Genomic DNA, 56,250 nt, shown 5'->3' with positions numbered 1-56,250 from the left:
GCACATTGGGACCGATGATCACCACGGCGGCGATGTCGATCACGTGCATCACCTGCAAGGTGTCGGCGGACCAGTCGATCGGCGCGCCCAGCAGGCTGGCGATGCCATTGGCGGCGTGGAAGCCGAGGAACACGTACCACGCGCCCCAGTGCAGCAGCGCCAGCGGTGCGTAAACCAGCAGCGCGCGTTTGAGGATCTTGAATTTATGGCCCCAGGTCTTGGCTCGCAGCATGCGAATGAACGCCGACATCACGTTGTCGCCCACCATCAGCAACCGTGCGAAGCCCCAGGGCTCGCCGTTGGTGATTGCGCGCTCTTCCATATCGGCCTCGGTGCCGGAGACCTTGTGGTGGTTGAGGTGCAGGTGGCGGCGGATCCACGGGTTGATCGTGCTCGGCCGCGCCAGCCACACCAGGCCCATCATCACGTTGTGGGGCAGGCGCTGTTTGCGAAAGTACATGCTGTGGATCAGGTCGTGTTCCAGCTCATGGGTCAATGAGGCCAGGAAGGCGTTAAGCAGCAGGCACGCCCACCAGGCCATGTGGCCGCCGATGTACAGCGCCGCCGAGCCGATCATGCCGATCAGCGCAAAGGCCAGGATGCCCGCGCCCAGGGCGTCCTGATGCCGCAACCACGAGTGTTGCCGGCGCAAACGCACGCCTTCGGCCAGCACCACCTCACGAATATGCGCCGAACGCTGTTGCGCGTTCATCTGCTGGGGACTTGCAGAAGTACCGTCCATGCTCCCATCCTCTTGTTCATCAAGGGTTACATCCTGCCCCAGGCCATCGCGCAGGACGCTAGCCCCACACGCCAACCTGTTGACTGCAAGCGCCAATCGCCATGACCGAACCCACGTCCCTCGCCAGCTGGACCCGTGCCCTGCGCAAGCAGCTCGACGCCCTGGGCCTCGACAGCGCCGCGCTGTGCCATGAGGCCGGGCTCGACCCGCAGCAGATGGACGACCCTAACGCGCGCTACCCGCTGTCGGCCACCACGCGCCTGTGGGCGCTGGCGGTGCAGGCCAGCGGCGATCCGGCGATCGGTTTGCGGGTGTCGCGGTTTGTCAGCCCCACCACCTTTCATGCGTTGGGCTATGCGCTGGTGGCCAGCGGCAGTCTGCGCGAGGTGTTCGAACGCATCGTGCGCTATCACCAGGTGGTCAGTGATGCCTTGACGCTTGAACTGACACGCGACGGCGAGCGCTACCGCTTTCGTCTGTTGCAACCCCAGGGCAGCCCGGCGCCGGCGCTGGAAGCCATCGATGCGTTTGCAGCAATCTATGTGCGCACCTGCCGTAACCGCCTGGGCCGGGATTACGCGCCACTGGCCGTGCATTTGCGCCGCCCGCAACCGGTCGACCCCACGCCGTGGCACACGGTGTTCCGCGCACCGGTCAATTTTGGCGCGGTGGAGGACTGCCTGGAATTTGCAGCGCAGGACTTCGACAGCCACCTGGACGACGCCAACCCGGAGCTGGCCGAGCACAACGAGACGGTCCTCAAACGCACCCTTGCCCAACTGCAACCGCTGACCTGGGAGCGCAAAGTGCGTGCGGCGATCGAGGCGCAATTGCCCGACGGCGAGCCAAGCGCCGAACGGGTTGCCCAGGCGCTGCATGTAAGCCTGCGCAGCGTCCAACGGCACTTGGCCGATGAGGGATGCCGGTTCGACGCGCTGCTCAATGAATGCCGACAGAACCTGGCATTGCAGCATTTGCGCGACCCGCAGTGCTCATTGGCCGAAATCAGCCATTTGCTGGGGTTTGCCGATACCAGCAGTTTTAATCGGGCGTTCAAGCGCTGGACGGGAATGACGCCGGGGCAGTTCCGGGAAGGATCGCGGTAGGCGTATGCGCAGTGGTTGTGAGGGCTTTTTCGCGAGCAAGCCCGCACATTTTGGATGCATATCCTATGGGCTTGCTCGCGAAAGCGATGGTTCAGGCAATGAACCTGTCCGGTCAATCAGCGCCCACGATCACGCCGCAATAACTTTCTCACCCGCGCCACCAGGGCCTTGGCATCAAACGGCTTGAGCAGATAGTCCTCCTCGTGCAACTCCAACCCGCGCAGGCGATCTTCGATCCCGCCCGGCGTGGTCAAGAACAGCACCGGGGTGTCCCCGCGCTGCCGAATCGCCTGCTGCAACTTCCAGGCGTTCAAGCCGGGCAGCATCACGTCCAGGATCACCAGGTCGTACTCGGTGCTTTCCACAAAGCGCTGCGCCGCCATGCCATTGGCTGCGACTTCCACGCCGAAACCGGCCTCGCTCAAGCCTTGGGCCATGAGCTGCGCCAGTTGCGGCTGGTCTTCCACTAACAACACCTGCATGGTTTACCTCTGGGTTTGATTACAAACCTGTCATCAAATTGTGCGGTTTCTGACCCCGTTCACTGGCTAGGGTAGCGGCCTGTTTTCCGGAGTCGTCACTATGTCCCGCCTTGTCTTGCTTTTAAGCCTTGCTGTCTGCACCAGCGCGCTGGCCGCACCGCCACTGCCGCGCCATGCCGACCTCGATTTAAACACCGCGCGCCAACTGGCCGATGCCAGCCTTAGCCACTGCAGTGCGGCACTGACCGTCCTGGATCGCGGCGCCAACCTGCTGCTGAGCCTGCGCGCCGACGGCGTTGGCCCGCACAACAGCATCGCGAGCCAGCGCAAAGCCTACACGGCGCTGTCGACCAAAACCCCGACACGACTGTTCGCCGAACGCGCGCGCAATAGCCCCGAGGCCGCCAACCTTAACAGCTTGCCCGAGTTGCTGTTGCTCGGCGGCGGCGTGCCGCTGTTTGCCGATGCCGAACTGGTGGGTGCACTGGGCATTGCCGGTGCCGGCGGCGCCGCGCAGGACGAAGCCTGCGCCGTACAAGCCGCCGAGCAACTGGGCCTGAAAACCTCTCTTTGATACCAACCGAAAGGACCTCACGATGAAAACCCTCAGCATGACCCTCGCCGCCCTGAGCCTAAGCGGCCTGTGCAACCTGGCCCTGGCCGCCGGCAACCCCTTGAGCGTACACGTGCTCAACCTGGAAAACGGCCTGCCATCGGCCGGTGTCAGTGTCACCCTGGAGCAACAGGTGGGCGATCAATGGCAGTCGCTGTCCGAAGGCGTCACCAACCAACAGGGACGCATCGCCGAACTGTTCCCCGCCAACCGCAGCATGACGCCGGGTGAGTATCGCGTGGTGTTCAAGACCGGCGACTACTACAAAAAGGCCAACCGCGAGACGTTCTTCCCCGAAGTGCCGGTGATTTTCCAGGTCAAACAGGCCGACCAGCATTACCACATCCCGTTGTTGCTCAGCCCGTACGGTTTCTCGACGTATCGCGGTTCATAGGCCCGCGGCCTGCTGCAGGCTTTTGAGATCGAGTATCTCAATCGCGCCATAGCTCAAGCCGATGATGCCCTGTTGCTCCAGCGCCTTGAGCAGACTGTTGGTGGTCTGGCGCGACAGGCCCAACATCGCCGCCAGGTCTTCCTGAGGCAGTTGCAGGGTGTGGCGCGCCTGGTCGATTTCGCCGTAGCCTCGGGCGATCATCAGCAGCCGATGGGCCAGGCGCGCCGACGCGGGCATCAGGCTCATCTGTTCGATATTGATCAACGACAGGCGCAGCTTGTGGCTCATCAACAAGGCCACATCACGCCAATACGCCGGTTGGTGTTCAAGGATGTCGAGCATGGCCGCCTGCGGCACCTGCAACAGCGTGCACGGCCCCGAGGCCTGGGCATCGTGGGTGCGCGGCAGGTTGTCGAACAGGCAAATCTCCCCGAACCAGTAGGGTGTTTCCACCAGGCTCAACACCGCTTCCTTACCCTGGGCGTTCACGGCACTGATGCGCACCGCGCCATCCAGCACCGCGTACAGCCCACAGGGCGGGTCGCCGCGCTTGAACAGGAACTGGCCCGCCGTCAGCACGCGCAACCGCGCGGCCGCCAGCAAGCGACGCTGTAGATCGACAGGCAGATGACTGAACCAATGGCCGCTGGCCAGACGGGCATGCCACTTCTCTGCATCCATGGGAACTCCGAAGATTGTCGCCCAGCTGACAGTCAGGCGCTGGCTGACAGGGCATGATCAAACATCCTACAGGAGGAACAACAATGAAAAGCCTCGTCGACCACCTCAGTCAATACGCCGCCTACCACCGCGACCCGCGCAATATCGCCAGCCACTTCATTGGCATCCCCTTGATCGTCGTCGCCGTGGCCGTGCTGCTGTCGCGCCCTGAATGGGCGATGGGTGGCCTGTGGATTTCACCGGCAGTGATCGTGGCGCTGCTGTCAGCGTGGTTTTACCTGCGCCTGGAACTGGCGCTGGGCACACTGATGAGCGTGCTGATGGGCTTGTCGGTATGGGCCGGGCACGTGCTGGCCGCGCAAGACACTCTGGTCTGGCTGAGCAGTGGCGTGGGGATGTTCGTGGTGGGCTGGGTGATTCAGTTTGTCGGGCACTACTACGAAGGCAAGAAACCCGCGTTTGTGGACGATGTATCGGGGTTGATCGTGGGGCCGTTGTTTGTGGTGGCGGAAGTCGCGTTTTTGCTGGGATTGCGGCATGAACTTAAAGAGCAGATTGAGGCGCGGTCCGGCCCGGTAGAACGCCGCGATCTGAAGCCGAGCCAGCTCCCACATGATCGTTCCCACGCTCTGCGTGGGAATGCAGCCCAGGACGCTCCGCGTCCCAAAGCGTGACGCAGAGCGTCACAAGAGGCGTTCCCACGCAGAGCGTGGGAACGCTCGGAGGGTCAGGCTTTTTGCCAGACCTTGGGCTTGAAGAACAGGGTCTCGCCCCGCGCCAGGCCGGTCAGGCTGTCGTGGTCTTTCACCACTTCGGCTTCGATCAGCTCGGGCTGGCCTTCGACCTTGAGCGTCACCCGCGTGGTCGCGCCCAGTGGGCGAATATCCCGCACTTCGGCCGCGTGGTGGTCTTCCAGTTCATGGCGCGACAACGACACTTCGTGGGGGCGGAACAACACGTGTTTGTCTTCGCCCAGGTGCAGGCGGTTGGAGTCGCCCAGGAAGTGGTACACGAAGTCACTGGCCGGGTTTTCGTAGACATCACCCGGTGAGCCGATCTGCTCGATCACCCCTTTGTTCATCACCACAATACGGTCGGCGACTTCCATGGCCTCTTCCTGGTCGTGGGTCACGAACACCGAGGTCAGGTTGATGTCTTCGTGCAAGCGCGCCAGCCAGCGGCGCAGTTCTTTACGCACCTTGGCATCGAGCGCGCCGAACGGTTCGTCCAGCAGCAGCACTTTGGGTTCCACCGCCAGGGCGCGGGCCAGGGCGATACGTTGGCGCTGGCCGCCGGAGAGTTGTTCCGGGTAACGGTCGGACAGCCAATCGAGCTGCACCATGTTCAGCAGTTCGTGAACCTTGGTCGCGATCTGGCTCTCGGTGGGCCGCTGGTTTTTCGGTTTCATGCGCAGGCCGAAAGCGACGTTGTCGAACACGCTCATGTGGCGGAACAGCGCGTAATGCTGAAACACAAACCCGACGTTGCGATCACGCACATCGTGGCCGGAGACGTCTTCACCGTGGAACACGATGCTGCCGTCATCCGGAGTTTCCAGGCCGGCGATGATGCGCAGCAAGGTGGTCTTGCCGCAGCCGGAAGGGCCCAGCAACGCCACCAGCTCGCCACTCTGGATGTCCAGATTGATGCTGTTCAGGGCCTTGAAGGCGTTGAAGTTCTTGCTGACATTACGGACTTCGATCGACATGACTTATTCCTCACCGGCGCTGTTGCGCAGGCGGTTGATACGGTTCTCGCTCCACTGCTTGAGCAGCAGGATAAAGAGCGCCAGGATCAGCAACAGGCTGGCCACCGCAAACGCGGCCACGTGGTTGTATTCGTTGTAGAGAATCTCGACGTGCAGCGGCAGGGTATTGGTGACGCCGCGAATGTGGCCGGACACCACCGATACCGCGCCGAATTCCCCCATGGCCCGCGCGGTACACAGCACCACGCCGTAGATCAGGCCCCACTTGATGTTCGGCACGGTCACATGCCAGAACATCTGCCAGCCATTGGCGCCGAGCAGGCGTGCGGCCTCCTCTTCCTGGGTGCCCTGCTCCTGCATCAGCGGGATCAGTTCACGGGCCACGAACGGCACGGTGACGAAGATGGTCGCCAGCACAATGCCCGGCAGGGCGAACACGATCTGAATGTCATGCTCCTGCAGCCATGGGCCGAAGAAACCTTGCGCGCCGAACATCAGCACGTACACCAGGCCCGCGATCACCGGCGACACCGAAAACGGCAGGTCGATCAGCGTCACCAGGATGCTCTTGCCACGGAACGAGTACTTGCTCACGCACCATGCAGCACTCACCCCGAACACCAGGTTGAGCGGCACCGAGATCAGCACGGCGATCACCGTGAGTTTCAGCGCCGACAACGCGTCGGGCTCAAGGATCGCGCTGAAGAAAGTACCCAGGCCGTTCTTCAGGCCCTGGGACACCACGATAAACAGCGGCAGCAACAGGAACAGAAAGAACACCAGCCAGCCAAGGCCGATCAGGATGCGTCGCGACACGGCGCTGCCACGTCGGGCGGCGTTGGCCGAGGACGCGGCGGAAATAGACGATTGGGACATGTTCCGCGCCTCCTTATGGACGTTCGATGCGCCGCTGCAGCAAGTTGATCAGCAGCAGCAATACAAAGGAAACCACCAGCATCAACACCCCAATGGAGGTGGCGCCGCGGTAGTCGTACTGGTCGAGTTTGACCATGATCAGCAACGGCAGGATCTCGGTTTTCATCGGCATGTTGCCCGCGATGAAAATCACCGAACCGTACTCGCCTACACCACGGGCAAACGCCAGGGCGAAGCCGGTCAGCCAGGCGGGCAGCAGCGCCGGCACGAGGATGTAGCGGAACACCTGCAACGGCTTGGCGCCCAGACAGGCAGCGGCTTCTTCGACTTCACGTGGGATATCGGCGAGCACCGGCTGCACCGTGCGCACCACGAACGGCAGGGTGACGAAGGTCAGCGCCAGCGTGATGCCCAGTGGCGAATAAGCGATCTTGAAGCCCAGGTCGGCGGCGAACTGGCCGACCAGGCCGTTAGGCGCATACAGCGCGGTCAAGGCAATACCGGCCACGGCGGTGGGCAGGGCGAACGGCAGGTCGATCATCGCATCGATGATCTTGCGGCCGGGGAAGGTGTAGCGCACCAGCACCCAGGCCAGCAGCGTGCCGATCACGCCGTTGATCAGCGCGGCGTACAACGCGGTGCTGAAGCTCAGTTTCAAGGCCGCCAGCACACGCGGTGCGGAAATGATGGCCCAGAACTGATCCCAGGTGAGTTGAGCCGCGTGGACGAACATCGCCGCCAGGGGGATGAGTACGATCAGGCTGAGGTACACGACGGTGTAGCCCAGCGTCAGCCCGAAGCCGGGTATGACGGGGGAAATACGACGCGACATAAGAGTCCTTGGTTAGCGGAACTGACACACAAAACCCGCAGGTGAATGCGGGCTTCGTGGGTGTGTGTTTCTCGGCTTACTGCGCCGTATAGATCTGGTCGAACACGCCACCGTCGTTAAAGAATTTCGGTTGGGCAGTTTTCCAGCCGCCGAAGTCTTTGTCGATAGTCACCAGGTCCAGTTTGGGGAACTGCTGGGCGTATTTGGCGGCTACTTTTGCATCGCGTGGACGGTAGAAGTTTTTCGCCGCAATCTCCTGGCCAGCCGGGCTGTACAGGTGTTTCAGGTATTCGGTTGCGATCTCGGTGTTGCCCTTCTTCTCGGCGTTCTTGTCGACCACCGCCACTGGCGGCTCCGCGAGGATCGACAGGGACGGAACGACGATATCGAACTTGTCGGCGCCGCCGTCTTCCTTGAGCGCCAGGAACGCTTCGTTTTCCCAGGCCAGCAACACGTCACCCTGACCGTTGTTGACGAAGGTAATGGTCGAGCCGCGCGCGCCGGTGTCGAGGATCGGCACGTGCTTGAACAGCTCTTTCACGTACTCCTGAGCCTTGGCTTCGCTGCCGCCGGCTTTGAGGCCGTAAGCCCACGCGGCGAGGAAGTTCCAGCGCGCACCGCCGGAGGTTTTCGGGTTAGGGGTGATCACCGACACGTCCTTTTTAATCAGGTCGCCCCAGTCCTTAATGCCTTTAGGGTTGCCCTTGCGCACCAGGAACACGATGGTCGAGGTGTACGGGGTGCTCGCATCCGGCAGGCGGGTCTGCCAGTTTTCCGGCAAGGTCTTGCCCAGTTTGGCGATTTCGTCGATGTCACCAGCCAGGGCCAGGGTCACGACGTCGGCGCGCAGACCGTCGATCACCGCCCGGCCCTGCTTGCCCGAACCACCGTGGGATTGCTGGATCTTGACGTTGTCGCCAGGGTGGGACTGTTTCCAGAATTGGGTGAACTCTGCGTTGTAGTCCTGGTACAGCTCACGCGTCGGGTCGTACGAGACGTTGAGCAACTCGTAGTCCTTGGCAACGGCGGAACCGGCAAACACGGCACTGGCCAGCGCGGCCAGGGCATAACGGCGAATCGACGACATGGAAGGCTCCTGAGAATTCTTGGGTGTTGGCTTGTTCTTATCGTTACGGGTCTATCGAGTGACGGGGCTGTCGCCGTCAATGCTCAGCCCGGTTTGTTCGCCGGGTTCTGCAAACGGAATTTTTCCTTGCGCTCGATCTGCACCACTTGGGCGTTGTGCACGGTGATTTCCACCGCGCCGAAGCGCAGATCGCGCAGGGCGCTCTGGATTTCACGCAAAATGGCTGCTTCGTCCTGGCCGTCGACGCTACGTAGGGATGCGCTCATGGTCTCGCTCCTGAGATGAAGGGTGCCTCGCAGTGGTGGCACTGCTTGCGGCGTGAGAGCGATAGTAGATAAGCGCGGATATTCTTAAAAATACTATTTAAGAATGTTTATATAACCAGAATGAATTTTCTGAAGGGCATGGGGTTGCAAAGGGATAATCGCCAAGATCAGCCCTTGAGAAGACCCAATGGGGGAGCGAGCAAGCCCTCACAGTTTGCTCGTGTTTCAAGCTCAGATGGCGGGGGCTCGTGACCAATCAAGCTCTTCGGCCGGCATCGGCCGTCCAAACCAGTAGCCCTGGCCCATGTCGCAGTCCTGCTCCAACAAAAAGCGCGCCTGCTCCACCTGCTCGATGCCCTCGGCGTGCACCTGCATGCCCATGCTTTTGGCCAGGGCGATAACCACGCGCACAATCGCAGCGTCGTCTTCGTCCCACGGCAGGCCGGCGACAAAACCCTGGTCGATCTTGAGCTTTTGCACCGGCAAGCGCTTGAGGCGCAGCAACGAGGAATAGCCGGTGCCAAAATCATCGATGGCCAGGCGCAAGCCCAGTTCGCGCAGGCGATGCAGTTGCTCCAAAGCGACTTCGGGGTCTTCCATCACCGCGCTTTCGGTGACTTCCAACTCAAGGAAGGCCGGGTCCAGGCCGGTCTCGTGGAGCACCTGCGCGACTTGCTCGTAGAGTTCGCGCCGCGCGAACAGGCGGCTGGACACGTTGAGCGCAATAAACTTCAGCGGCGCGCCGTCGGCCAGCCATTGGCACATCTGCCAGCACGCCTGGTGCATGACCCACGCGTCAATATCGGCAATCAGGCCGGTACGCTCGGCGATGGGGATGAACTCGCACGGCGGCACCAGCCCGCGTTCCGGGTGCTGCCAGCGCACCAGGGCTTCGACGCCGACCAGGCGGCTGCCGTGCAGGTCGTGCACCGGCTGGTAGTAAACGCGCAGCTCCTGCTGGTCGAGGGCGCGACGCAGTTCGCTGGCGATCTCTACACGGTTCTGCGCGTGGGCCGTGAGTTCTTCGGTGTACAAGGCGAAGCCTTCGCGGCCCACACTTTTGGCTTTGAACAACGCGGAGTCGGCATTGCGCAGCAGTTGCTCGGCGCTCAGCGCATCGCTGGGGAACAGGCTGATGCCGATGCTGGCGCTGATAAACAGCTGGTGACCGTCAAAAATGAACGGCTGTTTCATCACATCCAGCATGCGCTGTGCCAGCGCGGCGGCCTGCACCACTTGTGAACAACTTTCCGCGAGCACCGCGAACTCGTCCCCACCCAGGCGCGCCAGTGTCACGCCGGGGCCAAGCAAGCCCTGGAGCCGTTCGCCCGCCAACTTGAGCAATTGGTCGCCGACGTTATGACCCAGGCTGTCATTGATGATCTTGAAGTGGTCCAGGTCCAGCAACAGCAGGGCGCAGCCGCGTTTATGCAGTTGCGCCGAAGCCAGGGCCTGCTCGGCGCGGTCGGTGAAGAGCAAGCGGTTGGGCAGGTCGGTCAGCGGGTCGTGGTGAGCCAGGTGCGCCAGTTCGTGCTCGGAATTCTTGATGGCGCTGATATCGGAAAACACCGCAACGTAATGGCTGAGGTCGCCATGATCATCGTGAATCACCCGGATGGTTTGCCACTGCGGATAAATTTCGCCGCTTTTGCGGCGGTTCCAGATTTCACCGCTCCATTCACCGTCGCGCGCCAGGGTCTGAAACATCTGCTGGTAAAAACTCGACGAATGGCGACCGGATTTGAACAGGCTGGGCGGCTGGCCCATGACCTCCTCACCCTGGTAGCCGGTGATCGCCATAAAGGCCCGATTTACATGCACGATCAAGCCTCGGGCATCCGTGACCAGCACCCCTTCGCGCGTGCAATCGAACACAGCAGCGGCCTGACGCAGACGTTCGCGGTTTTCCTTCAGGGGTTGCTGCAGCTGGCTGGCCGCGGCAAATCGGGCGCTCATCAGGTAAATCACCAGAGCGCTGGCCATTACCCACAGATAACCGCGCACCTGCAGCCACAGGGTAAGAGCGCTCGGGTTATCGATAAACTCGATCAATAAGTAGCCTGTGAGACCCATCCAGGCCACCGAAACCAGCAGGTATACCAGCCCCGCACGCAGGGCACCTCGGTATGAAAACAGCATATGGCCAGTATTCCTTACCTAAAGAACAGAATCGTCCTACAAAGGTCGGGGATTATAGGATAAGAAACATCCAGTCACTTCTATCTGAAAGGGCGGCTGGTTTTCTCTGCAGGCTTAGTGATAATGCGTGAGCTGGTTTTTTCTTTATCTGAGGGCCATACAGCCTATGTGGTACAACGGTTTTCTTGACCTGTCAGCCTGGCAACTGGTGGCAGTCACTCTGTTGATGACCCACGTGACCATCGTTGGCGTCACGGTTTATCTGCATCGCTATTCAGCCCATCGCTCCCTGGAGCTCAATGCCGGCCTGAAACACTTCTTCCGCTTCTGGCTGTGGCTGACCACGGCGCAGAACACCCGCGAGTGGACCGCCATCCACCGCAAGCACCACGCCAAATGCGAGACCGTCGATGACCCGCACAGCCCGGTGATCAAAGGCCTGTCCACCGTGTTACGCAAAGGTGCCGAACTGTACCGCGCCGAAGCGGAAAACCCGGAAACCCTGCGCATCTACGGCAAGAACTGCCCGGACGACTGGATCGAACGCAACCTGTACACGCCCTACCCGCTGCTGGGCGTGGCGATCATGGGCGTGATCGACCTGCTGCTGTTCGGCACCATCGGCATCACCATCTGGGCCATCCAGATGATGTGGATACCGTTCTGGGCCGCCGGCGTGATCAATGGCCTGGGGCATGCCGTGGGCTATCGCAATTTCGAATGCCGTGATGCCGCCACCAACCTGGTGCCGTGGGGCATCATCGTCGGTGGCGAAGAGCTGCACAACAATCACCACACCTATCCCAACTCCGCGAAACTGTCGGTGAAAAAATGGGAATTCGACCTGGGTTGGGCGTGGATCAAACTGTTCAGCTTCCTGCGCCTGGCCAAGGTGCAGCGCGTGGCGCCGATTGCGCATCGCGTCGAGGGCAAAGGCCATCTGGACATGGATACCGCCATGGCGATTCTCAACAACCGCTTCCAGATCATGGCCCAGTACCGCAAGCTGGTGATCGGCCCACTGGTCAAGCAGGAGCTGGAAAAAGTCGATCACTCGGTGCGCCACCAGTTCCACCGCGCCAAGCGCCTGCTGTCGCGGGAAACCAGCCTGTTGGATGACCGTCATCACCTGCGCATCCAAGGCATGCTGGAGCATAGCCAGGCCCTGAAAGTGATCTATGAAAAGCGCCTGGCGCTGCAGCAGATCTGGCTCAAGACCAGCTCCAATGGCCACGACATGCTGGCGGCGATCAAGGAATGGGTACACGAGGCCGAAGCCAGTGGCATCCAGTCCCTGCGCGACTTCGCCCATCAGCTGAAAACCTATTCGCTACGCCCCGCGGCCTGACTGCGCTGTGGGAGGGTACGCCCTCCCACAGCATCTTTTTGGCGTCATTTACCGGGCGCCGCTAATCGACCCCGTTGACGGAACTTCGACGCAATTAGCCTCTCTCAAGGAACACTTCGCCATCATGGTGACCCCTTGTTGTGACCGCTGCTCCATCCTGCGGCGCGCCCAGAGAGAGTTGTGCCGATGGTTCACGAAAAACCCCACTTACCGGATCCGCCCGTCGCTGAAACTCAGCGCCCCACGGCGGCTGCAACCCTGCTGGCGTTGGTGCATGCCCAGGGCGAAGTCGAGCGCCTGAGTGAGCGCGAGCAGCTCCTCAGTTCGCTGCTGGTAAGTGTGAATGCGGTGCTCTGGGCCATCGATTGGGAGACCCGCCGCGTGCTGTACGTGAGCCCGGCATACGAGCGGATATTTGGACGTGCTGCCGGCCTGCTGCTCGCCGACCATCGGGAATGGCGCAACAGCATTCACCCCGAAGACCTCGACTACGCCGAAAAAAGTCTGGCCCGCGTACTGGAGCGAGGTGCCGTGGAAGACCGCGAGTACCGCATCATCACCGCCGACGGTCAGATCCGCTGGTTGAGCGACAAGTGCTACATCAATCAGCAGGTCGAGCCGGGCGAACCGTTGATTGTGGTCGGCATGGCCGAAGACATCACCGAAAAGAAGCAGCTCGAGCTTGAGTTGCACCGCCTGGCCACCACCGACGTGCTCACCCAGAGCAGCAACCGCCGGCACTTCTTCGAATGCGCCAACCATGCCTTCGACAGCGCGTGCGCCCAAGGCACGCCGCTGGCCTTCCTCCTGCTGGACATCGACGACTTCAAGGACATCAACGACACCTACGGCCACCTGGAGGGCGACCAGGTGCTGCGGCGCATCGCCGAGAGCGGTCGAGGGGTGCTGCGCCGTGGCGACCTGTTCGGGCGCATTGGCGGCGAAGAGTTTGCCGCGGTACTGCCTGGCTGTGCGCCGGAGATGGCCCTGCAAGTGGCTGAACGCCTGGGCAAAGAGATTCAGGCGCTGAGCTTCAGCTACGAAGGCCAGGCGTTCGGTGTGACCATCAGCCAGGGCCTGGCCAGCCTCACCGAAGCCGACGCGACCCTGGACAGCCTGTTCGCGCGCGCCGATACCGCCATGTACGAGGCCAAGCGCCTGGGCAAAAACCGCGTGGTCGCCGGCTGACGCCAGCCTTTGCAACGTGCATCAGCTCCGCCAACCCCACCGTTCAGCGTCCAACACCAACATGCGCGCCAAGCCGCCGAGTGAACAAAAAAAAACCGCATCAGCGGTTTTTTTATTCACGGGCGGTTTCTTTGAGCTGCAAGCTCGAAGCTGCAAGCGGCAAGCTCGTCACCCCTTGCAGCTTGTCGCTTGCAACTGCAGCCTGCCGCTTAAAGCTCTGCGAAGCACTCTTCGATGATCGCCAAGCCTTTGTCCAACTGCTCGTCCGGCGCCGTCAGCGGGACCAGTACGCGCAACACGTTGCCGTAGGTGCCGCAGGACAGCAGGATCAGGCCCTTGTCACGCGCCTTGGCCACCACAGCGGCAACGGCCGCGGCGTTTGGCTTGTGGGTGTCGCCGTCGTCGAACAGCTCGACGGCGATCATCGCGCCCAGGGCACGCACGTCACCGATCACCGGGTACTTGGCCTGGATCGCCTTGAGGCCAGTCACCAGATGCTCGCCAACCGCCTTGCAGCGGTCCAGCAAGTGCTCTTCTTCGAACACCTCCATCACCGCCAGGGCCGCGGCGCAGGCGATCGGGCTACCGGCGTAGGTGCCGCCCAGGCCACCTGGGGCAATGGCGTCCATGTATTCAGCCTTGCCGCACACACCGGCCAGCGGGAAGCCGCCAGCGATGGATTTGGCGAAGGTGGTCAGGTCGGCGGCAACGCCCATCTGCTCCATGGCGAAGAACGTGCCGGTGCGGCCGGCGCCAGTCTGCACTTCGTCGGCGATCAGCAGGATGCCGTGCTTGTCGCACAGTTCGCGCAGGCGCTTCATGAACGACTTGGGCGCCACGTAGAAACCGCCCTCGCCCTGCACCGGCTCGATGATGATCGCCGCAATATCACGCGGCTCGGCATCGTTCTTGAAAATGCGTTCGATGCTGGCGATGGAGTCGTCATCGCTCACACCGTGCAGCTCGTTCGGGTACAGCGCACGGAACACGCCGCCGGGCATCAGGCCCATGCCGGCCGAGTACGGCACGACTTTACCGGTAAGACCCAGGGTCATCATGGTGCGGCCGTGGTACGCGCCGGTGAAGGCGATCACGCCGGCACGGCCAGTGGCGGCACGCGCGATTTTCACGGCGTTTTCCACCGCTTCGGAACCGGTGGTGACCAACAGGGTTTTCTTGGCGAAGTCACCTGGGACCTTGGCGTTCACCTTCTCGCACACTTCTACGTAAGGCTCGTAGGCCAATACCTGGAAGCACGTGTGGGTCAGCTTGTTCAGTTGCTCGGTCACGGCCTTGATGATTTTCGGGTGCACGTGGCCGGTGTTCAGCACGGCGATACCGCCGGCGAAGTCGATGAACTCGCGACCTTCAACGTCGGTCACGGTGGCGTTCTTCGCGGAGTCGGCGAAGATCGGGTGAATCTGGCCAACACCGCGCGGTACAGCGGCTTCGCGGCGTTTCATCAGGGAAGCGTTGGTCTTGCTCATAAAGTCCTCATTCGCCACTCATCGGGTGGCGCAGCTCAAGGAATACGTGGCGGGAGGCAACTACGGCAGCATGCGATGATCGACTGCCACAGCTTTCCCGGCCACTACGAATAACGTCTTGAAACACGCAAAGGGTCAGCGCTCTCGTGCCCTTTGCGTTTACAGCGATGCCTGACCGGGGCTTAGATGCCCAGGCAGAGGTATTTGATTTCCAGGTAATCCTCGATCCCGTACTTGGAGCCTTCACGGCCCAGGCCCGAGGCCTTGATGCCGCCGAACGGCGCCACTTCGTTGGAGATCAACCCGGTGTTGACGCCGACCATGCCGTATTCCAGGGCTTCAGCCACACGGAATACACGGCCCAGGTCGCGGGCATAGAAGTACGAGGCCAGCCCGAACTCGGTGTCGTTGGACATCGCGATCACTTCGGCTTCGTCCTTGAACCGGAACAGCGGCGCCAGTGGGCCAAAGGTTTCTTCCTTGGCCACGGCGGCGTTTTTCGGCACGTCGACCAGGATGGTCGGCTCGAAGAAGTTGCCTTCCATCACCTTGCCACCGGCCAACAACTTGGCGCCTTTGCTCAGGGCATCAGCGATGTGTTCCTGAACCTTGGCCACGGCCTTCTCGTCGATCAGCGGACCCGTGGTGGTGCCGTCTTCCAGACCGTTGCCGATCTTGAGTTTGGCCACGGCCACTTTCAGCTTCTCGGCGAACGCGTCGTACACCGAATCCTGGATGTACAGACGGTTGGCGCAAACGCAGGTCTGGCCGTTGTTGCGGTACTTGGAGATGATCGCGCCTTCGACGGCCTTATCCAGGTCGGCGTCGTCGAACACGATGAACGGCGCGTTGCCGCCCAGCTCCAGGGACACTTTTTTGATGTCCTTGGCGCACTCAGCCATCAACTGGCGACCGATTTCGGTCGAGCCGGTAAAGGACAATTTACGCACGATAGGGTTGCTGGTCAGCTCACCGCCGATGTCGCCGGCGCTGCCGGTGACCACGCTCAGCACGCCTTTAGGGATACCGGCGCGGTGCGCCAGCTCAACCAGGGCGAGGGCCGAGAACGGGGTTTGCGACGCTGGCTTGATCACCATGGTGCAACCGGCGGCCAGGGCCGGGCCGGCCTTACGGGTGATCATCGCCGCGGGGAAGTTCCACGGCGTGATGGCGGCGGTCACGCCGATTGGCTGCTTGATCACGATCAGGCGCTTGTCGGGCTGGTGGCCGGGGATCACGTCACCGTAGATGCGCTTGGCTTCTTCGGCGAACCACTCGATAAAGGACGCGGCGTAGACGATTTCGCCCTTGGCCTCGGCCAGCGGCTTGCCTTGTTCGAGGGTCATCAAGCGACCGAGGTCGTCCTGGTTTTCGATCAGCAGTTCGAACCAACGGCGCAGCTTGTTGGCGCGCTCCTTGGCGGTGAGTGCACGCCAGGCCGGCAGGGCCTTGTCGGCGGCTTCGATGGCGCGGCGGGTTTCTGCGGCGCCCATCTTTGGCACGGTACCGAGAATTTCGCCCGTGGCCGGGTTGTTGACCTTGATGGTCTGACCATTGTCCGCATCGACCCAAGCACCATCGATAAAGGCTTGCTGGCGGAACAATTGGGCATCTTTAAGCTGCATGTCGGCTTTCCTTAACAGCACCGCGCGCACGCGGAGCGAATTAGAGTTGTTGAAAGGCGCCTTGTGGGCTGCCGTCAGGGAAATCAGCCCCAGCACGCAAGCATAAAGTCATCGCGCACGGGAGACAGAGCGTTTGAAATCTCAAACGAATCCTAGGATCAATGGGGGTACAGGGCAATAGCCTGTTCGAAAAAAAGAACGAAAACCGTGCAATTGCCGGAACTTTCAGATCAGCGTGATTAGGGCACGTTCCACCGCCTTGACAGACGGCGCCCGACCCAGGGCCTTTGCACAGCCCATTCCTACGCGCAAACGCCGGAAGAGCGGCATGGACGCCCAAGGTCGACATGGGTATGATGTCGCCCGCACAAGCATCCGTAGCTCAGCTGGATAGAGTACTGCCCTCCGAAGGCAGGGGTCGTGGGTTCGAATCCCGCCGGGTGCACCATATAGCAGTCTCGGGCTGTCTTAGACAGTCTACGAAACACCCCAAGAAGCCCGCCCCGTGCGGGCTTTGTTGTTTCACGGACCTCAGCCTCTCCTTTGAAAAGCCTAAGCCACAGCCCATTTGAAACGAGGGTGCTACCCCGCTCGGGGATGCTGATCACATTCTCAATATCGCCACCGAAGCGCTTTAAGAGCAGTCCGTTACGAACCTCTCCGGCAGATCATCACGACGCACCCACTCCCCCGATCGAACGCCTGATAAAGCTGGAAGCAGTCCTTTTCGACAAAGAAGTGAATCAGGGGCCGTCCACACGGCCCCCCAAACCAGTCAGCGATAAACCGGATAACGCCGGCACAGTGCGACAACCTGTTCGCGCACGTGGTGGCCGACCCTGTCACTGTCGCCATATTCCAGGGCGTCGAGTACGTCGCACAACCACCCTGCCACTTGCTCGCAGGCCTCGACCCCGAAGCCCCGCGTCGTCACCGCCGGGCTGCCGATGCGCAGGCCGGAGGTCACGAAGGGTGAGCGTGGGTCATTCGGCACCGAGTTTTTATTCGCGGTGATGTAGGCGCTGCTCAATGCCGCATCGGCGTCCTTGCCGGTGTAGGGCTTGTCGGACAGATCGATCAGCATCATGTGGTTGTCGGTTCCGCCCGAGACTATCTTGTAGCCGCGTTTTTGCAGCACAGCGGCCATGGCGCGGGCGTTGATCACCACTTGGGTCTGGTAGACGCGGAACTCGGGCGTCAGCGCTTCCTTGAACGCCACGGCCTTGGCTGCAATTTGGTGCATAAGCGGGCCGCCCTGCACGCCGGGAAACACTGCCGAATCGAGTTTCTTGTAGAAGGCTTCGTCCTGGCCTTTCGACAGAATCAAACCGCCCCGTGGGCCGCGCAGGGTTTTGTGCGTGGTGCTGGTGACCACATGCGCGTGGGGCAGCGGGTCCGGGTATTCGCCAGCGGCGACCAGCCCGGCGACGTGGGCCATGTCGACCCAGAATATGGCGCCGACCTTGTCGGCGATGGTGCGCATGCGTGCCCAGTCCTTGTAGCGCGAGTACGCCGAGAAGCCGCCGATCAACATTTTCGGGCGCGTCTGCAGGGCTATTCGTTCCATCTCGTCGTAGTCGAGAAACCCGGTTTTCGGGTCCAGCCCGTAGGGCACGATCTTGTAATGCCGGCCCGAAAAGTTCGCCGGGTTACCGTGGGTCAGGTGGCCGCCCTGGGCCAGGTTCATGCCCATCACCGTGTCACCGGGGTTGATCAATGCGAGGAACACCGCCGCGTTGGCCTGCGCACCCGCGTGAGGCTGCACGTTGGCGTAGTCGCAGTTGAACAGGGTCTTGACCCGCTCAATCGCCAGCCGCTCGGCGACATCAACGTATTCACAACCACTGTAGTAGCGCTTGCCGGGATAGCCCTCGGCGTACTTGTTGGTGAGTACCGTGCTCTGGGTCTGCATGACCAGCGGGCTGGCGTAGTTCTCCGACGCGATCAGCTCAATGTGGTCTTCCTGGCGATGCGCTTCGTTATGAATCGCCTCACGCAGTTCAGGGTCGAAAGCATCCAGGGTGAGCGTTGAGTCGTACATGGTGGGGGCGTCCTTGGTTAACAAATTCAAACAGCGGGCGACAGCAGGCGAATGACACGTGCGGCGATCTCGTCGATCTGTGTGTCATCGCAGATCAGTGCGGGCAACAGGCGCACGGTGGTGCCACGGGTGACGGTGATCAGCAGGCGTTGTTCTTCACGGGCGCGGTCGACCAGCTCGCCGCACGGGCGGTTGAGTTCGACGCCGACCATCAAGCCGATACCACGAATGGCCACCACCTCGGGATGGTTACCCAGCGCCAGCTTGAGCGCGGCCAGCAGGCGTCGGCCGCTGGCGGCGGCGCGTTGTGGCAGGTGCTCACGCTGCATGATGTCCAGCACCGTGCACCCCACACGGCAGGCCAGCGGGTTACCGCCAAACGTGGACGCATGATGACCGGGAGAAAACAGCTCGGCGGCCTTGCCCCGCGCCAGGCATCCGCCTATCGGGTAGCCGTTGCCAAGCGCCTTGGCCAGGGTGATGACATCCGGCTCGATGCCCGCGTGTTGAAAGCCAAACCAGGCGCCGGTGCGGCCCATGCCGGTTTGCACTTCATCAATCATCATCAACCAGTCGTGTTCATCGCACAGGGCGCGCACCCCTTGCAGGTAGCCCGCGAACGCCGCATGCACCCCACCCTCACCCTGCACCGGCTCGACCAGCACTGCAACGATGTTGGGTGACCGAGCCGCGACCGCCCGAATCGCCTCAATGTCGTTGTACGGCACGCGCACAAAGCCGGGCATCAACGGTTCGAAACCGACGTGCACCGCCGGGTTGCCGGTGGCCGCCAGCGTGGCGAGGGTGCGCCCGTGGAAGCTGTTGTCCATCACCAGCACCTGCGGCTGGGCCACGCCTCGAGCATGGGCGTGCAGCCGCGCCAGTTTCAGCGCGGCTTCATTGGCCTCGGCGCCGGAGTTGCAGAAAAACGCGCGCTCCATGCCGGACAACAGGCACAACCGCTCGCCTAGTTGCTCCTGCCACGGGATGCGAAACATGTTGGTGGTGTGCAGCAACTGCGTGGACTGCTCGGCGATGGCGGCGGCAATTTCCGGGTTGGCGTGCCCCAGGCTTGTCACGGCCACGCCGGCGATGGCATCCAGGTATTCAACGCCGTCGGTATCCCACAGGCGAGCGCCCAGGCCTCGGCTGAACGAGACCGGCTGACGGGACGAGGTGTGCATCAGGTAAGCGGGTGCTGCGGACATTGCAGGCCTCCTATAGAGATCAATCAACGTTAAGGGGCGAGCGCCGGCAACTCGTCGCCGTTGCGCGGTCTGGCGTCGGCCGTAGGCCAGTAGTAGGCATCTGGCATGGCGCGGGCACCGAAGATGGCTTGGCCGACGCGTACCACGGTTGCCCCCTCTTCAATGGCAATTTCAAAGTCGCCCGACATGCCCATCGACAACGCCTGCAGCGACACGCCCTCGGGCACCTGCGCGAGCAAGCGGTCGCGCAATTCACGCAAGCGCACGAAGCAGGGGCGCACCCGCGCAACGTCGGCGCAAAACAGCGCCAGGGTCATCAGCCCGCGAACCCGCAGCGCCGGGAATGCCGGCAGGGCCGCGATGAACGCCGCCACATCCTCGGGAGCCAGGCCGTACTTGCTGGCTTCGCCCGAGGTGTTGACCTGCACGAACACATCCATCTGCCGACCTTCGAGCTGCAGGCGATGGTTCAGCACTTCGGCCACGCGCAGGCTGTCGAGCGCCTGGAATTCGCTGGCAAAACGCGCAACCTGCTTGGCCTTGTTGGTTTGCAGGTGGCCGATGACTGACCATTGCAGGTCGTGCAGGTCGCTCATGGCTTGCGCCTTGCGCTGGGCCTCCTGCACCTTGTTTTCGCCGAGCTGGCGGCAACCGGCGGCATAGGCCAGGCGCAGATGGGCTTCGTCGAAGGTCTTGCTGACCGGCAGCAACCGCACGGTGGCCGGGTCACGCCCGACGCGATGGCAGGCATCAATGATGCGTTGCTGCACAGCGGCAAGATTGCGACGAAAGTCCTCGACGCTGACCGCCTGCGGATAGCGACCGTGGTCGGCGTGGAGCGTGGTGAGGTGTTCGGCTTGCCCAGTCATCAGCGGGTCGCTCCCTTGGTGGTCACCGCAGTGGTTTTTTCACGATGTGGCAGTTGCCCATTGAGTACCGCATACGCCGCGAGGCCGATGAGCAAGCCCCAGAACGCGCCGCCAATGCCAAGCAAGGTGATGTTGGCGGCGCACGCCAGAAAGGTGATCAACGAGGCTTCACGGGATTTGACGTCCGCCATGGCATTGGCCAGGCTGCCGCCGATGGTGCCGAGCAGCGCCAGCCCGGCCAGGGTGGTAATGAACGTCGCCGGAAAGGCCATGAACACCGCCGCCAGGGTTACGCCAAAAATCCCCACCAGGATGTAGAACACCCCTGCCGCTACCCCGGCGATCCAGCGTTTGGAAGGGTCTTCGGACGCTTCCTTGCCGGTGCAGATCGCCGCCGTGATTGCCGCGATATTGAACGCATGGGAGCCGAACGGCGCCATCAGCAGCGAACCCAGCCCGGTCACGCTGAGAATCGGGTTGGCGCTGGTCTTGAAGCCGTCATTGCGCAGCACCAGCATGCCCGGCATGTACTGCCCTGTGAGGGTGATCAGAAACAGCGGCAACGCCACGCTCAGCAACGCATTGAGCGAGAACTCGGGCCGCGTGAATACCGGTGTGGCGAACGCCAGCGCCAGCCCGGAAAATTCCACCCGCCCCTGCATCAGCAAAAAACCCAGCCCCAGCACCAGAATGCCGACCACCGCGTAGCGTGCGCTCAAGCGCTTGAACACGATGTAGGCGCCGATCAACAGCCCCACCAACAGCGGGTCGACCGTCATGCTCGCGAATGCGCCGATGCCGAACTGCAAGAGAATGCCGCCCAGCAGGCCCGCCGCAACGCCAGGCGGGATCAGGCGCACAGCCCTTTCAAAATAGCCGGATACCCCCAGCAGCACGAACGCCGCCGCTGAGATCAAATACGCACCAATCGCCTCGGCGTAGGGTGTGGTCGCCAGGGCAACGATCAAGAACGCCGCCGCCGGGGTCGACCAGGCGGTGATGATCGGCTCGCGGCTCACCCAACTGAGGAACAGCCCGGTCACACCGACGCCAATCGACACCGACCAGACCCACGACGCCGTCAGCTCAGGGCTGAGGCCGGCCACCTTGGCGGCCTGGAACACCAGAATGAAGGTGCCGCCGTAATTGACGATCACCGAGATCAGCCCGGCAACCACCGGGTGCAACACATCCCGCAGACGCAGGGACGACTGGGATTGAGTAGAGGGCATAAGTCTTGGCTCCTTGCTGGACAATGGATCAGGCCGTGGCCAGGCGGCCATTTATAGCCGTTGAATGGTGGGGTTTGCCCCTACGCTTGCGCGCAGCAGACCAGACCACTTTTTCGCGCAGGGGCGGTTACCCATGTGCACGTGCGAAGTCAGCCATAAAGTCGGTCAGCGCCTCGACTGCGGTTAACGAGACGGCGTTGTAGAGACTGGCGCGCAGGCCGCCGACGCTGGCGTGGCCTTTCAAGCCGTTGAGGCCGGCGTCTTCGGCGCGGCGCAGGAAGGTCTTCTCCAGCGTCGAATCCGCCAGCACGAACGGCACGTTGTTGATCGAGCGGTACGCCGGCTGCACCCGATTGCGGTAGAAACCGCCGCTCTCGTCAATGGCGCGATAGAGCCGGCGCGCCTTGGCCTGGTTACGCTCATGCAAGGCCGGCAGACCGCCGTTGTGCTTGATCCACTTGAGCGTCAGCCCGGTGAGGTACCAGGGAAACGTCGCCGGGGTATTGAGCATCGAGTGCGCATCGCTGATGTGGGCGTAGTTGAGAATGTCCGGAGTGAAGGCATGGGAGCGCTCCAGTAATGCGGGGTCGACGATGACCACCGTCAACCCGGCCACCCCCATGTTTTTCTGCGCGGCGGCATACACCAGGTCATGCCGGGCGACGTCCATCGGCTTGGACAAAAGGCTTGAACAGGCATCACACACCAGCGGCGCGACGCTGTCGGGCGGGGCGATGAATTGCACGCCGTGGACTGTCTCATTCTCGGTGTAATGCAGGTAGGCGGCGTCAGGATTGAGGTGCCAGCTCGCTGCGTCAGGCACGCGGTCGAAGCCGGTCGCGCGGGCACTGGCCGCGATACGCACATCGCAATAACGCCGCGCCGCTTCAATCGCCTTACCCGACCAGAGGCCGGTGTGCAGGTAGTCCGCCGTGCCTTTGTCGCCCAATAGATTCATGGGCACCTGGGCGAACTGCAGCGAGGCGCCGCCTTGCAAAAACAGCACTTTGTACGCGTCCGGCACGCCGAGAATGTTGCGCAGGTCCTGCTCCGCCTGGCGGGCCACGTCCATGAACACACGGGAGCGATGGCTGATCTCCATCACCGACATACCGGTGCCAGCAAAATCAAAAAATTCTTCGTGTGCCTGGGTGAGCACTTCCAGCGGCACCGCCGTGGGGCCGGCGCTGAAGTTGTGGGATCTGGCCATCGTCGCGTAACTCCTGTTCAAGAACACTCGCATCGTGCGGGCTCGCCACGCGCCGGGGCCGGGTTGGCGAGGGCTGGATTCTACGGATAGACTGGCCTGCCATTACCGGCCAATTCCAAAGGATGGAGCAGACCACATGGCAAAAACCTTCGAGCTCGAAACCCTGAAAATGCGCCTCAACGACGTGGAGTTTCAGTTGCTGGACTTGCACCAGCGCATCCAGCGGGCGTTGCGCGCACTGATCCTCGACGGCGCCCTCGGCCCCGGCCTGAAACTGCCGGCCACGCGGGTGTTGGCAACGTCGCTGGGGTGCGCTCGCGACACCGTCGAGAACGCCTACGTGCAGTTGCATCGGGACGGGTTTATCGTGCGCCGCGAGGGTGCCGGCAGTTACGTCTGCGACACGGTCGGCGTCGAATTGCGCGGTGCCACACGCCGGCGCATCAAGGCCCAGGAAGTGCGCAGCAACGCCGCCGCACCCGGCGCCGAGCTGAGCCAGCGCGGGCGGATGATCTTCGAAACGGGTGGTGTCAGCGACCAGCAAGTCATCAAGGCCTTCGCCACCGGCTTGCCGGAAACCCGCAGTTTCCCCACGGATGTCTGGGAACGCCTGCAACGCCAGGTGATGAAGGACTATCGCGCCAACGTGCTCTTGCACGGCGACCCGCAAGGCGCCGAGCCGCTGCGCAAGGCGATTGCCACCTACCTGAACCTGGAACGCGGGGCCAAGTGTTCGCCCGATCAGGTGCTGGTGCTGAGCAGCACGCGCCAGGCCTTGTACCTCTGCGCGCAGTTGCTGGTGGATGCCGGCAAACCGATCCTGCTGGAAAACCCTGGCTATTACGGCGCACGCAAAGCCTTCGAGATCGCTGAAGCCAAGGTGCTGCCCATCGATGTCGATGAACGCGGCATCCGCACCGACCTGCTGTACGCCGACCGCAGCGGCGCCAACTGCGTGTACGTCACACCGTCGCACCAATACCCCACCGGCGTGACGCTGCCGCTGGAACGGCGCCTCGAGTTGATCAACTGGGCGGCAGAAAAAGGCAAGTGGCTGATCGAGGACGACTACGACAGCGAGTTCCATTACGACGGACAACCCACCGCCTGCGTGCAGGGGCTGGACAAGTATCAGCGCACGCTCTACATCGGCACGTTCAGCAAGACGCTCTATCCCGGCTTGCGCATGGGCTACATGGTGCTGCCCCACGAACTGGTCAAGCCCTTTGCCTATGCGCGCAGCATGATGGACGGGCATACGCCGCAAGTGCTGCAACTGACCCTGGCGCGGTTTATGGAAGATGGCCATTACAACGCCCACGTGCGCGCCATGCGCAAGCTGTATGCCGGGCGCCGCTCGATCATGCATGACGCCATTGGCAAGTACCTGGGCGAGGTCGTCACCGCCCAGTTGCCGCCGGGCGGGTTGCAGATTCCGTGTCTGCTGAAAGCGGGCTGGAGCGAAGAAAAAACCATCCGCCAGGCGGCCACCGCCGGCGTGCAATTGTCCGGACTCAGCAAGCTGTACGCAGGCGAACCGCAGCAATACGGCTGGCTGCTGGGCTACTCATCGTTGACCGCGTATGAAATCGAAGCCGCCATGCTGCGCCTGGCCAATGCGCTGAAGATCTAGAGGCAGCCGCTCAGTAAGGAAGCTTGAAACGCTTGGTCAGGTCGCCGATGCCTTCGCGAATGGAACGCTCGGTGCGACTGTCGAGGGCTCCGCTGCGCACACCGCCGAGCATGGCGAGAATCATGTCGCCGATCTCGCGAAATTCATCCACGCCCATGCCCCGCGACGTGCAGGCCGCGCTGCCGATACGAATGCCGGAGGTAACGCTGGGTTTGACCTCGTCGCCCGGCACGATATTTTTGTTCACGGTAATCCCGATCGCTTCCAGCGCCTGTTCGGCGACATTGCCGACCAGGCCCCACGGCCGCAGGTCAATCACGCCAAGGTGACAATCGGTGCCGCCCGAGACCACCGACAACCCGCCTTCGGCCAAGCGCCCGCACAAGGCCTGGGCGTTCGCAATCACCGCATGCGCGTAGGTGCTGAACGCCGGTTGCAGGGCTTCGCCGAGCGCCACGGCCTTGGCCGCCAGCGTGTGCATCAGCGGTGCGCCTTGCAGGCCGGGAAACACCGCCGCATTGATTTTCTGCGCAATGCCCGGCTCGTTGCACAGGATCATTCCGCCGCGCGGCCCGCGCAGTGTGGTGTGGGTGCTGATGGTGGTGACGTGGGCGAACGGCACCGGCGACGGGTACGCACCGCCCGCTACCAGTCCGGCGACGTGGGCAATGTCGGCCATCAGGAAGGCCCCCACTTCGTCGGCAATTGCGCGAAAGCGCGCGAAGTCCAGCGCCCGCGAATAGGCCGAAGCGCCGACGATGATCAATCGCGGGCGCTCCTGGCGGGCCATCTGCTCGACCTGGTCCATGTCGACCCGATGGGTCAGCGGATGCACGCCGTAACTGAGGGCCTGAAACCAGCGCCCGGACATATTGAACGCCGCGCCGTGGGACAGGTGCCCGCCGGACTTGAGGTCCAGGCCGAGGATCTTGTCGCCCGGTGCCAGCAGCGCCAGAAACACCGCCTGATTGGCCTGGCTGCCCGAGTGGGGTTGCAGGTTGGCGTAGGCACAATTGAACAATCGCCGGGCGCGCTCGTTGGCCAGCTCTTCTATCGCGTCGACGTTGCAGCAGCCGGCGTAATAACGGCGCCCCGGATACCCTTCGGCATGCTTGTTGGTAAGTACCGAGCCCTGAGCCTCAAGCACTGCACGGCTGACGAAATTCTCGGCAGCAATCAGCTCGATTGACTGCATCTGGCGCTGGCGCTCGGCGTCGATGGCACGCCACACATCACCGTCCGCCTGGGCCAGTGCGACGCCACTGAGCACCGGCAGCGCGTGCCCGTCTCGATAAGCGAAATGCGGCATGGTCACTCCCTGTGAAAACGTCGATTGGAAAACGGCGTTTACCCTAGCGGCCCACGGCCCGCGCCGATATACCAGTTTGCGCCAGCGTTGCAGACCACTGTGCGGCGCGGCGCCACGGCGCGAGACCAGTAGCGCTACAAAGTGGTCTGGTGAACCTTTGAACATTGGACTATCCCGCAAGACCAACGCCTCACTAAGCTCTGCGCCGGTTTTGTCACCCCCATTCCACAGGTTCCGCCATGACGTCTTTTCGTATCGGGCTGCTGCCGCAGGTCGCAGCCGCGCACTTTGTCAGTCATCTGCACATCATGGTGCTGGCGGCGTTGTTTCCGCTCCTCCCGGCTTTTTTCGACGTCGATTACCTGCAGTTGGGCCTGGCCTTGAGCCTGTTCAACATCGTCACCGCGCTGGTGCAGGCGCCGATGGGATTTGCCGTGGACCGCTTCGGCGCACGCCGCCTGCTGTTAGCCGCTCTGGCAGTGGGCAGTGGCAGTTTCCTGTTGATTGCGCTCGTGCCCAGCTACCTTTGCCTGCTGATCGGCATGGCGTTGGCCGGCGTCGCCAACGCGGTTTACCACCCGGCCGACTATGCCCTGCTGTCCCGCCATAGTGACCCTGCCCACATTGGCAAAGCGTTCTCTGTACACACCTTTGCCGGCTTCCTCGGCGCCGCCGTGGCCCCGGTGTTTTTGTTGAGCATCGCCGTGGCGAGCACGCCGGCCATGGCGTTTGCCGCCGCCGCAGGCGTAGGGTTTGTCGCGCTGGCGGTGTTGTCGATACCTGGCGCTGCACTGGCCCAACGCAATTATGTGTCGCCAGCGACCGACCCGGAGCCCCTCGGGACGCGTCGGCGCTCGTTGCTTTCGCCCTTGGTGCTGAGCCTGACGTTGTTGTTCGTGCTGCTGAACCTGAGCACCGGCGCAATTGAAAAATTCTCGGTCGCTGCCCTTATGCAAGGCCAGGGCGTGGCCTTGACCTGGGCCAACTCGGCACTCACCGCGTTCCTGTTTGCCAGCGCCTTTGGCGTGCTGGCAGGCGGCGCACTGGCGGACCGCACCCGCCGCCATGGCGTGGTGGCCGCCAGCGCGTTTGCCCTGGCCAGCGGGTTGATACTGTTGGTCGCCACGGCGCACTTGAGCGAGCTGGCACTGCTGCTGGTACTCGGTGTCGCGGGTTTCCTGACCGGGGTGATCGCGCCGTCCCGCGACATGCTGGTGCGCGCAGCGTCGCCGAAAGGCGCGGAAGGCAGGACCTTCGGCATTGTCTCCAGCGGCTTCAATATCGGCGGCACCCTCGGCCCGGTCGGGTTCGCCTGGCTACTCGACCAAGGCCACCCCAACTCGATTTTCTGGGCCAGTGCTGCCTTTATGGGCCTGACGGTCGCGCTGACCCTGATGCAGGAACGGCACCTGGCCAAAGCCCGGAAAATGCCCGCATTACACGCGCAATTCAGCTGACCTGGAGCAATAACCCCGGCGCTTTTTTGCCGCAGACTTGAAGGGCAACGTCCCGCATTTATTACGCCGCAACCCGCTTGTGCGGCCCCGTCATGTTTGCAAAGGACTGCACTGTTAACCCGAACACCAATAGTTGTTTCCTTGGAGTTAAAACATGGACCGTTTGAATTGTGGTACCGATGACGTGGTAAAAAACATGCTCGCCAAGTTGTCCGGGCTCTGGAAAACCCGCGCTGCCGTGAACAATCCGCAACCGGATTACTGGGGCCTGGCCTTTGACCCGAACAAGCAGGATTTCAGCCTGTCGCTGCTGCCGTTCCGTCATCACCAGGCCTGGCTCGAAGCACCGCAGGACCTGCAATCCAAGTGCCTGTCCTACGCGTGGGGCATCTACAACCTCAAGACGATCTACATCGAATGCGACGTGGTGGTGCCCGCCTGCGAGGACATCATCAAGACCCCGCCACACAGCCAGAATCGCGCCCTGCTGCAGGACGTGATGTCCCAGGCACTGCTCGACGAAGCCCTGCACACGCGCATGTCGATCATGGCCTGCAACTACATCTACGACATGCGCAAACTGACTCCGCTGGATTTCAGCGCGTTCAACCTGGTGACCTGGCGCGAAGCCCTGCTGGCCAACTGCACGGCCGAATGGGAGCGTCGCCTGACCCGTTTTGGTGTGGCCTGCGCGAGCGAAACGCTGATCACCGATTACCTCAAGACCATGGCCGAGGACACCAGCATCCAGGCGGTGTGCCACGAGGTCACACGCACCCACGCCATTGATGAATGGAGCCATTCCAGCGTGTTCAGTTTTGTCGCCTCCGACATCGTTCATGGCCTGAGCCGCACCGAGCGCGAGTACCTGCGCTCGATCATCCTGCGCACCGTGCAGATGTTCGCCAACAACGAAATGGGCGCGTGGGCCAAGGTGTTCTCGATGCTGCAGATGCCGCATGCCAGCGAGATCCAGCATGACGTGGGCGATAACAACGAAATCAGCGTATACACCGACTCGCTCCAGGCCCTGATCGACCGTATCGGCCTGACCGGCAAAGGCCTGAGCAGCGCCGAACACGCCATCGAAACCTTGAGCGAGAAGGCCCGCGCATGAACGCCATGACCCCACTGCAGGCCCGTTGCGAACGCGTGACCATTGAAACCGCTGCGATCAACGTCTTCAGCCTGCGCGTCGCGGGCGCCCACGCCGAGTTCCTCGACCGCCTGGAACCCGGCAAGCACGTGGCGCTGCGCTTTCCGGACACTACGGGCACGCCGCAGCAACGGCTGTATTCGATCACTCGCAGGCAAGGCGCCGACGGGTTCGAAATTGCGGTCAAGCGCGAAGGCCATGGCGGGGTCTCGGACCAGTTGCACGCTACCTTGCAGGAGGGCTCGCAGGTCGCGGTGGAGTTTGTGGCCGGGGACATCAGCCTGGCGTCGATCAGCGGCTGCAAGCACGTCGGCATGCTTGCCGGCGGCATCGGCATCACCTTGCCAATCGCCTTGCTGCGCGGCCTGCAGGAACGCGCACGACGCGGCCTGGCGGTGCCCGAGGTGAGCCTGCTGTTGTGTTTGCCGACGGTGGCCGACATTCCCTTCCTGCATGAGTTGCTGGACCTGGAACTGAACACCCGCTGGTTTTCGCTGCAGGTCTTCATTACCCGCGAAGCGGTGCGCAGCAACGGCCATTTCAGGGCCGGCCGCCCCGCCGCCACCGACCTGAACCTGCTGGGTAACCCGGACACGGTGGTGATCTGCGGCAGTCATCGTTTTGCCCAAGGCTTACGCGACCAGACGCTGGCGCTGTTTCCGGACAGCCAATTGCTGATCGAATCCTTCACCCCGCCGGTCATGGCCGCGCAGGCGCAACCTGCGACCAGCGATGCGCTGCGTCTGCACATCAGCCACACCGACGAGGTGCTGGAACTGACCGCCGGCAAGAGTCTGCTGGAGATGCTCGAATCCAGCGGCATTGCAGTGCGCAGCCTGTGCCGCGCCGGCATCTGCGGCCACTGTCGGATCAGAGTGTCCGAGGGCCAATACACCCTGGAGCCCGACTTTTGCCTGACCGATAAGGACAAGGGCGAAGGCTTTGCATTGGCCTGCTGCACCTTCCCGCAATCGGGGACGATCAAGGTCGACCTCAACCCCACGGCATAAACCGTCATGCCTTTTATTTCAAACGCTGAGTGTTTCCATGAAAACTGCTATTGCACTGCGCCATATTCATTTTGAAGACGTGGGTACCCTGGATGTGGTGCTGGCCGATGAAGGCTACACCCTGATTTACCTCGACCCCACTGTGGACACCATCTATAGCGAGCAGGTGCTGCAGGCCGATTTGCTGATCGTGCTCGGCGGCCCGATTGGCGCGTATGACGAGGACCTTTACCCGTTTCTGCACGACGAACTGGAGCTGGTGCGCCAGCGCGTGGCGTCCGGCAAACCGTTGTTGGGCATTTGCCTGGGCGCACAGCTGATCGCCCGCGCCATGCATGCCAAGGTCTACCCGATGGGCGTCAAGGAGATCGGTTTTTCCGCGTTGACCTTGACTCCGGCCGGCCAGGACTCACCGCTCGCCGCGCTGATGAACACGCCCGTGTTGCACTGGCACGGCGACCAGTTCGATGTGCCCGAAGGTGCCCTATTGCTGGCCAGCACACCAGTGGGCGCCCACCAGGCGTTTGCCGTGGGCCGCACGATTCTGGGCCTGCAGTTTCATCTCGAAGCCAACACCACCAACATCGAACAGTGGCTGGTTGGCCACGCCAGCGAACTCGCCCACGCCGACATCGACGTCGTCGCACTGCGCGCCACGGCCGCTGGCCTGGGTGATCGCCTGACCCGCGCCGCCGGCAACGTGATGCGCGCCTGGCTGAACAACCTGGGCCCCCGTTAACCCACTGGCGGCGGGCAACCGCCGCCGTTTAAGACCACCTGAAAAAAACCGTCAAGGATGAGGAGTCAAACATGATCGTCGTGTTATTCGAATTGCAGGCACTGCCCGGTCAGGGCGAGACCTATGTGGACCTGGTCAATAAGCTGACCCCGTTGCTGGAACCCATGGACGGGTTTATCTCCGTCGAGTGTTTTCAGAGCACGCTGAACCCCAAGAAGGTGATGTCGGTGACCACCTGGCGCGACGAGGAAGCCGTGGTGCAGTGGCGCAACGTCACCGCGCACCTGTCTGCACAACGCGCCGGGCGCGACAAGATCTTCGACGATTACCGCGTTCGCGTGACTTCGGTCATTCGTGATTACGGCCTGCGGGATCGTGAGCAAGCGCCGTATAACGTCGTTGTGGATGGCGCACACGCCACGGCGTAACGCCACGCTGATCGTTCTCGCGCAGCTTGGGAACGATCATGAGTGGGGCGCTGGAGGGCTGTCGCAGAGCGCGCGTTGCCGTAGAACGCGCACTCTTGAACACTCACAGGAATGAAACCCATACCAGGTGAAAAAACCAGGAAGAGGCTTGTGTATCACCCCTTCTGCGCGAACCGCCGCCGTTTTAGGAACAACCCCACCCCCAATGCAACGGCAAAGATCGACAGCAACCCCAGGTCAAGCCCAAACAAGCGGATGTGGCTCGCCGCAACGCAGCCGAGCGCCCCCATCGCCACCAGCAGTACCCCTAACCACTTGCGAAGCGGGTACGACTTCAGAAACCGATCGAGCAGAAAGAACAGCACCAGAGCAGCGACCAGTTGGGTAATGTCAGACACGGGTTTCTCCCCTCAGGTCTTGATGATCATTGTCGAGGCGGTACGTTGCGGGCCAATACCGCCGCTCACCTGCGCCTCGATGCTCATCAGTATGTCGCCTGCATGATAGGTGGGCAGGGTTTCATTCACGTACATGCGCACACCGGCGCCGACGGGGACACCCACGTAGGGGGAGGCAACGTAAGAGGTGGCGCCCGCGAACGCCGAGGCCAAAGGCGGGGATTGTCTAGAAGGCGCGTGCTGGATTCAAATCATTTCACCTGGCTGGCAAGGTGCATTGCACGGCGTAAGGTGCTGACGGACATAGTAATTGTCGAATTCACTGCTTTCGACAAATACGAAGCCATGGCGGGTGTAAAAACGATTCGCGGCACTTTCTTTGAGGGCACCTACTGTGATCGGCAGTGCAGCTGCATCCGCTGCTTCGAAAATCTGAGCGAGTACAGCCGAGCCGATCCCCGAACCCTGCGCGCTCGGCCTTACGTATAGGTGCTCGAGTACAAGCTCAGTGGGGTGGTGCTTGACCACTACAAAGCCAACTCGCTCTCCAGAAACCTCAACGTAACGTGTGTTGTGAGCTTCAAAGCCACTGGCAAACCGCTCGCGCGCCCGTACTGGATCAAACCGCCCGACGCGCTCCAGACTTTCGCGCATGGCCTCAATTCGAATGGCAACAAGATCGTTCAGGTCGCGTTGCTGAGCGCGGACTAGCTTCACTGGCGAGTGTGGATTGGGTTTGATCGGCATATTGAATCGGTCCTGAGTTCGTAGATGCGCACACTTCAATTTTGACGAAGCGTTTTTACACACTCTGGGCCATCAGAAGCGGTCATTCCGGAAGAAAAATAAATCTGTCACCGTTTCAGTCACCTTTTCACCGTTGCGCTTGACCCTATTCCCTCCTTGCGGCCACATACGCGTACTGATCCAAAAACAAGGAAGACTCTCACATGCCCCGCCTGGTTTGGCTGCGTGACCATATGCAACACAGCGACACCCTGGCGCAGTGGCTGCATCAGCAGTTCGCATACGAGTTTGTTGAGCAGCCATTGGCCGATTGGCAACGCGAATTCGCGGGAGGCCAGGGCAACGGTGATTGGCAATGTCTGATCGCCCTAGAGAATGACCAGCTACTTGGCGGCGCTGCACTTGCCGCCAACGACTTGCCCGAACGCCCGGAGCTGGGGCCCTGGCTAGCCTGCGTCTTTATCGCCTCGCAGGCAAGGAAGCGAGGGTTGGCGGAACAATTGATAGAAGGCATCTGCGACGCCGCAAAGGCAAACGGCACCACGCGGTTGTACTTGCACACCTACGATCGCAGCGACTACTACGCCAAGCGTGGATGGCAGGTGCAGGAGTTTTTTCGGGCGTGGGGTAAGGAGCAGCGATTGATGCTGCGGGATCTTTGAACTCGCTCAGGTTTGCAGCATATGTATGGAGAGCAAACGCCTGGGAGCGCGGATGTTCGCAATAGGAACGAAAGGCCAGAAGCTGCTAATTCAGGAATGTCCGCCGCCAAAAGCAGTCATTGATAGATCCTATATGGCGGTCATTTAAGCTTTGCGCCTTTACGCGTTAGTGATCTGCGCTCTAGCGCACTAACAGGGCTTTAGCTTTTCGATCTGCGCAGTGGAGTGCCAGAAAGGAAATCCAAATTTTATTTGGCCGGCGAAGTGTATGACTACGCCAGCTATATACTTGAAGTTGATGATCTTTATGTTTGCCATGAGACGTCATGCGCGACGGAGAGCGCTTTAAGTAATTGCTTTAGGGAAATAGGCTTAACAGCCTTCGGCAGGAAGCTACTCATTAGCCTGCATCAGTTCCAGAGTGATATGATCTGGCCCCGTCACATATACAACTAGCGTTCCCTTGCGTGGGCCTGCGGGAATCGCTTGAGGCTTGCCTCTTGCTTTCCAGCCTGCTTGCTCAATGCGTTCGAGTACGGCGTATATGTCTTGCACTCTCAATGCCAAATGCGCTGAACCAATCGCTGATGCCGTAGGTGGAGTGATACCGTGGCGGTCACCCTGCGAATATTCCAGCAACTCTACTCTGCTGCCATCCGGGCCTTTGACTATCGCCGTTCGCACGCTCGGATCGGCGGTGCCGGTTACTTGCAAAATAAATGATCCGCCCATTTCCGACTGACGCTCAAGAGTGAACCCAAGTCCAATTGTCCAGAAGCGAATGGCTTCTTCCAATGAACTGACCGCGAAGCCAATATGATCGACGGCATGCACCATGTGGTTAGAACTCATCAAATGATCCTTTAAAGGTTCACGGGCCAAATAGGGAGGTGAGCTTGCGCATCCAGCTGTTACGGCCAAAACACAGAAAATAAATGTGTGAGGGGTACGCATAATCAGGCCAATCCAAGAGAAGCAACATTTGCGATTTTTAGACATTGAGTATTCCTCTGTCCGGTCTTATTCTCCATTAGGCATTCAGGATATGGCTACCTCGGATATGACATTGGATAACGTAAACCAGCCATGAACCGCGCGCTTATGCCACTGTTGGCGATAGAGCAACGCGACCGGGTGATCCGCGAAACGGCGCCCCACACTCATACGACAGGCCAACTAATCGCAAGCCTTGCCGGCCTGCTTTCCGTCAGCACTGACGGCGGCTCATGGGTAGTGCCGGCTACCCATGCCATTTGGATACCTCCCCGTGTCGCACACGCGATGATGTCACATGGCGCTTTTGCAGGAGCGATGGTCTATATCGCGGAGCAAGAGTGCGGGATCCTGCATCAAATGCCATGCACATTCAGGGTCAGCCGTTTGCTGCGCGAAGCGGTAAGCCGCGCTTCGTCGTGGGGACAACCACCCCGCAACGAAATGGAGTCGCGGGTTGCAGCAGTCATCTTGGATGAAATTGCTACCTCACCCGCTGAACCCATCGGTCTGACGCACCCCAATGACCCGCGCTTGAGGCGTATCACCGATGCGATACTTGCTCAGCTTGATGACAATAGATCACTTGAGGATTGGGCTGCTTGGTCAGGTATGGGATCTAGAACACTGGCCCGGCGTCTGGTCGCTGAAACCGGTTTTAGTTTTTCTGAATGGCGACAACGTGCACGCACGTTGCGCGCTATTCAACTATTGGTCGACGGGATGTCAGTGACGACAACGGCGATTGAGCTTGGCTACGAAAATATTAGTGCTTTCATTGCCATGTTCCGTCGGATAATGGGTGTTACGCCAGGACAATATGTGCGAGCGCAGACATTGATTAGCAAAGAGGCAATGTCTAGATCAAGTTGATGGGTGTAAGAACCGCTGTACCATCCAACCCGATCCTGCACGCTACAGGCTAGACCTTCAACCATGCGCCGGAACAGATGAAGAAAGAAATGCCAGCCACTTCAGGAGTCGCCAGAGCATCAGTTTTTTTAACTGGTGGGGCACTCAGCTGGCGCTTGTAACTTCAACCGTGCTAGTTGCGTATTCCCCCCAATATCACCACAAGCACTTTACGAGCTGTTTGTTAGTGCATTGGCTCAGGCATAACGTTAGTGTGCGCGAAGTCCATGCTTCGCCTAATTGTGCGGCGCCAAGTGCTAAGGTGCTTTTGTAGAGAGCGCTGCGCGCACCACGCGATAGCCTTGTGTACCCCGCAATGATGTCCATTGGGAAAAGAGAACAGATTTATTTCTCTGTTCTAAACGTCCGCTTCCGGCCAGAAGCGGACAGAGGAGCGGTAAATGAGTCTGTCCCCTTTTCGCCCCTCAGGAGGTCATGGAGTACATGTGCAAGCGGAGCGCAACGACCCCGCTTACGAGCGTGAAAGGATTGATGAGCTTACTGTATTCATTGAGGGCAACTTGCTGGATGAGCTGGATGAGCTGGGGTGTGTTGAGGGTTTCTGCTTGAATGCCAAGGCTGGTCTTGAAAGGGGATTCCCCAAGTTAGAAGAGTTCAAGAAAACGTGGTGTACCGCAGCAGCCAGGCGGGTGGTACAAGTACAACCACTAATCTTCAGGCGTGAAAACCGGATCAGGCATCCGGCTTATTTTCAATTCGGAATAGCGACAAGGGAGAGTCAAGGTACTCACCACCCAGCAAGATATCGGATACCTTGATTTCGCCTACCGCTTTAAGCTCATCAATAACACTACGAATGTTACTGATCTTGTTTAGGATATCGTGGAGCCTCAGCGCAACCCTCAAGCGATCCTCGCCCCAAGTATCATTTGGCAGCCTGCTGACCTTGTAAGGCTCGTTCCAGCCCTTGCGATCAATACACTTCAGCGAGAAGGACTTAACAACGTCGAGCGCTGAGCTATAGCGATTATCATATTGAACAAGCTGGCCGATGACCTCGATTTCTTCAGGTTTCTCCAAGAGAATGTAGGCATACACCGATTTACCTATCTGATTCTCATGCTCTTTTCCATTTTGAAGTAACCATAAGTAAAGGGATCGAACCTCTGACTCAAGAGTGTCAAGCTTATTTGGGGCTACTGAGTCCTTCGAAAATCCAGACCTGAAACGCCAAAAGCCACTCATCACATAAACAAATAGTAGATTTGTATATGAGTCTAAAACTTCAAGACTTGCTTCATCAAGGTAAGGCTCTTTGCTCTTTGGCGAAACGATCTGCGAACTTCGCACACCAAAAGCAGACAAAGACTTTCTAGCATCGGTATTTAAAAGCTCCAGATCACTACCCTGCTCCTGATAAGTAGTCAGACCAACTATAACCTCGTCATATTTTATTTTAAGCTCGCCAGTTATGTATTGATTCTGAATATCGATAACAGCGCTTATGTATTTTGACGTGTCCGCCTCATAAATATAATTATTGTGAATCTGAACAACTGAGGAAGGGATTGTTGGAGTATCCTGACGTTCGAGATGGCGTACAAATGAATTATTGCCGTCACGAACGATGTCCACGGCTTTAGAGGTGAAAACGCCTTCCTGGACTGCAGCCCTGACGCTTTTTTCGCTAAGCAACGTATATTTCGAAGCCATGGTCACCCCCTATTTGGCGCTATATTCACCCTCAGTTGTCCCAAGGAGAGCGTCAAGATAGCGCCTGCCAAGGTGCATGTCATCTGGTTCGTACAGGCACGATGGCAGGGTAGTGACGTTATGCGTACTCTTCTTTAAACAGCTTCGACAGACCGCTGCCGCTCACGGCTTTAGGGGAAAAGGGGGCGGGTTTATTTTTCCGGAGCCAAACGTCGCTACTGGTCGGTAGACGCCTTAGGCGAAGGGCTGCTTCTGGCCGGTTGCGGCCCTTCGCGACAGGCAGAAATCCGCCAAGAGTGTTAAAAAACGCTTCGCCAAAATTGAAGTGTCCGCGTTTACGTTAAATCTGAAATTTATCGGCACGTCTGCAGATTTGGATTTCGCGTAGAAACGCGATTTCCAGTCCGGTTTTGAGCACCTGATGTGCTCAAAAACGTTTTTACACAGCCTCGGCCAATAGCAGCCACACGTAAACGGCAGTCCCGCATTGAATCAGGTAACCGTCGATCAATCTCGCGGAGTCTGGATGGTCGAATTTCCAATGCTCGCGAGAAAAGTGCCGGTATCCCGATTAGAGCGCAGACAAACCACGCGGCAAGCTGGTGGCGCTGTTGCAACAAGTTGCTGCATCTTTTCTCGCGCTGATTTTTTCGTCCGCCACATGAATCTAAAAAACTCCGGCAGGTTCATCAGCAGTTCGGGGCAGTTCTCAGGCAAGTCAGGCCGAGACTGACCGCGTTGGAACAGGGTTCTGCGCAGTACGCGCAAGAATCGAAGCGTCGCCGAACGATCAATCCATATCAAAAGATCTGCACGGGCCAGCCGGTTGTCCCAAGTGGCTGAATGGCCGCCTTCGAATATCCAACAATCTCGGGCCTCTACATCGAGACAAAGCTGTGTCTTCTCGTCCGCACTTCGCTCGATCCAACCTGGCTGCCAGTGAATAGTGTCGATATGAACGACCGGCAAACCTGAGCGAACACCAAGCTCACGCGCCAAAGTGCTTTTGCCTGACCCAGGTTGACCAACAATCATCACCCGTTGCATCGAAGCTCCTTCTCGCTATGCAAGCTGATTTTTCGGGGGTGGCGGTTTTACCTCAAGACCTATCTCGGTCAACAACAAGCGGTCAGTATGACAGGCAGCTTCGATAACTGGCCGGTTCCAGCCCTTCACGAGAGCCACCAATCGTCCCATACAAACGAAAATCCATAGGCCTTTCGGCCTATGGATTTTTTATGAGGCCCAGAGCAAAAACCGCCCAATCCCCCCTCCTACTCAGCCCCGCGCCGGCGACACAATAATCTTCACGTTGTGTTCCTTATTTCGAACCAACTCGTCAAACCCCTCCCCCACAATCTGCTCCAACTGAATGCGCCCGGTCACCAGCGGTGTGATGTCCAGCCGTCCATCCGCGATAAATGCGATGACGTCCGCGAATTCACCGTTATAGGCCAATGCGCCGAGGACTTGTTTTTCGGTGGAGACCAGCTCGAAAAAGTTGAATTCACTGGGTTCTTCGAAGATGCCCACGAGGACGCATTTGCCGGCCTTGCGGATGAGGTCGATGGCGAACTTGGCGGTGTGTTTGTTGCCGATGCATTCAAAACTGACGTCCGCGCCGAGCCCGGCCGTGAGGCGGCGGACTTCGGCCAAGGCGTCGCATTGGTTGGGATCGAGCACGTGGGTGGCGCCCACTTCGAGGGCTTTGGCTTTGCGCGCGCTGGACATTTCCAGGGCGATCACCTGCGCTGCGCCCGCCGCTTTGGCGCACATGATGGTGCATAGGCCGATGGTGCCTGCGCCGACCACCACCACGTTTTGCCCGAGCAGGCTTCCGGCTTTTTTCACGGCGTGCATGCCCACTGCCAGCGGCTCGATGAGGGCTCCGGCTTCGGCCGGAAAGTTTGCCGGCAAGGCGTACAGCAGGTTGGCGGGCACGTTGACCAGTTCGGCGAAGGCGCCATTGTTCATCAGGCCGGTGAAGGCCAGGTTTTCGCAGATGTTGTACAGACCGTGGGTGCAGTAGTAGCACGTGCCGCAGTGCTGGCAGGCGTCGGCCGCCACCGGGTCGCCAACATTGAAGCCCTGCACACCGGCGCCGAGTTCGACGATCTCGCCACAAAACTCATGACCCAGGATGCACTGGCCCTTGATGCCGGTCAGCGGGTGCGGGGCGTCAACCGGGATGAACACCGGCCCGGCCACGTACTCATGCAGGTCAGACCCGCAGATGCCGCACCATTGCACGCGAATCTGCACCCAACCTGCCGGTGGCGAAACGGGCAGCGGTACGTCTTCAACGCGGATATCGTTACGGCCGTGCCAGACAGCGGCACGCATGCTGCGTTGCGAAGTGATCGGTAGGGTCATAGCGACGTCTCCTTGAGGCGGTTGGCACTGGCGCGCCGGGTGGGTTGCCAGAGCCAGAGCAAGGCCGGTGCCAGCTGGGCCAAACGGCCTGAACACGCCTTTTTTAGAGCGCTCCGATGCCACGCGCAGGCTGGCCCACATCGCGGTCGAATGAGACGCGCCAAGTCAGGTCGCACGCGCCCGCGACGAGACCGTGAGACGCTGCGTCTCAGTGCCAGCGCGCACCTGTATGACGTTTTGTCGGCCCATCTGTATCTAACGCTCGCCCCCGCGGCCGCCCTACCATCAGACACATCCAACCCGCGCAACAAAGCACCTACAAGGAGTTAACCCGTGCCCGAACTGTCGAGCCTGCTGGCGTATGGTCTGATTTCACTGGGAATGGTGCTCACGCCCGGCCCGAACATGATCTACCTGATTTCACGCTCGATCTGCCAGGGGCCGCTGGCCGGGTTGATTTCACTGGGCGGCGTGGCACTCGGTTTTGTGGTGTACATGCTGTGTGCCGCGCTGGGTATCACCGCGCTGTTGATGGCGGTGCCTTACGCATATGACGCGCTCAGGCTCGGCGGCGCGCTGTACCTGCTGTACCTGGCCTGGCAAGCGGTCAAACCGGGTGGGCGCTCTGCGTTCCACGTGCGCGATTTGCCCAAAGACGGCCCCCGCAAGTTGTTCATGATGGGCTTTGTGACCAACCTGTTGAATCCGAAAGTTGCGGTGATGTATCTGTCGTTGCTGCCGCAGTTCATCACCCCCACCGGACACGGCAGTGTGCTGATGCAATCGGTGGTGCTGGGGTTTACCCAGATCATGATCAGCGTGAGCGTCAACGCGGTGATCGCGATCATGGCGGGTTCCATCGCCACGTTCCTGGCGGCCAAGCCCGTATGGCAGTTGGTGCAGCGTTGGCTGATGGGCACGGTGCTGGCCGGTCTGGCCGTGCGTATGGCGCTGGATGCACGGCGTTGAACGCAACGGTTTATAAAATGGCCACGGGGGGGCAAGCCTGCGGCAGGGGGTAAAAAGCCCCAGGCGCACACGCCTGGGGCTTTTTTGCGGCTCACCGCTTACGCAATGCCTCCAACCGCGCCGGCAGGTCTTCGTCGGGGAAGCGCGCGTGCAGCGCCAGCAGTTTTTCATCCGCGGCCTTGCTTTGACCTGCTTCGCGCAGCCGCACAATCGCCTGCAATTCCGCCTCCAGCGAGGGCAATGCCAGTGGCGCGCGTTTGCTGAGTTTGGCGCTCGACTCGTCCGCCAAGGCCCCGGCGATTTCAGCCTGCACCGGCGCGCTTTCCGTCTGCGGCGCCTTGGGTGCGGCAGCCATTCTGGCCATCGGCGCGGGTGCCGGTGCGGAAAACGCCTGGGGTGCGGGTCGGGCGGCTTCTTCGCGCAAGGCGGAGAAGGTCGCGGTGGAGATTTCGGGTTGCGGCACCGGGGAGCGCATCACCACACCGATCATCAGCGCCACACCGGCCACGGTGGCGAATGCCATTTGCCAGCGCGGGCGCTGGCAGGCGTGCAGCCAGCGTTGCCACAGGTTCGGTTGCGGCGCCGGGGCTTCACGGCGGGCGGCGTTGAGGATGAAGGCGTCGAGGGACGCGGGCGGCTCGCCGGTGCTGTGTTGACGAAAATGCTGAAGCAGCAGGTCGTCGTTGTCTGGAGTAGGTCGGGCGTCGGTCATACGAGTATCTCCTCGGCCAGCAGGCGGCGCAGTTTCTGCTGGGCGTAACGCAGGCGGCTTTTGACGGTTTCCAGCGGGGCGCCGATGAGGGCAGCGATGTGCGGCACCTCGAGGTCGCCGTGCAGGCGCAGCAGGAAAACTTCGCGCTGGTCTTCGGGCAAGTCTTGCAGCGCCGCGTCGAGCCGGGCCTGATCGCGGCTCAGGCTCAGTTGCTGCTCGGGGCCGGCGCTGTCGTCGACCCTGGCGTGCAGTTGCTCATCGTAGCTGTCGTGCAAGGGCGTGTGGATGCCGTGCTTGCGCCAATGGTCGATCAGGCGGTTGCGGGCAATCTGGAACAGCCAGGTACGAAAACTCGCCCGGCCTTGTGGCTGGGTGCCGCTGCGGATCAGGCTGAGCCAGGTTTCCTGGTAGATTTCCTCGGCCAGTTCGGCCTTGTTGCTCAAGGACACGAGAAAACGGTACAGGCCCTGACGATGCCGTGCGTACAACACTTCGAACGCGGCGGCATCGCCGGTGCGGTAGCGGGCCAGCAGGGATTCGTCGCTGGGTGGATCATCGGGTACGGCCATGTCAGGGGCTGACTCCTTGGTGAAGTTAAATCCGTTCAACATCAGTGTTTCAGGCCTTGAGCCAACTCCACCAGTTGCACAAACTCATTGCGCAAACCGAACGGGTCATCGCCACGGGCCGAACGGGCAAGTGCCGCCGTGTCGTTCAAGCTCATGTTGCCAGTGTAGCGGCCATCGCCTTTGAGCTGTTGGGCGAAGGCGGCCACGGCGGCCGCGAACCGCAGGTCATCGCTGGCTTGGGTAGACACCTTGCCCACGGGCCGCTCGATCAAGCGGCTATTACCGCCCGCCGCAGACTTGTAGCGCACGCGGACCATCGCCAGTTCACCGGATTTGTTTTTAGCCGCAGGCACTGACGCGTAGCGCAACGGCTCCAGCCAGCCCTTCTCGCCCCTTGGCACAATTTCGTACAGCGCTGTCACCGTATGGCCCGCACCGATGTCGCCGGCATCGACCTTGTCGTTGTTGAAATCCTCACGCTTCAACGCACGGTTTTCATAGCCCAGCAGCCGGTATTCGCTGACCTGCTCGGGGTTGAATTCCACCTGCAATTTCACGTCCCGCGCCACCACGGCCAGGGTGGAGCTGAGCTGATCCACCAGCACCTTGCGTGCCTCGCGCAGGGTGTCGATGTAGGCGTAGTTACCATCGCCAGCATCGGCCAGTTGTTCCATGAGGTGCTCGTTGTAGTTATCCACACCAAACCCGAGGGTGGTCAGCGATACGCCGCTTTTGCGTTGTTCGACTGCCATTTGCTTGAGGCTGTCGAAGTCGCTGATGCCCACATTGAAGTCGCCGTCGGTGGCCAGCAGGATGCGGTTGATGCCCTTGTCGATAAAGCCTTCGCGGGCCATCTGGTAGGCCAGTTGAATGCCGGAGGCACCGGCCGTTGAGCCACCTGCGGTGAGTTGGTCGATGGCGTTGCGGATCCTGGCCTTGTCGCGGCCTGAGGTGGGCGGGAGCACCACACGGGATTCACCGGCGTACACCACCAATGAAACACGGTCCTGCTCGCGCAACTGATCCACCAGCAGCTTCAAGGTGCTCTGCACCAGCGGCAAGCCTTCGCGGCGATCCATGGAGCCGGACACGTCCACCAGAAACACCAGGTTGGCCGGCGCCAGCTGCGCCACCGCACGGTCGGACGCCTTGATGCCGATGCGCAACAGTTGCGTGCGCGGGTTCCACGGTGTGGCCGCGACTTCGGTGGTTACGCCAAATGGCGAGCCGTCGGTGGGCAGTGCGTAGTCGTAGGGGAAGTAGTTGAGCATTTCCTCCAATCGCACAGCGCCTTCGGGTGGCAGGCTGCCCTGGTTGAGGAAACGTCTTACGTTGGCGTAACTGCCGGTGTCGACATCAACGCTGAAGGTGGAAACCGGCGTTTCGGCAACCCGATGCACCGGGTTGTCCGGCAGGTTGGCGTATTGCTCGCGAGGTACGCTGCGGTAGTCCATGGCCAGCGACTCCTGCATGCGCATCGGTGCCGGCATTGCCATGCGCTTGACCAACGCGCCCTGTACCGTGGCGTTCTGTCGCTCAGCGACCGGCGCGGGCTCGGCCGGTTCGGCCACCTCATGGGAAGACGACCCTCCACAGCCTGCCAGCGTGATCAGGAAGGTCATGGCGAAGCCGCAAGCTGCGGGACGTCGGTGCAGAAGAGGACGGGACATGGGTTAACCTCGTGCGTGAATGATCCACTCGCAAGGTCAGACGTAAAGCTTCTCGCATTCGGGTTAATGACCGGTCAACCCGGATAAATCCTGGCAGGTTGCGCCGCGTCCATCTGGGGATCGATGCCGCCCCAGCATCGGCGGGCTTGAGCGCTCAACTGACACCGCACGCAAAACAATAAACGCCCATTTCAAGCGCCCGCAACCCGGCCAAAACAATCTTATGCGGACACATATCGACCTTTGAACACTCGCCCGCGCACTGGCAGTTTTGCACTCGGCAAAACGGAGTTTGCGCGCTTGATGACGTAAGGAAAGGTGCATACAACACAGCGGAAACGACTACCGTGAGAATACAGTTCACAACGCCTTTTCAACTCTATACGCAAAGCCCTCAACCGGCCCGACGCCCCTCCCGCCAGTCCTTCCTGAGGGCGATTTTCCGGCCATTTCTACAGCCGTTCATGCCGCACCGTTACGTACGCCAGGTTCAGCACCAGTACGTGCATCAAAACCGCCGCTCGGACCCGCCACCGACGGACACTCGCAACGACGCGAACGGCAACTACGATGCGACGCTGCGCGCGAACGACCCTCATATCGCCAGGATCAACAAGCAATCCTTCGACAAGCAGCGAGCCATCGAGCAACTGACACAGGGCGCCGGCCAGTGGCAGGACTGGAACCGAAACGGCACGACGGAAATTGCCTATACGTTCAAGCAGGGGCCCGGCGCCTTCAACGACGCTCAAAAACACGAGGCCCGGCGCGCCATCCAGTCCTGGGGCGATGTCGCCAACCTGGCCTTCACCGAGAACGGCAGCCACACGGAGGGAAAACTGTCCTTCCAGATCTCCAACAACGAAACCACCGCCACAGGCTTCTATCCCGGCCCGCACGCCATCAGCGGCGACACCCGTTACAACCCCAACTACGTGACCCGCCCGACCATCGCCCACGAAATCGGCCACACCCTGGGCCTGACCCATCCAGGCCGTTACGACAGAACAGCGTCCGAGGGGCAACGGGTTTACGCACAAGACTCCAAAGCCCATACCGTCATGAGTTATTTCGACGCACGAGACAGTGGCAAACGGCTGGAGGGACGGCCAAAAGCGCCGATGATGGACGACATCAGCGCCGTTCAACAACTGTACGGCGCCAATCACCAAACCCGTCGGGGCAACACCACCTACGGCTTCAATTCCAACAGCGGCAGGGATTACTACTCCCTCGCGCACCCGCGTGAAGCCGCCGCCTTCTGCATTTGGGACGGCGGCGGCAATGACACCCTGGACGTTTCGGGCTACAGCAACAACCAGGTCATCAACCTCAAGGACGGCTCATTTTCCGACGTGGGCGGCTTGCTGGGGAATGTCTCGATTGCCCGCGGTTGCAGCATCGAAAATGCCATTGGCGGCGCGGGCCACGACGCACTCATCGGTAACGATGCCAACAACCGGCTCACCGGTGGGCGAGGCGGTGATCGGTTGCGCGGGGGTGGGGGTGCCGACACGTTCGTCTATCACCATGCCAGCGACTCCACGCTTGAAGCGCCGGATGAAATCATGGACTTCACAAGCGGGCTCGACAAAATAGACGTGTCGGGCGCGCTGAGAAACGCCGGGCTGTCTGCACTGTTTGTCGTCAACAACTGGAGTGGCAAAGCCGGCGAAATGCGCCTGACCTATGATGAAAAAAGCGCCACGGGCACGGTGTCCATCGACCTGAGCGGCGATGGAAAACCCGATCTGCTGATCAAGACCCATGGGCAGGTCAAACCCCAGGACATCCTCCCCGCGCCTACCCTGGCGCCCACACCGCCACAGGCGGGCGCCGTCACAGCCAGGCCGCCCGTGGTCTTCAACAGGGCGAGTGAGTCAACGCTTGCCAATGCGCGCCTGCTCACGGACTTCGCCAGCGGCACCGACAAGCTTGATCTGCGCGCAATCGAAAAAGAAGCCAACACGCGCCTGACCCTCGTGACGCAATTCACCGGGCGCATTGGCGAGACCCTCGTGAGTTACAACCCGAACAGCCGTCGCTACTTCGTCGCCGTCGACCTGAGCGGCAACGGCAGCACGGACTTCCTGGTTAAAAGCACGCACCTGATCAAGCCCAAGGACATCCTGGTGAACCCCTAAGGCCAAGCCTTTGCCGACCGGAGGACGGCCAGCAAAGGTTTTTTTTAGGCTCAGTCGGTGCCGTACTTGGGGTTACGCGGCCCGTACAAAATCCCCGCACGTTGCCCCGGTGACAGCAGGCGTGCGCTGGTGATCCCGGCAATCGGGTGCGCGGCGTCGGTGGAGCTGTTGATCACCTGCTTGACCGCTGCGGTGATCAGCATGCCGACCAGGCCGCCGCCGTTGTTGTTGCCCTCTTCGCTGGAAGCCCGCGCCGAGCCGGTCCACAGGGTGGTGCCGGTGCGCAGGTCCACCAGTTTGGCCGACGCGGTCACAGCGGTGTCGCTGGCGATCAGCATGTACTTGGTGCCGTACTCGCTGACGGTGATGTACAGCGCCGCATCCGCACCAAAGATGTCATGCAGCTTGGCCGGCGGCACGCCCTGGATATCGTTGGCGGTGGTCAGGCCGTTCTGGCGGAAGGTTTCGTCCACCAGGGCGATCGGCAACACGTAGTAGCCGGCTTCGGCCAGCGGGTAAGTGACCTGCGAGACCAGGCTGTAGGAGGCCTGCACTTCCGGAGATTCGTTGATCGGTGGCAGCACCAGGATCGACTTCGGTCGTGCCTGTTTGTATGCCGTGTAATCAATGGTCTTGGGCGCTGCGCAACCGCCGAGCAAGGCCAGGGCCAGCAGGGCGCCGGTGAGTTTCAACAGGCTCATTTGGCGGCCACTCCGGTCTTGGCGTTTTTCAGCAGAAAGTCCATGTACGACGCGGACTCGGGGAACAGTGCTTTCTCGGTGCGAAATTCCTGCACCATCTGGTCATCCTTGCCCATGCTCAGGTACAGCATGCCCAAGTGGGCGTGGTAACCCGGCGGCGCCTTGCGGCCACTGGCGTTGATCTTTTGCAGATCGCGCTCCAGTGCTTCGACCTGCGCTTCCTTGGGCTCGCCTTTGAAGTACTCGTAAACCTGTGGCTGGTAGCTTTCCCATTGATACAGGGGCTGGGGCGCCGTCTGGCACCCGGTAACCAGCGCGATTGCTGTCAGCGTCAGCGCTAACTTCACTGCCTTGCTCATCCGTGTACTGCTCCTTGAGAGGTTGCTGATCAGTTGCGCGGGTTCCAGGCGCCGGCGTTGATGCCGTCGACCAGGCGGTTGATCGCTTCGCGCATGGCCAGGTCGAGGACCTTGCCATTGAGGGTGGAGTCGTAGCTGGCGGTGCCGCCGAAGCCGACCACTTCACGGTTGGACAGCGCGTATTCACCGGCGCCCTGGGTGGAATACACCACTTCGGAGGTGCTGATGTTGACGATGTTCAACGCGACTTTGGCGTAGGCCACTTGGGTCTTGCCACGGCCGAGAATGCCGAACAACTGGCGGTCGCCGGTTTCTTTACGGCCGAATTCGGTCACGTCGCCAGTCACCACGTAGTCAGCGCCCTTGAGCTTCTGCGCGGTGCCTTTGATCGCAGCTTCCTGGGAGATTTCGCCCATGTTGTCGCGGTCCAGCACGCTGAAGCGGTGGGTCTGCTGCAGGTGGGTGATGAGGATGGTCTTGGCCTGGCCGCCGAGGCGGTCAACGCCGTCGGAGAAGATGCCGCGCATGTAGCTGGAGCGGTTGTCGAACTTGCCCACGGCGATTGGCACGCGCACGCCGGAGTAGGCGACGCTGGCGCTGGCGACTTGCTCCACCGGCATGGCGCGGTTGCTCTCCGTGGCGCAACCGGCCACGGTCAGCAGTGCTGCGGCGGTGAGGCCGGACAGCAGGATTTTGGACAGTGTTTTCACGAGGTGCTCCTAAGTGGGAAATCGGATGCGGCAGGTAACGCTAGCGGGAAGGAATGTTGCGTAAGTCGTCGACGATAAAGCGGCTCAACACCCCGGTGTAGAACCGCTCCACACTGGCGTTGCCCGTGTTGGTCAGCGCGCCAGCCACGGTCTTCATGTTCTCCCAGTTGCCCCGATACCCGGCGGGCATCAGACCTTGGCGCACCTGGGAAAAATGCAGCACCTCGGCGCCGGCCTTCTTGACCTTGACCTGGTAGTTGAAATCGACGCTGGCAAGAATGGAGTTGTCATCGACGGCAGGGGCCAGGAACCCGACCTGGCTGTTCTGCATACGCCGCGTATAGACAACGTTCACATCCAGCAAATAGTCGGCACTGGCCTTGCTGGTGGCGTAACGCTTGGCCTTGAGCAAGCGGTCGACCAGGTCAATACCGAGTTGCTGGCGAACCTTGTCATCCGGCAAAAACCGCTCGCTCTTGCCCGCCACCTCAACATCGAAATTGTCGAGCCAGTAAGTGGCAGTCTTGGGAATAGTCACCGGTGCCGGGGAAATGTAGTAATCCGGCTTGGAGGCGCAGCCCGCCAGTAGGCAGACGCAGAGGAACACGGCGAACGCGCGCATGTGTGAATTCATCCCTGAAAAGTATCGTGCTTTAAACAATCGCGGCATTTTACGGGGTTGAGAGCGGTTCTCAAGGTGTTTCGTCGGATGCCGTGCGGTGGCGCACATTCCCTCAAGTTCTTCGCCCACGGGTCGAAACAGTAGCTTGGCTTGTTCATTTATAGGGATATTGCGTGTTTAAAATTCTGCTCCGGGCTACGGCCCTGCTCGCCGCGCTGTCGATGACCGGCTGCGTGTCCTACACCGTCACCGGCCCTATCGCCGCCCCGCTCCACCCAGTCGCAGCCAGCAGCCCGCGCAGCGCGCAAGTCGCCGATGTGACGGTGAGCGCCGCCGACGTCAACGAGGCCAACAAGGCGGCCATCAGCAGCTCCCTGACGGCGCAGATCAGCCAGTACGTGCGTACTGCCGGTTACTTCAAGCAAGTTACCGAGTACCCGGTGCGCCTGGGTGAGCAAGACGTCACGCTCAAATTCAACATGACCGCCCTCAAGGGCCATCGCGCGCCGCACCCGGCATACGTGCCCGGCGCGCTGCTGACGCTGACGATCTGGATCTGGGTCAACGGCCCGATCTACGTGGACAGCTTCGAGGTGGCCGGCGACCTGGTGATCGTCGATCGCAACGGCAAGGAACTGGCCAAGGCCAAGGACTCGATCATCTTCGAACACAACGTGGGGCTGTACAGCGGCCAATACTGGGCGCCTTCGATGGGCGGCCAACAGCTGACCAAACTGGTCGGACAACTGCTCGACACCGCTACCGCCAACCTGGCCAAACCGTAATCTCAAGGAGCACTGCATGAAAGGATTGATCAAACACAGCCTGGTACTCGCCGCGGTCCTGCTGACCGGTTGCGTGTCTTACTCGCAGCACGAACTGCCTGCCGTACAACCCTGGCCGCCGACCGCCAACGCCCCGGCGCAAAAGCCCACGGCGTACGTGCACACCACCGCGCAAAACCACGTCAACGGCGGCCCGGGCAACGCGGCAGTCGGCGCGCCGGTGGTGCTGTGGGAAAAGGCCGTGGCTGATTCTTATCGCGCGTCCAACCGTTTTGCGCGAGTGAGCACCGACAAGGTCGACTCGGATATCTACGTGGATGCCACGCTGCATAACAACGAAGAGTACAGCCCGGTATCGGCGTTCATCACCGGCTTTACGTTCTTCGTCATCCCGACCACGGCAAAGAACATCTTTACCCTGGAGACGGTGTTCAAAGACAAGGATGGCAAGGAACTGGGCCGCGTTAAAAAGAGCGAATCGGTGCGCACGTGGGTGCATCTGGTGCTGATCGTGGGCATTCCGTTCCAGAGCGATACGCGGGAAGTGGTAGAGGCGCTGACGCGCAGTACGCTGGATGAAGCGGTGCAGCGTAAGTTGCTGTAACCCCGCCCCTGTAGGAGCGAGCTTGCTCGCGAAAAACCAGAGAACACCGCCAGCATCGATCGTTCCCACGCTCCGCGTGGGAATGCCGCCTCGGACGCTCCGCGTCCCGCCGGACAACTCAATGTGTGCAGGTGACGTGGAGCGTCACGGGATGCGTTACAACGCGGAACGTGGGAACGATCAGAGATCACTCTGCTGCCTTGCGCGATTTTGGGTGAGGGGCTTATAGTCCGGCCGTCGCCCAAATGGCGATCAGGTTTGGCGACCTGACAACAGAGTGCAAAAGCAATCCGCTTTAATGCAGGTGTTTTTGCACCCGTAAAGCCGTGCCTTTTATGGCGGCTGTGCGCGGGAGACCTACGGGTCTGCCGGTTTACTCTGTTGCCGGTTCGCCAACCTGCGTACAGCTGCCACCCATTCGTTTGGCGACGATTGAGTGGTGGCCTCAACCACTTAACAGAGTGCCAATTATGAGCCGTTACATGCCCCTGACCGGCCACGACTGCGCCATCCCCGCCCTGCTCATCGACACCCAGGCGCCCCTCGACGTCCTCCACGACGCCGCCGTGCACCGCATCCAAGCCGTCACCCAATTGCTGGAAAACCTGGCCTTCCGCGATCAGCTCAGCAGCGACGCTGTGGTGCTGCAGGACTTCGCCCATCTGCTGGCGATTCCGCTGCGTGACGGCTGCGATTTGTTGGATGTGATCAGTCGCAGGCTGAACGCCAACCCGTCCTGAGTTAAACCGGGCGGCCCGTCCAGGCCGCCCTGCTCAGGTATTGATGACAATCGTCCTGGCCAACATATCGCCCAAGCGACGACGCAGGCCGAACAGGGCAAAAAGACCGTCCAGCACACTGAACACCATCTTCGGAACATTGCGCAGGAACGACTGGAACAACGTGCAATTCGTGGGGTACGGGTAACCCACCACGGCCGTGCGGCACACCCGCTTGCCCAGGCTCTGGCCATTGGGCAAGGCATCGCAGAACAGGTAGTACCCGAAGGCCAGAAATAACAGCACATAGTGGAGGCCATTTAAAAACATCGGGCCTGTCACCGAGTGCAAATACACATAGGCGTAGTTCAGGTTGCGGCTCAAAAACAGCAAGAAAAACACCACGGATATATCGATGAAATAGCCGAACAGCCGCCTGAACGGGCTGGCAAGGTCCCAGTTTTGTGCAGCCGATAACCGGCAATCTGAAACAACACACACATAAACAACAGATCGAACGCGCAGGCACAAGGAAGATAAATAGCGACCCACCAAGTTTCATTTTTTTTCATCGCTGCCTTCTTCAAATAGAAATCAGCTCCACCATTGAAAAACCCTGACAATACAGAGTTACTCATTAGCGGAGACAGATTTATTTAATAGCTTACCGATCACCGCTACACCAAAATAAATCCGCCCCCTTCATCCAATCGTAATCAACCTAGCAAGATATCCTGCGTATCGACGGTCTCCACGGATCCATTAGTAACTAGAACCCCCAAGCCAAGCTGGGGATCAAAATTCGCATCAAAAATGAAACCAATTTGACGCACTCCTGCATCAAAGGGAGACATCACTTTAATACACCTCAGAGAAACCAAATCCCGCATCCCATCAATTGCATGGACTTTGGGGGCTTTGATATCAACCTCATCAGCATCAAAGCCCTCTCGGTACTCCTCAATTCTACATAGGTAATAGTTAAAGATCGCCTTTTCTACAGCCAAAGAGATGGAAGCTTTATTTGAATTAAACTCTCGAAACGCAAGCCTCTGAATATCAGAGATAGAGTCCCCATCAAAAGTTTGGACAATGAGTTCAACCTCACACAAACGTCCAAAAATAAACACCTCACATAATCCTGTCCAAGCTTCGTCAAAATGCAGCTCGCCAAAATCTCTATCTGATATACCAGTCATTTCTTAAGCGCCTCCAGCAAACTTCTCTCAGCGATCCCGCCGAGATGGCCATATTTTACACCAAAACCCATCGGACCAACCTTGCCAGTATGAATAAACGAGGGCACCAACTGCAGTGTTCGCATATCTTCAACCTCATGCCACGTATATTTCTGCTCTCTAATAAACCGGACTACATCAGCTTCTTTAACGCCCAGTTGACTCGCTAACATTTTGTTAGCTGCGCGAAAATTAGAATCCCTATTGGTAGTGATCAAACCCGGAAGTCTTATCTCTTGAACTGCAACTGGAGAAAAGTCCGGATAGCCATTTTTGTATGAAATGCCATCAGGCAAGATCGTTTTTAACTCTGGATTATCGAATACAAAATTCGACTCACCTCTAAGTCCTGACCACGAGCCTCCGTTGATTGGTGTCAGTTTGACTCTATCTTCATACCGACTAAGTTGAGGAACAAACGGCCCCATGAAACTGGCATCGTTCGCCGCTGGCGCACTGCTGCCTACTAGTTTTGTTTCACCGGACAGTAGAGTCGTAGCAGGCCCTTTCGCATCCGCCGCAAGCTCTACTGCTTTACCTACCGCACCTGCTCTGCCTGCAGGAATCATCGCCAACGCAAACTCAGCAGAACTCTTTGCCGCCAACCTGGCCCTGGCGACTTCATCGCCTTGGAGCAGATACAGGAAACCCTGCGCTTCGTCGTGGATATCAGCCTCTGGTCCACGCCCAGATACGAAAGCGACTAACCCATTGGCCATTCGCGAGCTGACACCGGGGAAGTCGGTAACAAGGCCCGTGCCAAGCGCCCAGACCCCACGAGCCGTATTCGCTGCCCCCTCACCCAATCCCTGGGGAATTCCTGTTCCTGCGCCCTCCAGCAGAGCGCCAAGCGACGAGTTATAACCAAGGTTTTTCTGATAAAAGTCGTGTTGCTGGTTCACGACGGGATCCAACTTGCCGACTAGGTACTCTTCGTTGATCTCAGATTTGTTGTAGCTGCCGGAATTATTGACGCGATAGTCCTGAAGTAAACGAACAGTTTCATCAGGCGTGTAAGTCTTTTTCGCACCGGCAATAACCGGTACGTCACCCATATCAACACGCTTGCTGTAGCTATCCCCTAAGGGCGCTAGCGCGATCCCCAGATATTTGAGTGTGAGTGGATCCGGCTGATCCTGATGAGCGCCAACGACTTTGTTCCAAGTCGCATCAACGTAGTACACAAGCCCTCTGGCCAAGCGCTGCTCAGCCTCGGCCGTAGTGATCCGGGCCTCCGCCGCCAACGCATTGACTTGTGTCTTCAGCGCCATAACTTCCGCAGGGTGCATCTGACGGTTGAACATTTCGACTTTGGCCGCACTGTTCCCTCCGACTGCAGCCCCGGACAGGCCAGCACCCGAGCCCGCGCCAGCGCCGATGCCTGTAGCGATCAGCACGGAGATGGCGTCTCGGTTCTGCCGCTCAACAATGGTGTTTTTCAGCGCATCCGTGACAATAGGCGTCAAGGCCGCAGAAGCCCCCGCGCCCAACGCGCCGCTCTGCACACTGCCACTGGACAGCCCCATAGCCGCGCCTGCCAACGCATGCAACATCACACGCGCCGCACCGCCTTCAGCCCAAGCCGCCCGAGTGGCCGCATCAGCCTTCGGATCAGTCGCGCGTGAGTGGGCGTAATCACCAATTTTGTTGAAGATATCGCTGGAGGCTGTGTTGGCGACAATTCCCACCGTCGTTCCCACAGGTGCGCCACCCAGCCCTGCCGCGATCAAACCGGTAGCAATGTCGGCCATTAACTTTTTGTCGCCACCGACATGCCAGCGCTTGGCTTCGGCATAAGCGGCATTTGCTGCGAGTACCGTTCCGGCGGCATCCGGCGAACCGGCTTCGGTCTGGGTTTTGGCTTTATCGGCCAGTGCTTTCGCCTCGTCCGCCTTCGCCTTGCCCACCGCACTGATCACCCCACTGGCCAACTGCGCCGAGCTCTGGATCAGGTCAATACGCTCTTGCATGGCCTTTTCATCGGGCCGGTCGAGCTTCTGATTGGCATTGGCGGTGTCGCGATTCAACCCCACCAGGTCGTTGGCACCTTCGGCACTGCGAACCACAATCGTGCCTTCGCTGACCGCGCTACGGGTGTAGCTATGGTCTTTCTCCTTGAGTGCTATCGGGATGCTGCCGCCCATCGACGCACCACTGGTACTGCTGGAAGACATCGAAATACCGGCAGACTGACTTTCGATTTCGCTGACATTCTTGATGTCGCTGACGATCAGGCGGTCAGTGCTTAGCCGGTTCTTATCAGCTGACGCCTCACTGGCAATCACCGCGCCTTGCAGGGTGGTGTTCTTGCCGACATTGATGTCGTAGCCGCCCGTGCCCGCATACAAACCGCTCTGGTCGGTCACGCCCTTGTAGTCGCTGTTCATATTCGCGGCGGCAAGGTTCGCCGAGCCCGCTACGGTAGAGCCGTAGCAGAACGGCGGGACGCAGATACTCGCGCCGAAGCCTGCGCTGCTCTGTTTGCTGCGCGACGACTCGGTGTCCTGTAGGGAGATGATATTAAGGTTTCCGCCAATATCGGCCTTGATACGGTTCGCACGAACCTGGGCGCCTTTGAGAGTGGTATCGCCACCGCTTTGTAACAACAGGCTGCCTGTATCGAGGGTGCTATTGACCTGAGTGACGGAGTTACCGTTGCCATTGTTCTTGGCACCCTGCGCTCCGAGGTCGAGGGTGAAGCCGTTTTGCTCGCCAATATTGAAGCTGGCGCCAATGGCGGTTTTATTTTTCGACCCTTCGTTTTTGCGGTCGGTGGTGTTTTGTGCGCTTTGCATCAGCACATCGTTTTTGGCTAACAACAAGGTGTTGGCGGCTTTCAAGCGGCTGCCGGTGATCTGGATATCACCCTGAGTACCCGCCGCTGCGCCCGTGGCAACGATCGACAAGTCTTGCCCTGCGTTGAGCGTGCTCTGCTTGGCGGTGGCACTGTTGTATTCGCTGCTGTTCTTGCTGCGGTTATTGGCCAGTTCAGTGCCGATCTTGATCAGCGAACCGTTGCCGGGCGTGCCGCCGGTTTTGTTTTTGAAGCCGGAGCTTTGCGCATTGGCGTCTGAAGCCTGGCCATTCAGGTTGTAGGCGGCGAGGGCTGCCTGGGCGATTTTGACTGCCTTGAGGCGTGGGTCATCAGCACTGCGGGCCGCTTTGACGGCGTCGCGCATACTGGTGGCGGTATCCACCACCGAGCCCGCAATCACCCGCCCAACCGCCAAGCTCTTGGAACTGTCCTTACTGGTCTGACTGGCCGTCTCCATCCCCGAAGTAACGGTGACATTCGCCCCGCTCAACTCCATGTTCTTGGTGCTCACCAGATCACTGGCCACCACCTTCAACTCACGCCCCGCCGTCAACGACACATTGCCCGCACTCGAACCAATGGTGCTGCCGGTCAAGGTCATTTCATTGGCCGTGCCGTTGTGCTTCGAGCTGTTGATGTACAGCTTCTGGTTGCCGGTCATGTCGTCCAAACCGAGCTTGTTGCCGGTCAGCACGCCGGTGAGGTCGCGATTTTTTTCCTTGTGCATGTCGGTGCGGGCGAAGGTGTTCTGCGCCGCGTCGATGGTCAGGTCGCGGCCGGCCTGGACGGCGAGGTCGCCGGTGCTGACCAGGGACGAGCCGGGGACCGTGGCATCGCGTTTGGCGGCGACCGTGACGGTTTCGCCGGAGACCATGCTGCCCATGGCGGTGGTGCGTTTTTCGTCGACTTTGTCCTGGACTTTGCTCGACTTGAGGCCGCCCCAGCTGCTTTTGCTTTCCTTGCGTTCGTGACGGGCGCTGTCGGCGTTGCTGACGGCGAGGATGTTCACGTCTTGGCCGGCCACCAGTTGCGTGGCGCCTTTTTCAGCAGTGACGGCACTGCCAGCCAGCAGCAGGTCTGCACCGGCGACGACGGTGCTGTTCGTCCCCGCACTGACCAGGCTGCCAACGTTGTTCACGACGTCAGTTTCATCCAGGCGGAATTTTTTGCCCTGGGAGGTTTTCTTGGTCTTGCTGTAGAAGCTGTAGTCCTGGTTTTCAGCGGACTTGAGGTCGAGGTTTTTGCCGGAGACCAGGTAGGCCTCGTTGCCGGCATTGACCTGGCTGGCGACCAGCTGCAGGTTCTGCCCGGCGCTCAGGGTGACGTCGCCGCCGCCCTTGATCACGCTGGACACTTGCTGCACGTGGTCTTCGATGCTCTTGACCTTTTTCGTGTTGCCCGTGGAGTGTTGCTCGTTGGCTGCCGCGATGGCGTTGAGGTCGCGGGTGGCAATCAGGTGCAGGTCGCAGCCGGCTTGCAGAACAACTGTTGGCTTTTTGATGCCTTGCGTTTTTACGCTGAGGACTTATAGTCCGCCGGTCGGTCAAAAGGACGAAAGTTGAATACACAAACCCTGTAAAAAATGGGGGCGGCTAATCGATAACCGCCCTACTTAAAACATATCAAGCAGATAAAAATAAAAACTAAATTTTTAAAGAGCTCTTTCATACCAGCCTTATAAACTCTAAAAACAAAAACATATACTACATTCGATTCCTCACCAAAACGGTTCCCTACAAATAGATCCGTCCCCTTCCGCACCCTTCGATCCTCATTTTGTGTCGACATCTAATGCCAGTCGAGACAATGCCATGCGAGACAGATTTCTTTGACTCAGACCATTTAAATAAATCCGTCCCATCTTCCAGTTTAAATAAATCCGCTCCCTTTTTGTCTATTTTGAAAGCAGAACATTTAAAGCACCCTTAGATGCACTAACAACCCGCAACCATTCCTCTTTCTCCAAATATTCCTTGTCAGAAAGTCCAGTACCATACTTATCAAAAATGACGTCAAGTGCATTTACCACGCTTTCAACGGACATTGCTTCTTTTTCATCCTTCAGGACCAAACCAATCCAATCGGAAGCATTTTCAGCCAATCCTGTATCATCGTACAAAAAATGTACTGTGTAATTAAACTCGTCATAACCTAAATCCGGCGATGACCGCTCTACCCAAGCTTGGTACTGATAGTCAATGTCCGATAACCCGCTCAAGTATGAGATAAGCTCCTCCCTCATACTAGGAAATTTTAGTTCGGAGAGTTCCAGCTTTTCCATTTTTTATACTCGCTCAGAGGTATATGGACTTGTTCCGCATGTTCTTTAATCGATCCACTAACAGGCTTCCCGTCCCTACCGATAACTCGACCGTTGGACCTCACAATAACATGGTCCACTTGCTGAGTAGGCTGGCTAATATCAGGTTCGCCCTTATCTATCCGTACGCCATTGCCTTGATTTTTTGGATCCTGCCATCTAAATCCCACCCCCTTCTTATTGGGTGTTACTGCCCAAGTATCTGGAAGCTTGGCAATCGTAGTGTCTGGGACATCCCAAATTTTTGGCAATTCGCTCTGTGTTGTTTCAGTGTCTGTCTTGGCACTCGTAGGGTTATGATTTTTCGCCGGAGCATTTTTTCCTGCGCTAGGGATAGTCTGAAGTAGGCCGCTATTTTTCGACTGCTGAGCCATAGGTGCTTTCAAAAAACGGCAGCCGTTCAAAACCGATCACGTCTGCCGCCTATTCCATCCATTTTTTCCGCTGAACGCTCCTCGCAGCAGCTATTTCCCTCATTACGGACGCACCTCTCCTGCGCTGGAGAGCAAATATCGACGCGCCATCCAAAGGTTCGACAGGGCGAACAGCGTCACCATCTGAGCAGTGTTTTTCACCAAGCCTCGGAAACGCACTTTCGTATAACCAAACTGACGCTTGATCACTCGAAATGGATGCTCAACCTTGGCGCGAACCTGGGCCTTGGCTTTCTCGATCTTGCGCATCGCTT

General features: G+C 59.9%; 54 protein-coding genes, 1 tRNA gene and 1 pseudogene (1 of these 56 only partly in view). 20 read left to right on the top strand and 36 right to left on the bottom strand.

Translation table 11 applies throughout. The features are described from left to right. Nucleotides 1-742: the 5' portion of a fatty acid desaturase gene (locus KZX66_RS20920; RefSeq protein WP_248082970.1), read on the bottom strand. 344 nt of this gene lie to the left of the window's left edge; 742 of the gene's 1,086 nt are visible here — the first part of the coding sequence; its start codon is at nucleotides 740-742; its stop codon lies off the left edge, out of view. A gap of 101 nt (nucleotides 743-843) precedes the next feature. Between KZX66_RS20920 and KZX66_RS20915 the strand changes: the two genes are divergently transcribed. Further along, nucleotides 844-1,848 carry an AraC family transcriptional regulator gene (locus tag KZX66_RS20915; protein WP_248082961.1) on the top strand — a complete coding sequence of 335 codons (1,005 nt, stop codon included), beginning with the start codon at nucleotides 844-846 and terminating at the stop codon, nucleotides 1,846-1,848. Between the two features lie 116 nt (nucleotides 1,849-1,964). On the opposite strand, the gene KZX66_RS20910 is transcribed toward KZX66_RS20915, so the two are convergent. Continuing rightward, a complete protein-coding gene (locus KZX66_RS20910; protein WP_248082959.1) occupies nucleotides 1,965-2,330 on the bottom strand; it encodes a response regulator in 366 nt (121 codons plus the stop codon). 100 nt (nucleotides 2,331-2,430) lie between these two features. On the opposite strand from KZX66_RS20910, the gene KZX66_RS20905 reads away from it, so the two are divergent. Both KZX66_RS20905 and uraH read left to right on the top strand, forming a co-directional pair. Then, complete coding sequence (locus KZX66_RS20905; protein ID WP_248082957.1) at nucleotides 2,431-2,904, top strand: heme-binding protein; 474 nt, start codon at nucleotides 2,431-2,433, stop codon at nucleotides 2,902-2,904. Between the two features lie 22 nt (nucleotides 2,905-2,926). Continuing rightward, nucleotides 2,927-3,337 (top strand): hydroxyisourate hydrolase, encoded by a 411-nt coding sequence (gene uraH, locus KZX66_RS20900; RefSeq protein ID WP_248082955.1) that lies wholly within the window; start codon nucleotides 2,927-2,929, stop codon nucleotides 3,335-3,337. Here the strand turns inward: uraH and KZX66_RS20895 are convergent. After that, nucleotides 3,332-4,018 (bottom strand): Crp/Fnr family transcriptional regulator, encoded by a 687-nt coding sequence (locus KZX66_RS20895; protein ID WP_248082953.1) that lies wholly within the window; start codon nucleotides 4,016-4,018, stop codon nucleotides 3,332-3,334. The two genes, uraH and KZX66_RS20895, sit on opposite strands and share 6 nt — an antisense overlap. A gap of 83 nt (nucleotides 4,019-4,101) precedes the next feature. On the opposite strand from KZX66_RS20895, the pseudogene KZX66_RS20890 reads away from it, so the two are divergent. Then, nucleotides 4,102-4,596, top strand: a pseudogene (locus KZX66_RS20890) (Mpo1-like protein); the annotation flags it as partial. 149 nt (nucleotides 4,597-4,745) lie between these two features. Here the strand turns inward: KZX66_RS20890 and KZX66_RS20885 are convergent. The 6 genes from KZX66_RS20885 to dibA form a co-directional block, all read right to left on the bottom strand. Then, on the bottom strand, nucleotides 4,746-5,726 hold the full coding sequence (locus KZX66_RS20885) for a sulfate ABC transporter ATP-binding protein (RefSeq protein ID WP_248082951.1): 981 nt from the start codon (nucleotides 5,724-5,726) through the stop codon (nucleotides 4,746-4,748). 3 nt (nucleotides 5,727-5,729) lie between these two features. Beyond that, nucleotides 5,730-6,602 (bottom strand): sulfate ABC transporter permease subunit CysW, encoded by an 873-nt coding sequence (cysW, locus tag KZX66_RS20880; protein WP_248082949.1) that lies wholly within the window; start codon nucleotides 6,600-6,602, stop codon nucleotides 5,730-5,732. Between the two features lie 13 nt (nucleotides 6,603-6,615). Beyond that, nucleotides 6,616-7,434 (bottom strand): sulfate ABC transporter permease subunit CysT, encoded by an 819-nt coding sequence (gene cysT, locus KZX66_RS20875; RefSeq protein WP_248082947.1) that lies wholly within the window; start codon nucleotides 7,432-7,434, stop codon nucleotides 6,616-6,618. Nucleotides 7,435-7,510: 76 nt separating this feature from the next. Next, a complete protein-coding gene (locus KZX66_RS20870) occupies nucleotides 7,511-8,521 on the bottom strand; it encodes a sulfate ABC transporter substrate-binding protein (RefSeq protein ID WP_248082945.1) in 1,011 nt (336 codons plus the stop codon). Nucleotides 8,522-8,604: 83 nt separating this feature from the next. After that, nucleotides 8,605-8,787, bottom strand: coding sequence for a sulfur starvation response protein OscA (gene oscA / locus KZX66_RS20865; RefSeq protein WP_248082943.1), 183 nt, complete (start codon nucleotides 8,785-8,787; stop codon nucleotides 8,605-8,607). Nucleotides 8,788-9,018: 231 nt separating this feature from the next. Then, on the bottom strand, nucleotides 9,019-10,926 hold the full coding sequence (dibA, locus tag KZX66_RS20860; protein ID WP_248082941.1) for a phosphodiesterase DibA: 1,908 nt from the start codon (nucleotides 10,924-10,926) through the stop codon (nucleotides 9,019-9,021). A 166-nt stretch (nucleotides 10,927-11,092) separates the two neighbouring features. Here dibA and desA point away from each other — a divergent pair, with 166 nt between their 5' ends. After that, nucleotides 11,093-12,274 carry a delta-9 fatty acid desaturase DesA gene (desA, locus tag KZX66_RS20855; protein ID WP_248082940.1) on the top strand — a complete coding sequence of 394 codons (1,182 nt, stop codon included), beginning with the start codon at nucleotides 11,093-11,095 and terminating at the stop codon, nucleotides 12,272-12,274. 186 nt (nucleotides 12,275-12,460) lie between these two features. Then, nucleotides 12,461-13,462, top strand: a complete 1,002-nt coding sequence (locus KZX66_RS20850; RefSeq protein WP_248082939.1) for a sensor domain-containing diguanylate cyclase — start codon at nucleotides 12,461-12,463, stop codon at nucleotides 13,460-13,462. 209 nt (nucleotides 13,463-13,671) lie between these two features. Here KZX66_RS20850 and gabT read toward each other — a convergent pair whose 3' ends face one another. Together gabT and gabD are read right to left on the bottom strand one after the other, a co-directional pair. Continuing rightward, nucleotides 13,672-14,949, bottom strand: coding sequence for a 4-aminobutyrate--2-oxoglutarate transaminase (gabT, locus tag KZX66_RS20845; protein ID WP_248082938.1), 1,278 nt, complete (start codon nucleotides 14,947-14,949; stop codon nucleotides 13,672-13,674). Nucleotides 14,950-15,131: 182 nt separating this feature from the next. Beyond that, nucleotides 15,132-16,574: an NADP-dependent succinate-semialdehyde dehydrogenase gene (gabD, locus tag KZX66_RS20840; protein ID WP_122513108.1), complete on the bottom strand. Its 1,443-nt coding sequence runs from the start codon at nucleotides 16,572-16,574 to the stop codon at nucleotides 15,132-15,134. 371 nt (nucleotides 16,575-16,945) lie between these two features. Between gabD and KZX66_RS20835 the strand changes: the two genes are divergently transcribed. Continuing rightward, nucleotides 16,946-17,022, top strand: a tRNA-Arg gene (locus KZX66_RS20835). A gap of 327 nt (nucleotides 17,023-17,349) precedes the next feature. Here the strand turns inward: KZX66_RS20835 and glyA are convergent. From glyA to serC, 5 genes are all read right to left on the bottom strand, one after another. Then, a complete protein-coding gene (glyA, locus tag KZX66_RS20830) occupies nucleotides 17,350-18,615 on the bottom strand; it encodes a serine hydroxymethyltransferase (RefSeq protein WP_248082937.1) in 1,266 nt (421 codons plus the stop codon). Between the two features lie 26 nt (nucleotides 18,616-18,641). Continuing rightward, complete coding sequence (locus tag KZX66_RS20825) at nucleotides 18,642-19,823, bottom strand: aspartate aminotransferase family protein (protein ID WP_248082936.1); 1,182 nt, start codon at nucleotides 19,821-19,823, stop codon at nucleotides 18,642-18,644. A 29-nt stretch (nucleotides 19,824-19,852) separates the two neighbouring features. Then, nucleotides 19,853-20,692, bottom strand: coding sequence for a YggS family pyridoxal phosphate-dependent enzyme (locus KZX66_RS20820; protein ID WP_248082935.1), 840 nt, complete (start codon nucleotides 20,690-20,692; stop codon nucleotides 19,853-19,855). Next, entirely contained in the window at nucleotides 20,692-21,924 is a 1,233-nt protein-coding gene (locus KZX66_RS20815; RefSeq protein ID WP_248082934.1) for a benzoate/H(+) symporter BenE family transporter, read from the bottom strand. The genes KZX66_RS20820 and KZX66_RS20815 overlap by 1 nt, the downstream gene beginning before the upstream one ends. A 127-nt stretch (nucleotides 21,925-22,051) precedes the next feature. Further along, nucleotides 22,052-23,134, bottom strand: a complete 1,083-nt coding sequence (gene serC, locus KZX66_RS20810) for a 3-phosphoserine/phosphohydroxythreonine transaminase (protein WP_248082926.1) — start codon at nucleotides 23,132-23,134, stop codon at nucleotides 22,052-22,054. Between the two features lie 136 nt (nucleotides 23,135-23,270). Here serC and KZX66_RS20805 point away from each other — a divergent pair, with 136 nt between their 5' ends. Then, a complete protein-coding gene (locus KZX66_RS20805; protein WP_248082924.1) occupies nucleotides 23,271-24,767 on the top strand; it encodes a PLP-dependent aminotransferase family protein in 1,497 nt (498 codons plus the stop codon). Between the two features lie 10 nt (nucleotides 24,768-24,777). On the opposite strand, the gene KZX66_RS20800 is transcribed toward KZX66_RS20805, so the two are convergent. Then, nucleotides 24,778-26,076 (bottom strand): serine hydroxymethyltransferase, encoded by a 1,299-nt coding sequence (locus KZX66_RS20800; protein ID WP_248082922.1) that lies wholly within the window; start codon nucleotides 26,074-26,076, stop codon nucleotides 24,778-24,780. Nucleotides 26,077-26,315: 239 nt separating this feature from the next. Between KZX66_RS20800 and KZX66_RS20795 the strand changes: the two genes are divergently transcribed. The 5 genes from KZX66_RS20795 (at nucleotide 26,316) to KZX66_RS20775 (ending at nucleotide 30,866) form a co-directional block, all read left to right on the top strand. Continuing rightward, the gene (locus tag KZX66_RS20795) at nucleotides 26,316-27,533 is read left to right on the top strand and encodes an MFS transporter (RefSeq protein WP_248082920.1); all 1,218 of its coding nucleotides are present in this window, start codon (nucleotides 26,316-26,318) and stop codon (nucleotides 27,531-27,533) included. 154 nt (nucleotides 27,534-27,687) lie between these two features. Beyond that, entirely contained in the window at nucleotides 27,688-28,650 is a 963-nt protein-coding gene (locus KZX66_RS20790) for a diiron oxygenase (RefSeq protein ID WP_248082918.1), read from the top strand. Continuing rightward, the gene (locus KZX66_RS20785; RefSeq protein WP_248082916.1) at nucleotides 28,647-29,699 is read left to right on the top strand and encodes a 2Fe-2S iron-sulfur cluster-binding protein; all 1,053 of its coding nucleotides are present in this window, start codon (nucleotides 28,647-28,649) and stop codon (nucleotides 29,697-29,699) included. Before KZX66_RS20790 ends, KZX66_RS20785 begins: the two co-directional genes overlap by 4 nt. A 37-nt stretch (nucleotides 29,700-29,736) precedes the next feature. Next, nucleotides 29,737-30,438, top strand: a complete 702-nt coding sequence (locus tag KZX66_RS20780; RefSeq protein WP_248082914.1) for a glutamine amidotransferase — start codon at nucleotides 29,737-29,739, stop codon at nucleotides 30,436-30,438. A gap of 71 nt (nucleotides 30,439-30,509) precedes the next feature. Continuing rightward, a complete protein-coding gene (locus tag KZX66_RS20775) occupies nucleotides 30,510-30,866 on the top strand; it encodes an antibiotic biosynthesis monooxygenase (RefSeq protein WP_065880860.1) in 357 nt (118 codons plus the stop codon). A gap of 155 nt (nucleotides 30,867-31,021) precedes the next feature. Here the strand turns inward: KZX66_RS20775 and KZX66_RS20770 are convergent, their stop codons facing one another. The 3 genes from KZX66_RS20770 to KZX66_RS20765 all read right to left on the bottom strand — a co-directional run bounded on the left by KZX66_RS20770 (nucleotide 31,022) and on the right by KZX66_RS20765 (nucleotide 32,011). Next, nucleotides 31,022-31,264 (bottom strand): hypothetical protein, encoded by a 243-nt coding sequence (locus KZX66_RS20770; RefSeq protein WP_248082912.1) that lies wholly within the window; start codon nucleotides 31,262-31,264, stop codon nucleotides 31,022-31,024. A 12-nt stretch (nucleotides 31,265-31,276) separates the two neighbouring features. Then, nucleotides 31,277-31,399, bottom strand: coding sequence for a hypothetical protein (locus tag KZX66_RS26410; RefSeq protein WP_282446019.1), 123 nt, complete (start codon nucleotides 31,397-31,399; stop codon nucleotides 31,277-31,279). 111 nt (nucleotides 31,400-31,510) lie between these two features. After that, a complete protein-coding gene (locus KZX66_RS20765; protein WP_248082910.1) occupies nucleotides 31,511-32,011 on the bottom strand; it encodes a GNAT family N-acetyltransferase in 501 nt (166 codons plus the stop codon). Between the two features lie 203 nt (nucleotides 32,012-32,214). Between KZX66_RS20765 and KZX66_RS20760 the strand changes: the two genes are divergently transcribed. Continuing rightward, on the top strand, nucleotides 32,215-32,673 hold the full coding sequence (locus KZX66_RS20760; RefSeq protein WP_248082908.1) for a GNAT family N-acetyltransferase: 459 nt from the start codon (nucleotides 32,215-32,217) through the stop codon (nucleotides 32,671-32,673). A 393-nt stretch (nucleotides 32,674-33,066) separates the two neighbouring features. On the opposite strand, the gene KZX66_RS20755 is transcribed toward KZX66_RS20760, so the two are convergent. Then, nucleotides 33,067-33,525 carry a VOC family protein gene (locus KZX66_RS20755; RefSeq protein ID WP_248082906.1) on the bottom strand — a complete coding sequence of 153 codons (459 nt, stop codon included), beginning with the start codon at nucleotides 33,523-33,525 and terminating at the stop codon, nucleotides 33,067-33,069. Nucleotides 33,526-33,759: 234 nt separating this feature from the next. Between KZX66_RS20755 and KZX66_RS20750 the strand changes: the two genes are divergently transcribed. Beyond that, nucleotides 33,760-34,539, top strand: a complete 780-nt coding sequence (locus KZX66_RS20750; RefSeq protein ID WP_248082904.1) for a helix-turn-helix transcriptional regulator — start codon at nucleotides 33,760-33,762, stop codon at nucleotides 34,537-34,539. Nucleotides 34,540-35,271: 732 nt separating this feature from the next. Here the strand turns inward: KZX66_RS20750 and KZX66_RS20745 are convergent. The 3 genes from KZX66_RS20745 to KZX66_RS20735 all read right to left on the bottom strand — a co-directional run bounded on the left by KZX66_RS20745 (nucleotide 35,272) and on the right by KZX66_RS20735 (nucleotide 38,595). Next, entirely contained in the window at nucleotides 35,272-36,252 is a 981-nt protein-coding gene (locus KZX66_RS20745) for a hypothetical protein (protein WP_248082902.1), read from the bottom strand. A 507-nt stretch (nucleotides 36,253-36,759) separates the two neighbouring features. Continuing rightward, on the bottom strand, nucleotides 36,760-37,299 hold the full coding sequence (locus KZX66_RS20740; RefSeq protein WP_248082894.1) for an AAA family ATPase: 540 nt from the start codon (nucleotides 37,297-37,299) through the stop codon (nucleotides 36,760-36,762). Nucleotides 37,300-37,530: 231 nt separating this feature from the next. Then, nucleotides 37,531-38,595, bottom strand: a complete 1,065-nt coding sequence (locus tag KZX66_RS20735; RefSeq protein WP_248083178.1) for a 2,3-butanediol dehydrogenase — start codon at nucleotides 38,593-38,595, stop codon at nucleotides 37,531-37,533. A gap of 363 nt (nucleotides 38,596-38,958) precedes the next feature. On the opposite strand from KZX66_RS20735, the gene KZX66_RS20730 reads away from it, so the two are divergent. Next, nucleotides 38,959-39,594 (top strand): LysE family translocator, encoded by a 636-nt coding sequence (locus tag KZX66_RS20730; RefSeq protein WP_248082892.1) that lies wholly within the window; start codon nucleotides 38,959-38,961, stop codon nucleotides 39,592-39,594. A 91-nt stretch (nucleotides 39,595-39,685) separates the two neighbouring features. On the opposite strand, the gene KZX66_RS20725 is transcribed toward KZX66_RS20730, so the two are convergent. The 3 genes from KZX66_RS20725 to KZX66_RS20715 are packed head-to-tail and all read right to left on the bottom strand — an operon-like array spanning nucleotide 39,686 to nucleotide 42,545. Continuing rightward, nucleotides 39,686-40,306 (bottom strand): hypothetical protein, encoded by a 621-nt coding sequence (locus tag KZX66_RS20725; RefSeq protein WP_248082879.1) that lies wholly within the window; start codon nucleotides 40,304-40,306, stop codon nucleotides 39,686-39,688. After that, nucleotides 40,303-40,875: an RNA polymerase sigma factor gene (locus tag KZX66_RS20720; protein ID WP_248082877.1), complete on the bottom strand. Its 573-nt coding sequence runs from the start codon at nucleotides 40,873-40,875 to the stop codon at nucleotides 40,303-40,305. The genes KZX66_RS20725 and KZX66_RS20720 overlap by 4 nt, the downstream gene beginning before the upstream one ends. 41 nt (nucleotides 40,876-40,916) lie before the next feature. Continuing rightward, nucleotides 40,917-42,545, bottom strand: a complete 1,629-nt coding sequence (locus tag KZX66_RS20715; protein ID WP_248082875.1) for a VWA domain-containing protein — start codon at nucleotides 42,543-42,545, stop codon at nucleotides 40,917-40,919. Between the two features lie 464 nt (nucleotides 42,546-43,009). On the opposite strand from KZX66_RS20715, the gene KZX66_RS20710 reads away from it, so the two are divergent. Beyond that, nucleotides 43,010-44,689: a M10 family metallopeptidase C-terminal domain-containing protein gene (locus KZX66_RS20710; protein WP_248082873.1), complete on the top strand. Its 1,680-nt coding sequence runs from the start codon at nucleotides 43,010-43,012 to the stop codon at nucleotides 44,687-44,689. 50 nt (nucleotides 44,690-44,739) lie between these two features. Here KZX66_RS20710 and KZX66_RS20705 read toward each other — a convergent pair whose 3' ends face one another. The 4 genes from KZX66_RS20705 to KZX66_RS20690 are packed head-to-tail and all read right to left on the bottom strand — an operon-like array spanning nucleotide 44,740 to nucleotide 47,081. Then, nucleotides 44,740-45,390, bottom strand: coding sequence for a DUF799 domain-containing protein (locus KZX66_RS20705; protein ID WP_248082871.1), 651 nt, complete (start codon nucleotides 45,388-45,390; stop codon nucleotides 44,740-44,742). After that, nucleotides 45,387-45,749: a DUF4810 domain-containing protein gene (locus KZX66_RS20700; RefSeq protein WP_248082869.1), complete on the bottom strand. Its 363-nt coding sequence runs from the start codon at nucleotides 45,747-45,749 to the stop codon at nucleotides 45,387-45,389. Before KZX66_RS20700 ends, KZX66_RS20705 begins: the two co-directional genes overlap by 4 nt. 29 nt (nucleotides 45,750-45,778) lie before the next feature. Further along, nucleotides 45,779-46,459, bottom strand: coding sequence for a CsgG/HfaB family protein (locus tag KZX66_RS20695; protein ID WP_248082861.1), 681 nt, complete (start codon nucleotides 46,457-46,459; stop codon nucleotides 45,779-45,781). Nucleotides 46,460-46,499: 40 nt separating this feature from the next. Next, nucleotides 46,500-47,081: a hypothetical protein gene (locus KZX66_RS20690; protein ID WP_248082859.1), complete on the bottom strand. Its 582-nt coding sequence runs from the start codon at nucleotides 47,079-47,081 to the stop codon at nucleotides 46,500-46,502. 173 nt (nucleotides 47,082-47,254) lie between these two features. Between KZX66_RS20690 and KZX66_RS20685 the strand changes: the two genes are divergently transcribed. The 3 genes from KZX66_RS20685 to KZX66_RS20675 all read left to right on the top strand — a co-directional run bounded on the left by KZX66_RS20685 (nucleotide 47,255) and on the right by KZX66_RS20675 (nucleotide 49,210). After that, the gene (locus tag KZX66_RS20685) at nucleotides 47,255-47,866 is read left to right on the top strand and encodes a hypothetical protein (protein ID WP_248082855.1); all 612 of its coding nucleotides are present in this window, start codon (nucleotides 47,255-47,257) and stop codon (nucleotides 47,864-47,866) included. Between the two features lie 16 nt (nucleotides 47,867-47,882). Then, on the top strand, nucleotides 47,883-48,470 hold the full coding sequence (locus tag KZX66_RS20680) for a hypothetical protein (RefSeq protein WP_248082853.1): 588 nt from the start codon (nucleotides 47,883-47,885) through the stop codon (nucleotides 48,468-48,470). 482 nt (nucleotides 48,471-48,952) lie between these two features. Next, nucleotides 48,953-49,210, top strand: coding sequence for a hypothetical protein (locus KZX66_RS20675; RefSeq protein ID WP_248083176.1), 258 nt, complete (start codon nucleotides 48,953-48,955; stop codon nucleotides 49,208-49,210). A gap of 33 nt (nucleotides 49,211-49,243) precedes the next feature. Here KZX66_RS20675 and KZX66_RS20670 read toward each other — a convergent pair whose 3' ends face one another. From KZX66_RS20670 to KZX66_RS20650, 5 genes are all read right to left on the bottom strand, one after another. Next, entirely contained in the window at nucleotides 49,244-49,741 is a 498-nt protein-coding gene (locus KZX66_RS20670) for an RDD family protein (protein WP_248082851.1), read from the bottom strand. A 164-nt stretch (nucleotides 49,742-49,905) separates the two neighbouring features. Next, nucleotides 49,906-50,388 carry a hypothetical protein gene (locus KZX66_RS20665; protein WP_248082849.1) on the bottom strand — a complete coding sequence of 161 codons (483 nt, stop codon included), beginning with the start codon at nucleotides 50,386-50,388 and terminating at the stop codon, nucleotides 49,906-49,908. Then, entirely contained in the window at nucleotides 50,385-54,671 is a 4,287-nt protein-coding gene (locus tag KZX66_RS20660) for a hemagglutinin repeat-containing protein (RefSeq protein ID WP_348983837.1), read from the bottom strand. Before KZX66_RS20660 ends, KZX66_RS20665 begins: the two co-directional genes overlap by 4 nt. 465 nt (nucleotides 54,672-55,136) lie before the next feature. Further along, nucleotides 55,137-55,523, bottom strand: coding sequence for a hypothetical protein (locus tag KZX66_RS20655; protein WP_248082845.1), 387 nt, complete (start codon nucleotides 55,521-55,523; stop codon nucleotides 55,137-55,139). A 515-nt stretch (nucleotides 55,524-56,038) separates the two neighbouring features. Next, nucleotides 56,039-56,250, bottom strand: a 212-nt coding sequence (locus KZX66_RS20650; RefSeq protein ID WP_248082843.1) for a transposase, incomplete at its 5' end; no start/stop codon positions are given.

Origin of the sequence: Pseudomonas sp. EYE_354 (assembly GCF_023148575.1) — a bacterium.
Classification (GTDB): domain Bacteria; phylum Pseudomonadota; class Gammaproteobacteria; order Pseudomonadales; family Pseudomonadaceae; genus Aquipseudomonas.
This window is presented reverse-complemented; position numbering and strand designations above follow the sequence as displayed.

Coding starts and splice junctions, on each gene's coding strand:
- cysT (WP_248082947.1), bottom strand. CDS start 7,434: ATGTCGCGTCGTATTTCCCCCGTCATACCCGGCTTCGGGCTGACGCTG.
- KZX66_RS20785 (WP_248082916.1), top strand. CDS start 28,647: ATGAACGCCATGACCCCACTGCAGGCCCGTTGCGAACGCGTGACCATT.
- oscA (WP_248082943.1), bottom strand. CDS start 8,787: ATGAGCGCATCCCTACGTAGCGTCGACGGCCAGGACGAAGCAGCCATT.
- KZX66_RS26410 (WP_282446019.1), bottom strand. CDS start 31,399: ATGTACGTGAATGAAACCCTGCCCACCTATCATGCAGGCGACATACTG.
- KZX66_RS20725 (WP_248082879.1), bottom strand. CDS start 40,306: ATGACCGACGCCCGACCTACTCCAGACAACGACGACCTGCTGCTTCAG.
- KZX66_RS20820 (WP_248082935.1), bottom strand. CDS start 20,692: ATGACTGGGCAAGCCGAACACCTCACCACGCTCCACGCCGACCACGGT.
- gabD (WP_122513108.1), bottom strand. CDS start 16,574: ATGCAGCTTAAAGATGCCCAATTGTTCCGCCAGCAAGCCTTTATCGAT.
- gabT (WP_248082938.1), bottom strand. CDS start 14,949: ATGAGCAAGACCAACGCTTCCCTGATGAAACGCCGCGAAGCCGCTGTA.
- KZX66_RS20815 (WP_248082934.1), bottom strand. CDS start 21,924: ATGCCCTCTACTCAATCCCAGTCGTCCCTGCGTCTGCGGGATGTGTTG.
- KZX66_RS20805 (WP_248082924.1), top strand. CDS start 23,271: ATGGCAAAAACCTTCGAGCTCGAAACCCTGAAAATGCGCCTCAACGAC.
- KZX66_RS20915 (WP_248082961.1), top strand. CDS start 844: ATGACCGAACCCACGTCCCTCGCCAGCTGGACCCGTGCCCTGCGCAAG.
- KZX66_RS20755 (WP_248082906.1), bottom strand. CDS start 33,525: ATGAGTTCTAACCACATGGTGCATGCCGTCGATCATATTGGCTTCGCG.
- KZX66_RS20665 (WP_248082849.1), bottom strand. CDS start 50,388: ATGACTGGTATATCAGATAGAGATTTTGGCGAGCTGCATTTTGACGAA.
- KZX66_RS20735 (WP_248083178.1), bottom strand. CDS start 38,595: ATGCGTGCCGCTGTCTGGCACGGCCGTAACGATATCCGCGTTGAAGAC.
- KZX66_RS20895 (WP_248082953.1), bottom strand. CDS start 4,018: ATGGATGCAGAGAAGTGGCATGCCCGTCTGGCCAGCGGCCATTGGTTC.
- KZX66_RS20765 (WP_248082910.1), bottom strand. CDS start 32,011: ATGCCGATCAAACCCAATCCACACTCGCCAGTGAAGCTAGTCCGCGCT.
- KZX66_RS20760 (WP_248082908.1), top strand. CDS start 32,215: ATGCCCCGCCTGGTTTGGCTGCGTGACCATATGCAACACAGCGACACC.
- KZX66_RS20775 (WP_065880860.1), top strand. CDS start 30,510: ATGATCGTCGTGTTATTCGAATTGCAGGCACTGCCCGGTCAGGGCGAG.
- KZX66_RS20700 (WP_248082869.1), bottom strand. CDS start 45,749: ATGAGCAAGGCAGTGAAGTTAGCGCTGACGCTGACAGCAATCGCGCTG.
- KZX66_RS20825 (WP_248082936.1), bottom strand. CDS start 19,823: ATGTCCGCAGCACCCGCTTACCTGATGCACACCTCGTCCCGTCAGCCG.
- KZX66_RS20850 (WP_248082939.1), top strand. CDS start 12,461: ATGGTTCACGAAAAACCCCACTTACCGGATCCGCCCGTCGCTGAAACT.
- KZX66_RS20710 (WP_248082873.1), top strand. CDS start 43,010: ATGCCGCACCGTTACGTACGCCAGGTTCAGCACCAGTACGTGCATCAA.
- serC (WP_248082926.1), bottom strand. CDS start 23,134: ATGGCCAGATCCCACAACTTCAGCGCCGGCCCCACGGCGGTGCCGCTG.
- cysW (WP_248082949.1), bottom strand. CDS start 6,602: ATGTCCCAATCGTCTATTTCCGCCGCGTCCTCGGCCAACGCCGCCCGA.
- KZX66_RS20800 (WP_248082922.1), bottom strand. CDS start 26,076: ATGCCGCATTTCGCTTATCGAGACGGGCACGCGCTGCCGGTGCTCAGT.
- KZX66_RS20655 (WP_248082845.1), bottom strand. CDS start 55,523: ATGGAAAAGCTGGAACTCTCCGAACTAAAATTTCCTAGTATGAGGGAG.
- KZX66_RS20740 (WP_248082894.1), bottom strand. CDS start 37,299: ATGCAACGGGTGATGATTGTTGGTCAACCTGGGTCAGGCAAAAGCACT.
- KZX66_RS20720 (WP_248082877.1), bottom strand. CDS start 40,875: ATGGCCGTACCCGATGATCCACCCAGCGACGAATCCCTGCTGGCCCGC.
- KZX66_RS20905 (WP_248082957.1), top strand. CDS start 2,431: ATGTCCCGCCTTGTCTTGCTTTTAAGCCTTGCTGTCTGCACCAGCGCG.
- KZX66_RS20870 (WP_248082945.1), bottom strand. CDS start 8,521: ATGTCGTCGATTCGCCGTTATGCCCTGGCCGCGCTGGCCAGTGCCGTG.
- dibA (WP_248082941.1), bottom strand. CDS start 10,926: ATGCTGTTTTCATACCGAGGTGCCCTGCGTGCGGGGCTGGTATACCTG.
- uraH (WP_248082955.1), top strand. CDS start 2,927: ATGAAAACCCTCAGCATGACCCTCGCCGCCCTGAGCCTAAGCGGCCTG.
- glyA (WP_248082937.1), bottom strand. CDS start 18,615: ATGTACGACTCAACGCTCACCCTGGATGCTTTCGACCCTGAACTGCGT.
- KZX66_RS20715 (WP_248082875.1), bottom strand. CDS start 42,545: ATGTCCCGTCCTCTTCTGCACCGACGTCCCGCAGCTTGCGGCTTCGCC.
- KZX66_RS20885 (WP_248082951.1), bottom strand. CDS start 5,726: ATGTCGATCGAAGTCCGTAATGTCAGCAAGAACTTCAACGCCTTCAAG.
- KZX66_RS20910 (WP_248082959.1), bottom strand. CDS start 2,330: ATGCAGGTGTTGTTAGTGGAAGACCAGCCGCAACTGGCGCAGCTCATG.
- KZX66_RS20750 (WP_248082904.1), top strand. CDS start 33,760: ATGAACCGCGCGCTTATGCCACTGTTGGCGATAGAGCAACGCGACCGG.
- desA (WP_248082940.1), top strand. CDS start 11,093: ATGTGGTACAACGGTTTTCTTGACCTGTCAGCCTGGCAACTGGTGGCA.
- KZX66_RS20780 (WP_248082914.1), top strand. CDS start 29,737: ATGAAAACTGCTATTGCACTGCGCCATATTCATTTTGAAGACGTGGGT.
- KZX66_RS20790 (WP_248082918.1), top strand. CDS start 27,688: ATGGACCGTTTGAATTGTGGTACCGATGACGTGGTAAAAAACATGCTC.
- KZX66_RS20690 (WP_248082859.1), bottom strand. CDS start 47,081: ATGCGCGCGTTCGCCGTGTTCCTCTGCGTCTGCCTACTGGCGGGCTGC.
- KZX66_RS20795 (WP_248082920.1), top strand. CDS start 26,316: ATGACGTCTTTTCGTATCGGGCTGCTGCCGCAGGTCGCAGCCGCGCAC.
- KZX66_RS20675 (WP_248083176.1), top strand. CDS start 48,953: ATGCCCCTGACCGGCCACGACTGCGCCATCCCCGCCCTGCTCATCGAC.
- KZX66_RS20705 (WP_248082871.1), bottom strand. CDS start 45,390: ATGAGCCTGTTGAAACTCACCGGCGCCCTGCTGGCCCTGGCCTTGCTC.
- KZX66_RS20745 (WP_248082902.1), bottom strand. CDS start 36,252: ATGGCTTCGAAATATACGTTGCTTAGCGAAAAAAGCGTCAGGGCTGCA.
- KZX66_RS20680 (WP_248082853.1), top strand. CDS start 47,883: ATGAAAGGATTGATCAAACACAGCCTGGTACTCGCCGCGGTCCTGCTG.